The organism is Tahibacter aquaticus (genome assembly GCF_004363655.1).
GTDB classification, from domain to species: Bacteria; Pseudomonadota; Gammaproteobacteria; order Xanthomonadales; family Rhodanobacteraceae; genus Tahibacter; species Tahibacter aquaticus.
In genome coordinates, this window is record NZ_SNZH01000015.1 from 100898 (window position 1) to 158568 (window position 57671).

Genomic DNA, 57671 nt, shown 5'->3' on the forward strand with positions numbered 1-57671 from the left:
TGCCTATGCGTTGGTGTATACGCGGATACCTGTGGACGATGAAGCCGACGCTGGCCTGCGCCTGGTCGGCGTCGTGCTGGCCAACCGCCAGGGACCGCTGCCGCAGGATTTCGATCCGGCGCGCAACGACACCGACTGGCTGGTGCGCTACGACTACGACGCGCTGGGCCAGCTCGTCGCCGTACGCCGGCGCGACGGCGCCGTCGTGCGTACCTTCGGCTGGGACGCACAGCGCATGAGCGCGCACGGCCAGCCCGGGGGCATGGCCGTGAGCTACGTTTGGGACGCGCAGGGCCGCGTCAGCGAACAGCACGAAGCCGAAGGACTCAGCCGCTACTACCATTACCACGCCGATCACACGGAAGTGCGCGACAGCCTTGGGCGCAGCGAGCGCTACTGGTTCGAGGGCGAAGGCGACGCGCGCCGCTGGAGTGCGCACGAACGTGCCGACGGCAGCATCATCCGCTTCGCCTACGATGGTTTCGGCCGCCGCGTGCGAACCACCGACGCGCTGGGCCGGACGACTCACGAACGCCGCGATGCCCAGGGCCGCGTCGTCGGCGGTGCGGTCGCGGACGGGCTCAGTTGGCAGGTCGGCCTGGACGAACGCGGCCAACTGCTGCACGGCGATAGCCAGGCCGGCGTGGTCACCATCACGCGCGATGCGCGCGGCCGCGCCACGACCATGAGCCTGCCCGACGGCGCTACCCTCCACTACGCCTATGACGATGCCCGCCTGCCGGACCGCGTCACGGCGATCACCGATCCCGACGGCGCCATCAAGCGGCAAAGCTGGAACGCCCTGGGACAATTGGCCAGCCATGCCGACTGCTCTGGCCACGTCACGCAATGGCGCCATGACGACGAAGGCCGGCTGGTCGAAACCGTCGACGCACTCGGCCAGCGCACGCAGTACCAGTACGACGACAACGGGCTGCGCTGCGGGCTGGTTCTCGCCGACGGCGCGCATTACCGGCTGGTCCATGATGGATTGGGCCGGCAGACCGAAATGATCGCGCCCGACGGCGCCACTTGGCGCACGCAGTGGAACCGCTTCGGCAGGCCGCTGCGCCACACCGATCCGCTGGGCCGTGAACAATGCCTGGCCTACGACGTGGCCGGACGGCTGGTGTCGCTGCAAAACGAGAACGGTGCGTGCTGCCGCTTTGTATACGATGTGCTTGATCGCCTGGTCGAGGAAACCGGCTTCGACGGCCGCTGCCAGCGCTACCACTTCGATGCGGCCGGCCAGTTGCTCGCCGCTGAGGAAAACGGCCACGTGCTGCACCTGCGCTACGATCTGGCCGGGCGCGTGGTAGCACGTGAGATCCACGCCGTTGCCGATGCCGCAAACTGGCAGACGCTGCCGCCCGACACGACCGCGCTGGCCTGGGAGCGCTACGTCTGGCGTCGCGACGGCCAGCTCGAATCCGCTGCGAATGCCGAAGGCGAGGTACGCCTGGACTACGACGAAGCCGGCCGTCCGATCGGCGAGACGCAATGCCATGCGGACGGCTGGACCTACAGCGTGCGCCAGCTCGCCGACGCGCGCGGCCGCCCGCAGAGCACACACTACGGCCAGGCGCCCGTGGTGAACTGGCAAAGCTACGGTCCCGGCCATCTGCAAGGCCTGCGCGTGGCCGATCTGGCGCTGGAGTTCGAGCGCGATCCGCTGCATCGGGAAACCGCTCGCCACGCCTGGTGGCAGGACGAAGCCCAGAGCCTGCGCCATAGCGTGTTCCATGCCACACGCGACTACGATGCCGCGGGCCGCCTGCGCCGCGCACGCGAGGTGCCGTCCGTCGGTGCAGCACTGCAGCGCGAATACCGCCATGACGCCCAAGGCCGCCTCGTCGGCATACAGGCCGATGCCCAGGCGATCGCCTACGTCTACGACTGCGCCGGCCGGCTGGTCGGCAGCAGGCATGGCGAAGACGAACGGCAGTACCGCTTCGATCCGGCCGGCAATCGCCTCGGGCTGCGGCAGCGCCGCGCCGCGCGCATGGACTGGGCCGAAACCGTGCAGGAAAAATTGCCGGACGTAGCCTTCAACGTGCTGGGCGAAGGCGAAGCAGCGGCGTCCGCCGCGGCGCAGTGCTGGCCGGACAACCGTATCCGCCACTTCGAAGGCATCGACTACCGCTACGACGCAGCCGGCAACCTGGCCGAACGGCGCACGCCGGAAGGTGACCACCTGCTGCTGCGCCACGACGTGCAGCAGCGCCTGGTCGAAATCCGCCGCAGCGATGCCGGCGGCCTGCGCCTCAGCGCGCTGTACCGCTACGACGTGTTCGGCCGCCGCATCGCCAAGCGCGTGCAGAACGGCGACACGACCGAGCTGACACGCTATGGCTGGGACGGCGACCGCCTCGTCGCCGAACGCAGCGCGGAGTACGAACGCACGACGATCTACGAACCCGGCAGCTTCGTGCCGCTGCTGCGCCTGCAGCGCGACCTGGCACCCGGGTCCGACGACGACGTGCCCGAGGGCGTGCTGCAGGAACTGCGTGCGCTGCTCGGTGCGGCGGCGCAGCAATTGCCGGCCGAACTGCGGCCGCGCGAGGCTGTGCAGCAGATTGCATTTTTCCACAACGATCACCTCGGTACGCCGCTGCGCCTAAGCGGGCGCGACGGCCGCACCCTGTGGCAGGCCAGTCCCGACGACTGGCAGGCGCTGCGTGCGGAATCCGGCAGCGCCGACCAGCCCTTGCGCTTCCAGGGCCAGTGGCAGGACGACGAATCCGGCCTCTGCTACAACCGGCACCGCTACTACGACCCGGCGCTGGGCCGCTACGTGAGCCAGGATCCCCTCGGCGTCAGCGGCGGCCTGCACGCCTACGCCTACGCCGACAACAGCCCGCTGCACGCGGTGGATCCGCTGGGCCTGGAAACTGCCGCGGTCACCATCGCGGCAATGAAACACATGACGCAGGCGCCGCCCAAACTGAATTGCAATTGTTCCGCCATTCCAGCCATGCCGCCGGGCGTCGACCTGAAGAAGAACATCGCGGACGCCTCCGGCATGTGGCCGCTCGGCTTCCGCAACGCGGTAAAGAACAAGGGGCCGTGGGACTACAAGCAGCAGGGCGCGCAATACCAGGACTTCGGAAACTTCAACTACGGCGCCACCGGCCGCGCCACCGGCTTCGGCAACGAGATGCTGCTGTGCCAGGCCGGCCGCGCCCAGGTCGCCGCAGGCACCTCCCTGCCGGGCTGGGGTACCCCCGGTTCGACGGCCATGTGCATAGGCGGCACCGCGCCCTACGGTGACGATCCGGCCGACCAGGCCATGATCAAGCAGGGCATGGATTATTTCGATTGCGGTTGCCACAAGGCGCCATGATGCAGATTCGTACCTCTTTCCACATCGCGCGAGCCGCGCTGCTGCTGGCCCTGCTGGCGCTTGCAGCCTGCACCGATTCCACGGCCGTCGCGCTGAAGGAACAGGCCCGCGTCGCCGCGCCCGGTGGCAAGGTCGATGCCGTGCTCGCGGAGCTGGCAACGGACGCGACCGTCGGCCAGGCCTATGAAATCCACTTGGTGCCGGCCGGTTCGACCCGCTTCGCCACAGCCAGCCTACGCGCCGACAAGGCGGCCGGCATCAGCCTGCACTGGCGCGACGCGCACACGCTGCTGATCCGCTGCGAAGCCGCGCGCATCTTTGCGTTCAGCAACTTCTGGCAGAGCGCTGAAGTGGAGAACTACACATACACGGTGGCGCTGGAGCTGGACGGCTGCCGCTATCCGGCTGCCGCGCCGGACAAGGACAAGTCATGAGCGGCAAGCCAGCGGCACGCCTGGGCGATTCCGTCGCCGGCGGCAACATCATGAGCGGCGCGGCGACGATCTTCATCGGCAGCAGCGAAGGCCAGGCGGACAAGCCGCTGGCCTGCACGCCGGCGGTGGGCGGGCCGGTCAATCCGCTGCTGGGCGTGAAGATCCTGCGCAGCGAGGTGGACGTCGCCCTGCCGGCGCCGCTCTCGTTCCAATTTGCGCGCAGCTACCTGTCCAGCGACGAACGCATCGGCGTGCTCGGCCAGGGCTGGTCCATACCCGGCGATGGCTTCGGCCTGCAGTTGGACGACGATGCGACGATCTTCATCGACGGCCAGGGCCGGCGTATCCAGTTCGGTGTGCTGCAGCCGGGGCAGGAACGCTACTCGCCCAGTGAGCAGATCTGGATTCGCCGCGGCGGCGCTGCAGCGCAGAACTGGGATGGCCCCTGGGCTGCAGGCGCCGCTGCGCTGCGCGAGGATCCAAACACCGTATTCGTGCGCAGCAGCGGCGGTGTCATGGCCTTCCGCCGCGACCGCAGCGGCTGGCGCCTCGGCGAAATCGCGAACCGCTACGGCTATTGCACGCGCTTCGGCTGGAGCGAGCTGGATGTGGTCTCCACCATCCACGATAGCGCCGGCCGCTGCTACGTGCTGGTCTACGGACGCTTCGCGCCGATCGTCGCCAGCGACCGCGGTCTCCGCCTGCTTGGCGTCGCGCTGGCCGCCGGCGGCGACGCGGCCGCGCAGAATTTCGATCCCGCGCGCAACGATGTGGACTGGCGCGTGCGCTACGACTACAGCGAGGCCGGCGATCTCATCGCCGTGCGTGATCGGGCCGGCGAAATCGTGCGCCGCTTCGCCTGGGAAGCACATCGGCTGGTCGCGCACAGCCTGCCGAGTGGGCCGGAAATCCGCTACCGCTGGGATGCGCAGGGACGCGTGATCGAGCAGGCGGAAACCGGCGGCCTGCTGCGCCGCTTCCACTACCGCGCCGATCACACCGAGGTGGAAGACAGCCTGGGCCGGCGCGAGCGCTACCACTTCCGCGGCGAAGGCGGCGCGCTGCGCTGGACAGCGCACGAGCGCGCCGACGGCAGCCGCCTCGAATTCGGCTACGACACGCTGGGCCGCCAGGTGCGCAGCACCGATGCGCTCGGGCGCGAGCAATTCCTGCGCCGCGACGGTGAAGGCCGCATCATCGGCGAAAGCGGCGCTGCCGCGGCCAGCTGGCATGCGGACCTCGATGCCGATGGTCTGGCCGTCAGCGTCGAAAGCAGCGACGGCCGCCGCCGCCGCTTCGACCGCGACGAACTCGGCCGCATCCGCGCCGCCACCGAGGCCGACGGCGCGCTCACACGCTACGAATACGGCGACGCGCGGCTGCCCGATCGCGTGACCGCGACCGTCGACGCCGCCGGCAGGCGGCGCCAGCAGGAATGGACGGCGCTGGGGCAGCTGAGCCGCTACGTGGATTGCTCCGGCCATGCAACGCAGTGGAACTACGACGCCGAAGGCCAGCTGCTCGGCAAGACCGACGCGCTGGGCCAAGTCACGCGCTACGCCTACGACCGGCGTGGGCGGCATACCGCCACCGTCCTGCCGGACGGCACGCGCTACGAATTCGCCTACGACGCAGCCGGCCGGCGCATCCGCTTTGGCAGCGGCACGAGCGCGATCCGGCATGCATGGGACGAACTCGGTCGCTTGGTGCGCGCCGTCGATCCGGCCGGGCGCGAGCGCCACTTCGACTACGACCCCGCCGGCCGCCTGATCGGTCTGCGCAACGAGAACGGCACCTGCTGCCGCTTCGCCTACGACGCGTTGGACCGGCTCGTACGCGAAACCGGCTTCGATGGCCGCACGCAGGAATACCGCTACAACCAGGCCGGCGAACTCATCGCCTGCGATGAAGCCGGCGCGTCGATGCGGCTGGAACGCGACGAGGCTGGCCGCGTCATCGCCTGCGACAACCGCGCCGGCGATGTGTCGGTATCGCGCGAAACATACGCCTGGGATGCGGCCGGACAGCTGCAATGCGCGGCGAACGAAAGCGCCGAAATAAACATCGTCCACGACGCCGCCGGCCGGCGCATCCACGAAACCCAGCTGCACGCGGACGGCTGGCGCTACAGCGTCGTGCATGTGCACGACGCCGGTGGCCTGTTGCAGTCCTCGCAGTACGATCTCGCACCGGCGGTGGAATGGCGCAGCTACGGTTCGGGCCATGTGCACGGCCTGCGCCTGGGCGGCCTCGCGCTGGATCTGGAACGCGATCCGCTGCACCGGGAAAGCGCGCGCAGTATCTGGGCGATCGACGCGGACGGGCAGGCCGGCGCACCGCTGCTGCAGGCGATGCGCGAATACGATGCGCAGGGCCGGCTCGCCCGCCAGCGCAGCCTGTTGCGCGGCAGCGAAGCGCAAGACCTGCGCCACGTCTACGACGGGCACGGCTGGCTCAGCGAAATCCGCAGCGGCGATCAGGTGCTGGCGAGCTTTGCCTGCGATCCGGCAGGCCGCCTGGCCGAGAGCCACCTTTCCGGAAAAAAAGACAATTTCCACTATGACCCGGCCGGCAACCGGCTGGACCTGACGCGCCGCCTGCCGCGCGCGGACGAAGACTGGACGGCCACGGTACAGGCCAACAGCGGCAATGCCGCGTTCAACCTGCTGGCTACTCAGGACGGCCGCCTGAGCGAACACGCGGCCGCGTGGCCGGACAACCGCATCACCGATTTCGATGACATCTGCGACCGCTTCGATGCCGCCGGCAACCTGGTCGAACGTCTCTGCGCCGACGGCGAACGCCTGCGCCTGGACTACGATCCGGCGCATCGCCTGGTCCATCTTCTGCGCACCTGGCCGGGTGGCCGCCGCATCGAGGCCTGGTATGCGTACGACCCGCTGTCGCGGCGCATCCGCAAGAAAGTCCGCGATGGCGCGCAGGAAACCATCACCCGCTACGGCTGGGACGGCGACCGTCTCGTGGCCGAGGAAACCGGCGCGCAGCGCCGCACCATCGTCTACGAGCCGCACGGCTTCGTGCCGCTGGCGCGCATCGAACAGAGCCTCGCCGACGACGACGACGGCGAGGACGTAGCGGCAGCCACGCAGATGCAGGCATTGCTGGCCGGCCTCGACGGTTTGCCGCCGGAATTGCGCGAACTGCGGCAGGCGCCGCGCATCCGTTTTTTCCAGGCCGATCACCTGGGCACGCCGCAGCGTCTCGTGGATGTTTCCGGTGCGGTGTGCTGGCAGGCCACGGCCGATGTCTGGCGCGCGGTCGGCAGCGAAACCGGCGATACCGACCAACCCATCCGTTTCCAGGGGCAGTGGCACGACGCGGAATCCGGCCTGTACTACAACCGCCATCGCTACTACGACCCACGCCTAGGGCGCTACATCAGCCAGGATCCCAGCGGCCTGGCCGGCGGCCTCAATCCGTATGCCTACGTCGACTCCAGCCCGCACCGCTATCTCGATCCTTTGGGATTGGTGCTGCTCACACCGGCCGAAGGCCAGCAGGTCGTCGACAAGGCGCGCGAATGGATCGGCGTGCCGTACTACAACGGCGGCGGCCCGAAATCCAGCCGCGACAAGGCGGATTGTTCGGGCTCGACTTGGCAGATCTACAAGGAAGCCGGTTTCGACTACGACTACGCGTCCTCATCGTCGTTTCCGAATAATCCACGTTTCAAGAAAGTGACCGACGGCATCCCGCAACAGGGTGACGTGGGTTGGTGGGACGGGCATATGCTGATCTACGACGCCAACGCAGCGACCATCGAAGGCGCGCCCAAGGACGCCAACGCGTTGTCCGCGCGCAACGGCAGCAAACCGTTCAGCGCCGTGCCGATCAGCTGGTGGACCAAGCCCAAGGGCGACGTGACCTGGTACCGCTACGACAAACCCGAAGGCTGCACGGAATGCGCGAAGAAATGAAACCGTCGATTGCCGGTGGCACGCCTTTTCGCGGCCTCTGTCGCGGCCTGCTGATGCTGGCCGCCGCGCTGTTGCCCGCGGCCGGAGCCATGGCCGCAGAAGCCCCATCCGCAGCGGTTGAGCGCGTGCGTGAGTTCGTGGCTGGCGAGTTCGCCGGCGCCGAAGACCTGCGCGCGAGCCTCGCGCTGATCGTGCCGGCAACACAGCGACCGCGCACGGCCAGCGGTGAAGATCCGGATGCGTTGGACGGTCAGGTGTTTTCGCTGGTCGGCGATGCACTGGTCGTGGTCAGCCGCTATGAACTGGGTGTGGCCGAATCCGACGGAGCTGTGGTTGTCGTGCCGGTGGATTTCAGCGTGGTCGCGACCACGCAAGGGCAGGGCGTGGGCGGACGTCGTTTCGTCCGCGCGGCCAGCGCCAGCGAGCGCGTGCGCTACCGCGTGCTGCTGCGCAAGGGCGAATGGCTGGTGCAGGATCCCCCATTGCCGCATGTGTCCGCGCAGGCGCTGCTGCAGTCGTATCGTAAACAAGTGGATTATGCGAAAGAGAAACTGTTGCCGCTGCCGCAGACCTCGCGCGCGCAGCGCGAAACCTTTGCCGCGATGGAGCGGGAGATGAACGCACTACAGGTCCTGGCCGGGGAAACGCCATGAGGCGCACCGCTGCCGGCACGGCAACGCAAGGAGTCGGCCCATGACCGGAAAACCCGCGGCGCGCGTCGAGGACAAGGCCGGCGGCGGCAAGGTCGTCAGCGGTTCGCCGAACGTGAAGATCGGCAGCGAGGCCGAAGGCCAGGCGCAGACCAACAAGTTGTGCGAGCCCGCGGCCGGTAATCCGGTGAATCCGCTGCTCGGCGTGAAGCTGCTGCCACCGGAGGAAGATTTCGCCCTCGCGGCGCCGTCGACCTTTGCGTTCGCGCGTAGCTATGCGTCCAGCGACCGGCGCATCGGCGTGCTGGGCCGCGGCTGGACCACGCCGGTGGACAGCGTTTCGCTGCAACTGGGCGAAACCGCGACGGAACTGGTCGACGCGCAGGGACGGTCCATCCGCTTCGGCCCGTTGTCGCCGGGCGAGGAGCGCTATTCGGCCAGCGAACAGATCTGGCTGCGCCGCGGTGGCGGCGCCGAGCCCTGGCAAGGGCGCTGGGCCGACGTGCCCGCTGCACTGCAGGCCGATGCGCAATCGGCGTTCCTGCTCAGCGGCGAAGGCTGGTTGCGCTTCACGCCCCAGGGTGCGATGTGGCGGCTGCAGGACATGGCGACGAGCTTCGGCTACGCCACGCGCTTCGTCTGGGGCGAATTAAGCGTGGTCGGTGAAATCCACGACAGCGCCGGGCGCTGTTATGCGTTGGTGTATACGCGGATACCTGTGGACGATGAAGCCGACGCTGGCCTGCGCCTGGTCGGCGTCGTGCTGGCCAACCGCCAGGGACCGCTGCCGCAGGATTTCGATCCGGCGCGCAACGACACCGACTGGCTGGTGCGCTACGACTACGACGCGCTGGGCCAGCTCGTCGCCGTACGCCGGCGCGACGGCGCCGTAGTGCGTACCTTCGGCTGGGAAGCGCAGCGCATGAGCGCGCACGGCCAGCCCGGGGGCATGGCCGTGAGCTACGTTTGGGACGCGCAGGGCCGCGTCAGCGAGCAGCACGAAGCCGAGGGACTCAGCCGCTACTACGACTACCACGCCGATCACACGGAAGTGCGCGACAGCCTTGGGCGCAGCGAGCGCTACTGGTTCGAGGGCGAAGGCGATGCGCGCCGCTGGAGCGCGCACGAACGTGCCGACGGCAGCATCACGCGCTTCGCGTACGACGGCTTCGGCCGCCGCGTGCGAAGCACGGACGCGCTGGGCCAGCACACCTATCTGCGCCGCGACGCCCAGGGCCGTGTCGTCGGTGCCACCGTGCCGGACGGGCGCAGCTGGCAATCCACGCTGGACGCGCGCGGCCTGCTGGTGCGCCGCGAAGGCCCGGCCGGTGTGATCACGATCGCACGCGATGCACGCGGGCGGGTCATCGCAGCCAATCTGCTGCACGGAGAAACCGTGCACTACGCCTACGAGGACGAACGCTGGCCGGATCGTGTCACCGCCATCACCGATGCCGAAGGTGCGGTCCGTCGGCAAAGCTGGAACGCGCTGGGCCTGCTCGCCAGTCATACGGACTGTTCCGGCAACGTCACGCAGTGGCGCTACGACGACGAAGGCCGCCTGGTCGAGAGCATCGACGCGCTGGGCCGGCGCAGCCGCCAGCACTACGACGGCAACGGCCTGCGCTGCGCCGTTACCGAGGCGGACGGCGCGCAATACCGGCTCACGCACGATGCGCTGGGTCGCCAGGTCGCGGTAACGGCGCCGGATGGGGCCTGCTGGCGCACGCAGTGGGACCGCTTCGACCGGCCCGTCGCGCGCATCGACGCGCTCGGGCGCGAGCAGCGCCTGGAGTACGACCGGGCTGGGCGGCTGGTTGCGCTGCAAAATGAGAATGGTGCCTATTGCAGGTTTGCCTACGACATCGGCGACCGGCTCATCGAGGAAACGGGCTTCGACGGCCGCCGCCAGCGCTATCACTACGATGCGGTGGACCGGTTGCTGGCAGCCGAAGAGGGTGGACAGGCATTGCATCTGCGCTATGACCTGGCCGGCCGCGTGATCGCACGGGAGATCCATGCCGTTGCCGATGCGGCGGACTGGCGTTTTCCGCCGCCGGGTGCGCCGCCGTTGGAAGTCGAACGTTTTGCCTGGCGCCGCGACGGCCAGCTCGAAGCCGCGTGCAATACGCAGGCCGAGGTCCGTTTCGACTACGACGAAAGCGGTCGCCGCATCGGAGAGACTCAGCGCCACGCCGACGGCTGGCGGTATACGGTGCGCCAGCACGTCGACGCGCGTGGCCGCGCGCAGAGCACGCACTACGGCCAGGCGCCGGCGATCCATTGGCAGACCTACGGCCCCGGCCATCTGCAAGGTCTGCGCGTGGACGCGCTTGCGCTGGAGTTCGAGCGCGATCCGCTGCACCGGGAAACCGCGCGCCATGCCTGGTGGCAGGACGAAGCCCAGGGCCAACGCCGCAGCGCCTTCCACGCGACCCGCGACTACGACGCGGGCGGACGTCTGAAGCGGGCCCGCGAAGTGCCGGCCAGCGGCACGGCGACGGGACGCGACTATGCCTACGATGCCCAAGGCCGCCTCAGCGGTATCACGGACCTGCACGGCCGCATCGCCTACGCGTACGACATGGCCGGTCGCTTGGTCGGCAGCGATCACGACGGCCAGAAGTGCGAATACCGCTTCGATCCGGCCGGCAATCGCCTGGGTCAGCCCACGCTACAGGCCGCACGCGAAGACTGGGCCGGAACCGTACAGGACAACCTGCCCGATGCCGCGTTCAATCTGCTGGGCCAGCGTGAGGGTCCGCGATTGGAGCCGGTTGCGTGCTGGCCGGACAATCGCATCGGCAGTTTCGACGGACTGCAGTATCGCTACGACGCGGCCGGCAACCTGATCGAGCGCCAGTCGCCCGATGGCGGATACCTGCAGCTGCGCTATGACGCGCTGCAACGCCTGGTCGAACTGCAGCGACAAGCGGCCGATGGCAGCGCCTGTACGGCGCACTATGCCTACGACGCGCTGGGTCGTCGCGTGTCCAAGCGTGTCATGGTGGCCGGCCGCGAGGAATCCACGCGCTACGGGTGGGACGGCGATCGTCTGGTGGCCGAACACACGGCGCAGCAGCAACGCACGACGGTCTACGAGCCCGGCAGCTTTGTGCCGCTGCTGCGCCTGCAGCAGCCGCTGATGGCCACCAAGGAAGGCGAACCCGCCCCGGCGGCCCTGGGCGAATTGCTAGCGCTGATCGGTGCCGCGGCGCAGGACTTGCCGGCGGAACTGCGCCCTCGGCTGCAGGCGCAGCAGGTCGCGTTCTTTCATACCGATCACCTGGGCACGCCGCTGCGCCTGAGCGACAGCGAAGGCCGCAGCCTGTGGCAGGCCAGGCCCGGCGACTGGCAGGCCGTGCGCGAGCCAACGGGCGAGTCCGACCAGCCGCTGCGCTTCCAGGGTCAATGGCAGGACGAGGAGTCCGGTCTCCACTACAACCGGCACCGCTACTACGACCCCGTGCTGGGGCGGTACCTGAGCCAGGACCCATTGGGACTTTCGGGAAATATCAACAGTTACCGTTATTCCGCCGGCCGGCCTACCTACGCTGTCGATCCGCTGGGGCTCAAGGAATGCGTTGGCACGGCGCGTGTGCTGAAAGGCAACTCGCGCCATATCGGCAAGGGCGGCGGGTTCGATACCGGCCCTTCCAACCTGGAGCGCTACGGCATCACCAATGACGCGGCAGTCGTGATTCCCAACCAGTTCGGCTTGACCAAGTCCGCCATGCGGCCGTACATCGACCAGATTTCCGGCGTGTTCGCCGATGGCACCAGCTTCGGCCGCGTGCGTGATGTGATGGACGACAAGGCCACGCGCGACAGCATGGGTCTGAGCACAACCCAGTTCCAGCAGCATCTGATCGACCGCGAGAAACTCAAGAACGGCGGCAAGGATCTGCTGGTGTTGGAATTGCCGGGCGCGGCCAAGGACGGCGGCATCCAGGGCGTCACCCTGACCATCCCCGACGAACTGGAATGCCCCTGCGGCACCTTGCCCAAACCGTGATTGCCGAGACCTTGCGAATGAAAATGACTGCATTGCGTATCTGCCTGGTGGTCGGTCTGTGCGCCGCCGTGCAGGCATTGGCCGCGCAGTGGCCTGGCGTAGGCGAAGTGCACGCGCGCTTTGCGGTGACGGAAAAATACCCCCATGTTGGCCTCGTCATTCCCGCCGCCGATGGCGAGCCCTTGTACCGGCTCAGCTGCCACCAGGGCGACTACGAAAGCAAGGTCGAAGGCGATTTCGACCACATGTTCCACTGCAAGCTTTTCGACATGCGCGGCGTGATCCGCGGCGACATGTTTTCGCCGACGCCGGAATGGAACCGCTCCCGCACGCGTGCGACCTTCCGCCGCGAACAGCTCATGGGCCGCTGCGCCAGCCACGCCTATTTCGGCAAGGACCGTACCTTCCGCATGATGGGCATGAACCTGCGAATGGCCATCAGCGACCTGCGCCAGCCCGATATGCGCAAGATGCTCAGCGGCGAGGCGGCACCGGACTTCGCCTTCAATTTCCAGGTCGACGTGCGCGCCGATGCTACCGCCACCAACGAATTCGTCGGCCCGGCGCCCGAAATGTGTACCAGCTATTACAAAGTCGACGAAAGCGGAAAACTCGTCGAAATCGCCACCGTCAGCGACGACGAGGCCACGCCGGATACGCCGTAGTTTTCGTGGCGGGTCGGACTCGACGTGCAGTGGCGGGATTCGGGGCTGCCGATACGGTCCGCTTTGCCGGGTTGCCGTCCCCGGGATGGATCGGGCGGTTGTTGCCTGAGCAAGCGCGCTATCGGAAATCCAGAGCTCTGGGTGCGCAATACGTAGAGGTAAGCCGGCGTCAGATGGGCTCGACTGTCTTTCGGGATGCAGGAATTCTTCAGCTGCCTTCTGCATAGGCTGCGAGTACGACCTCGCGACGAGTGCGCTGTGCTACCTGAGCTCGCACGCGGCGGTAGATGTGACGGCAGACGCATTGGCAAGGCACGCGTCCGGAAAGCAGATGTCGGGTCATCTTGGAATCGGCGAGGACGCGAGATTGGAACTCAGGAAACCGGGTATTTGGAGTTTTGTGGCGGTATTGATTTTCGCCGCGCCAACAGTGAGTGCGTATGTCGTCCATGTGCCGCTGATCCAGCGGTACTGGACGACGTTATCGCCGCAACTGCGATTTCTGTCGGCTGCCCGGAGTCGGGCAGGCTTACCTCGGCGGCCTGGCTGCGGCCCAGCGGCCAATCCGGCGCGTCGGTTGCTCGCACAACGGACGCCCGCCTAATGCACGCGCCGTAGAGGCAAATCCCGTGTCAGGCGTCAATTCAGACCCCCGGCACGCTTCTGCCGATCCGGCCCGATTCCAAATCTGGCCCTATTTCAGACCCATGTAATCGCGCTTGCCGATTTCCACACCGTTGTGGCGCAGCAGCGCGTAAGCCGTGGTCACGTGGAAAAAGAACTGCGGCAGGCCATAGCTCAGCAGGTAGGCGCTGCCGCTGAAGCGTTTCTCTTTCGGCGTGCCGGGGCGCGTGACGATTTCGCGTGCTTCGCCACCATCGAACTGGCTGGGCGCGAGGCCGGCGATAAACGTCTGGGTCTGTGCGATCAGGCCCTGCAATTCCTCGAAGGACGCTTCCTTGTCGTCATTCTTGGGCACTTCGACATTGGCCAGGCGTGCCGAGACACCGCGGGCAAAGTCGCAGGCAATCTGTACTTGCCGCGCCAGTGCAAACATGTCCGGAAACAAGCGGGCCTGCAGCAGTGCGGCCGGCTCGATCTTCTTCTCGGATGCATGTACCTGTGCCTTGGCCAGCAGTTCGCCGAGGCTACCGAGCATCTGCTGGAATACGGGGACGGAGGCGGTATAGAGCGAAACGGTCATTGGCGTTCCTGATGATGGTGGAAGCTCGGCGCTGCATCGTGCGGCCGGGAAAACCGCAGGAGTCAACAGATAGTGCAAAATATACGATTAAAATTTATCGATTCGTGCGGACGATGCGCACGGCCCGATTGGCGCGGGCGGCGATGAAGGGCGGCAACGCGTGCGCAACCGCCTGTACCGGTTCGGGCCTGCCTGTAGCGACTCAGGCAATCTGCGTGACCTGCACGCGCAGGCGCCGCTCGGTGGGGCCGGGCCAGTCGATGACCTGGCCTACGGCAAGGCCGAGCAGTGCGCTACCCATTGGCGTGAGCAGCGAAATCTTGCCGGCGGACGCATCGGCCTGGCCGGGATAGGTCAGGGTCAGGCGGTGTTCCTTGCCGCTGTGCATTTCCAGGCAGACCACGGTCGAGTTCATCGTGACGACGTCGGCCGGCATCTGTTCGGGCGGTAGCACGGTGGCGCGGGCAATTTCGTCGGCCAGCAGGATCGCGGCGGGCAGGTTTTCCACTGCGGGCAGGGCGAGCAGGCGTTCGATCTGGGCCACATCGGTGGTGGAAAGGACGATGGGCGGTTGAGCTTCTTGCGGTGCGGTCATGGCATTTCCAAAGCAGGACCGCGACAAGGCCGCGGTCGACTCAGTTTCTTGGGCTGCGAACCAGCTGCTTTCACGCCCAAGGTTGATCGGCATCAGCCTTTCGCCGAATGATACCCGAGCCGTGCGGAGGAATGGCGAGGCTGTCCGCCGGCGGCAAGGCGCTGAAATGCGCCGTGGTATCCATGCTGGGCCTGATTCTGCTGGATACAAGGCCAGTGGTTGCCGCAAAGCCGGCGCGATTGCCGGAGCAATGCCAGCGGCGCGTCGCTGCAGCGTCCGCGATCTAGACTGGCGGCCGGTGCGCCAGATCGTACAGCGTGACGCCGTCGTCCAGGCCCGAGGATTTCAGCCATTCCGGGTGCTGGATCGTGTCGCACATGTCGCGCCGGCCGGCTTCCCAGTGCTCCTTCACGGAGGTGCGGGAAAACTCGTAGTCCTTGGATTCCAGCTCGTAAGGCTTTTGCCGGTAGATCAGCTGCACGATGTCGACGCGGGTACTGTCCAGCGCGGCGTCGAGCAGTTTGAAATCGGCGTTTTCGCGCAGTTCCTGCGGCAGGCGTGCGAGCAGGTTGCGTGCGGCCTGGCGCGTATTGGCGATCTGCGCGGCCATGCTGCTGTTGTAGCGCGTGCGGCTGGAGTACAGGATGTCTTTCTGGCGCTGCGCCACTTCGGTCAGATTGCGCGGCAGCGCACCGCGGGCGGAAAACAGGTCGACCTGCAGTACCAGCAGGCTTTTGCCGGCGCGCTCGTCGAGCAGGTATTGCAGCGGCGTATTGGAGACGATGCCGCCATCCCAATAGGCTTCGCCGTCGATTTCCACCGGAGCGAAGGCTGGCGGCAAGGCGCCTGAGGCGAGAATGTGCTGCGGGCCTATGCGGCAGTGATGATTGTCAAAGTAGACGGAATTTCCAGTGCGCACATTCACTGCGCCGACGGACAATCGCACCCGCCTGGCATTGATCAGATCGAAATCGACATAGGTTTCCAGGGTCTGCCGCAGCGCGCTGTTGTCGTACAGGGACAGCGCCGACGCGTCACCGTCGGGATACAGCCAGGCCGGCGGCAGGCGTGGCTGGTAGAAACCAGGCACGCCGAGCATGGCCGACCACAGTGCGCTGAACTGGTTGAGTTGCGAACGCGAGCGGTGGCCGATGTCGCCGAACAGACTGGACAGGAATCCGTCGCTATCCAGCAGTGGCGGCAGATGCGAAGACAGCTGCTGCCAGAAGTCGTGCAGGCGTTGCAGGCGGTGTTCGGGCGGGTTGCCGGCAATCAGCGCGGCGTTGATGGCGCCGATGGAGACACCGGCAATCCAGTCGGGCTGGTATTCGGTTTTGTGCAGTTCTTCGTAGACGCCGGCCTGGTAGGCGCCCAGGGCGCCACCGCCCTGCAGTACCAGGGCAATGCCGTCGTAGTTCTTGCGCAGGCCTCTGCTCGCAGTCGGTGGCATGGGCGATGCGTCCGCGCCGGGAATGATCGGTGAGTGTAGGCCGCGGCTGGCGGCGCGGTCGAGCGGCTTGCGTAGGCCGCAATTCGCGTTGCTCATCGCGCCCTACGCAAGCCACGCTGGGGCAGATACTGCGGCATGCGCTCGCAGGGTGCGATGAGCACAGCGAATTGCGCCGCAAAGTATCAGCGCAACCGCACGCGTCTCAGAGCCCGCCCAGCCCCAGTCCAAAATTGAACTTGAGCAGGATCAGCACGCCGAAGATCGCAAACAAGGCCGCCGCCACAAAACGCATTTTCGCCAACGGAAAGCGCTGGGCCAGTTTGTCGCCAATAAGTACGGCCGGAATATTCGCCGCCATCATGCCCAGCGTCGTGCCGAGCGTGACCAGGGCGAGGCTGGAGAACTTGGCTCCCAGTGCCACCGTGGCCAGCTGGGTCTTGTCGCCCATTTCGGCCAGGAAGAACAGCACCAGCGTGGTCAGGAAGGCGCCGTGCCTGCTGGTGTTCTGCTTGGCTTCGTCCAGCGTGTCGGGAATCAGCGCCCAGGCGGCGAAGGCGAGAAAGGACAGGCCAAGGATCCAGCGCAGAAGATCGGGGTCGAGGCTCTTGGCGACCCAGTCGCCGACAAAGGCGGCGAACAGATGATTGACGATGGTCGCGGCGAAGATGCCCGCGATGATGGTCCATTGGCGACCGCGAAACCGCGTGGCCAGGACGAAGGACAGCAGCTGGGTCTTGTCGCCGATTTCGGCGATGGCAACCATGCCGAACGACGTGATGAGGGCTTCCACAAAATGCTCCAGGGGCCGGCGATGAACGAACCAATGACTTCAGCGTCCATCGCCGGCCCCGGCAGTGAACGAAGAAGTCAAAGGTCTCGCCTGGCTTGCGCTGCCGACGCCATGGTCCGTAGACCAAGTGTGTTGACGTCGGCTCCTCCTGTACGGAGGCGGCTACTCCCCAATGACAGCGCGCAGTCTAGCGGCGTGGTCGCAGGCGGACAAGCTGCTTGCGACCCAGGTACGAAGCTTGCGCACGCTGTGGATCAGCTTTGCGCGCCGATCATGCGCTCCAGCTCGCTTCGCCGTGCGCGCAATGCATCGGCGCGGCGATGCGCCTGCTGCAGCGCCAGGCAGGCCAGCACCAGCAGGCTGCCGCCGAACGCGGCGGCGACCGGGAAAAGCGCGCGACCTGTCACGGCGCCGAGCAGCAGCGCGCCGGCCACGAATACACTGGTGAAGGCGACCGCCATGCGGCCGGCGACGATGCGTTGATTGGCCAGCAGCGAATGGCGGCTGCGCAAAACCCATAGCGCATAGGCCAGCCAGCTGGTACCTATGACGAGCAGTACCGCAAAAGCAAGCTGGGTGCGGCCAGGCAAGGCCGTTTCGGTCGCCAGCAGCGATGCCAGCACAGCGCACATCAGCGCGGAGGCCAGCAACAGTGCGACATGGCCATAGCGCGCCGATGGCGACAACGTGCGGGTGGTGAGTTGCTGCAGTTCCTGTTGCAGTGTGACGAATGAGCTATCGGTCATCTTCTTGCTCCGGGTTGACGACGAGTTGGCGCAGCAGTTTGCGTGCGCGGAACAGGCGCGACTTCACCGTGCCTGTGGGAATTTGCAGCACTGTGGAAATTTCTGCCAAGGGCAACGATTCCAGGTAGAACAGGGTCAGCACTTCGCGCTCCAGCAGCGGCAGTGCGGCGAGGCCGCGTTCCAGTGACTGGTGCAGGAGTTCTTCATCGGCATCGATTGCCAAGGCACCCAGCGCATCCGGATCGGTGTCGTTGTCGACGGCGATGGCGTAGCGGCTGCGCAGCCGGTCCATGAAACAGCGGTGTGCAATGCCGAACAGCCAGGGGCGGAATTGCGCCGGATCGAGCAGGCGCGGCAGTCCGCGGATGGCGCGCAGCCAGACGTCCTGGCTCAGGTCGCGCGCCAGTTCTGCCTCGCCGGCGAGTTTCAGTGCGTAGCGGTACAGCGGTGCGGACCAGCGCCGCACCAGTTCGTCGAAGGCAGCGCTTTCGCCGAGCTGGCAGCGCACCACGACCAGTTCGTCGGCAAGTTCGTGGCGTTCGGGCGGTGAGGTCACGTCGGCGGCTCCTGGGCATCACGCTCGGGTAGTCGCGCAATGGCGCAAAAGGTTCACGCCGCCAAAACGGCGAATGCCGCGGCCCGGACGGCAGCGGCATTCTGAGGCAAGTTCATGGCGCTGCCAGCCGGCCGCGGTGGCAGATTGTCCGGTTGCGGCCGGCGCCGGCAGCGAATCAGGCCGTGCGGATCGTCGCTGCCGCATCGGCAGCCGGTGCGCTCAACACGGCTCCTTCGCGGCGCCAGGCTATAAACTGCACAATGGCAAAAGCCAGCACCGCCAACGCCTGCACGATCACGAAGATTTGGCCGAGCAGCGTCGGCGATACCTGGCCACCGAGCAGCAGGCCGAAGCTGGCCAGCACCCAGAGCAGATTCATCTCGATCACGCTCCAGGCCAGCCATTTGCTGATACGCGGGCTGCGTACCAGCCAGGCGAGCAGGACGACGATGGGAATCAATACCAGCCCCGCACCACTGAGCAGCGCCGTGGGCAGGCCGAGTTGCGGCGCCAGGAACGACGCGCCGGCAATCAGCAGTAGTGCGGTGACCGCCCCGGTCGCGGCATCCAGCAGCAGCGCGCGGCGGAACAGGGTGGGGCGGGCAAGCGTGTTCGCGTTCATGGGCTTCTCCTTTAGGTTCGGCGCCATTTCGCCGCAGCACGCCGCCGCCGTCCATTACATGGCAGGTAATGCGCATTACCTCGGTACTGTTCTACAGTGTGGCCATGAACCTGCCTCGCCCTGTTGGAGAACAATTGCGTGACTGGCGCCAGCGCCGGCGCATGACCCAGATGGACCTCGCCGCTGTTGCCGACACGTCGACACGGCACGTGAGCTTCATCGAAACCGGCCGCTCGCTTCCCAGCCGCGCGATGCTGATGCGCCTGGTGGAACAGCTCGACGTGCCTCTGCGCGAACGCAATCATTTGCTGACTGCCGCCGGGTTGGCACCCATGTATCGCGAAAGCCGTCTGGACGAGCCCGCGCTGCAGCAGGCGCAGGCAGCAGTGGAACTGGTGCTCAAGGGGCATGAGCCGAATCCCGCGGTGGCGCTGGACCGGCATTGGAATGTGGTGGCGGCCAATCGCGCGATTGCGCCGCTGCTGGCCGGTGTTGCCCCGTCGCTGCTGCAGCCGCCGATCAACATGGTGCGTCTGAGCCTGCACCCGCAAGGCATGGCGTCGCGCATTGTGAACTTTGCGCAGATTCGCGCCCATCTGCTGCACAACATCCAGCGTCAGGCCATGGGCAGCGGCGATGCGCTGTCGCAGCAGCTGTACGAGGAAATGCTGACCTATCCGCTGCCGGCCAATGCGGGCGATGCGCATGAGCCGACCTTGTCCGACAACGTGGCGCTGCAATTGCGCCTGCGCAGCGAGTTCGGCGTGCTGTCGTTCATCAGCACGATTACGGTATTCGGCACGCCGTTGGATATCACGCTGGCGGAACTGGCGATCGAGTCGTTCTTTCCGGCCGACGCGCATACGGCGCAGGTGTTGCGCAACTGGTTGCCGCTGGAGGTCTGATGTTCCGGGCATAGCGCGGCTGGCCGGCAAACCGGAGCGCGGTGTATTGCACAGCCACGGCCCCGCCGCGCACGGCGGGGCCGTCTTCGGTCTTATTTCAGCTCGCCGGTCTCGTAGAACGCCACGCCGCCCGCATTCGCCACCAGGCTGATGTCGACGAACTTGATCGTCTTCTGGTAGATCGCGAACAGCTGCTTCTGGCTTTCGATGTCGCCGCGCTGGTCTTCCGGCATGAAGGCGCTGAACTTGTCGAACAGGCTGCCGAACTGCCCGTACATGTCGCCGGTGAAATGCACGCGCAGGAACTTGGCTTCACCCACTGGCGCCGCCGCGAGAAACGCCGCGAGCGAAGCTTCTTCGCCGGCGCCGACGGACAGGGCCAGGGCCTTGTCGTTCATCGCCGCATGCGGTGCTTCGACCATGGGAATGGTGTCGGCGGGCAATGCCACCGGCTTGCCGTCGGGCAGCAGCTTGAGGTCTTTCAAGCTGGGCAGGGTGAGCTGGCCCATGGCCAGCGCTCCGCCGGGGTTGGTCAGGCCCAGCAGCAGCTTGCCGCTGAATTCCGGCACAGGCTTGGCGGCGTCCATGCTGAAGCGGCTGATGACCAGGCGCAGGCCGGTGAGATCGCTGGCCGGCGGCGGGATGGTGGTGTCGAGGCTCTGCTTGAACTGGGCGAAGGTCTGGTTCAGTTCGGCCAGCTGGGTGCAAGCCCAGGGCTTGGCAGCTACGGCATTGGCCTGCTTGAGCCAGAACGATTTCTGCTTCAGCAATGGCAGCGACACGGCCAGGTCGAACAGGCCTTCGGCGGCGCCCGCAGTGCCCGGCGCGCCAGCCCAGGCGGTCGTGAAATCCTTGGCCAATACGGCTTCCATTTCCAGTTGCGCATGCAGCGTCATGCGCTTGGCTGCCAGTTCGGTATAGCCCATCGCCAGGCGCGGCAGCTTGGCCGCCATGGCGCCGAGTTCGGCCTTGCAGGTCGGGTCCAGCGGCCTGGGTGCCGCTTCGCCCAATGCCGTGGCCAGTTCGATGCGCAGCGGGTCGCTGTCGTTGCTCAGGAATTCGGTCAGGCGGACAAAGTCCACATAGCCTGAACCATTCTTTGTATATCCGTATTTTTTGTTCAGTTCTTCCAGCTTGGCCGGATCGAGACTGTTCTTGGGCGGCGTAACGCCGAGCAGCTGTTTGCGCAGCTCGTCGCTGGCCTTGGCCGGGGCAATGCTGAGCACCAGGTGCTTGCCGCTGATCGCCATCAGCACGACCGCTTTGTCGGCCTGAAGCGACCAGTATTCCAGCTCGCCCAGTTTGGCCAGCGGCAGCGGCGCGCCGGCCTTGGCTTCGACGCGGGCGATGGCGGCGCGCAGGGCGGCCGGATCGGCCAGCTCCAGGCGCATTACCGGCAGCAGGCCGATGCCGTAGATCGCAACATGCGCGCTGCCGCTGAGGCCGAGCGGGGCCAGGCTGCCCTGGGCCATGTGCTGTGCCAGTTCATCCAGCAGCGCACGCGCGGCCTTGACGCCGGTGCTGTCGGCACTGCCGATTTTGTCCAATGCACGCTGGTACATGCCCAGCGAGATCGGCAGCATTTCCTTGGTCATTGCCGTCCACTGGTCCAGCACCGCCTGCGGCGTGGGTTCCAGGTTGGCAATCACGTAGGGCGTGTCGGCCGGCACATAGGCCAGCGGAGAATCGGCAGCGGGCTTGCTGCCGCAGCCGGCCAGGGCGAGCAGCAGGGCGAGTGGGGTCAGGCGGCGGGCTAGGGCAGGCATGGCAGGGAGTCCGGTAGACGAGCCAGTGGGAAGGAGGCAGCAGGAATTCAGGTGCCCAGCAATTCGGCCAGCACGGCCATGCGTACGAACACGCCATTGCCGACCTGTTCCAGGATGCACGATTGCGCGCCGTCGGCAACTGCCGAGGCAATTTCCACTTCGCGATTGATCGGCCCCGGATGCATGACCAGGCAGTCGGGCCTGGCCAGGCGCAGGCGCCGCGCGTCGAGGCCGTAGCGGGCGTAGTAGGCCTGTTCCGACGGCACCTGGGCGTGCTGCATGCGCTCTTTCTGCAGGCGCAGCATGATCACCACGTCGGCGCCGCCCAGCGCAGTGTCGAAATCTTCGACGATCTCGCAGCCGGGCAATTCCGTCTGCGCCGGCAGCAGGTTTGCCGGAGCGCAGACGCGCAAGGTACCCACGCCCAGTGTACGCAGGGCATGGATGTCGGAACGGGCGACACGCGAATGCAGGATGTCACCGCAAATCAGCACGGTCAGCGCGCTGAAATCGGGGCGGTGGCGGCGGATGGTATAGGCGTCGAGCAGGCCCTGGGTCGGATGGGCGTTGTTGCCGTCGCCCGCATTGATCACTGCGGCCGCGCTGCGCACGTGGCGGGCAAGGAATTCGGCCGTGCCGTTTTCCTTGTGCCGTACGACGAAGGCATCGCAGTGCATGGCTTCCAGCGTGTGCAGGGTATCGACCAGGCTTTCGCCCTTGCTGGTGGACGAGCTGGCGATGTCGAAATTGATCACGTCGGCGCCCAGGCGCTTGGCGGCCAGGTCGAACGAGGTGCGCGTGCGCGTGGACGGTTCGAAGAACAGGTTCACCACGGTGCGGCCGTGCAGCAGATCCAGCTTGCGCCGGTTGGCGAACCACTCCTGGCGCAGGCTTTCGGCGCGGTCGAGCAGGCGCAGCATTTCTGCAGCCGGCAGGTTTTCCAGGCTGATCAGGTGACGCAGGCGGCGATGAGTATCGAGCTGGGCGGAGCGGGTCATGGGCAATCGGCAAGCCAGGTTTCGGTGATGACTTCGGCGGCGACGGCATCGATATCCGCCGCATGTTTCTTCTTGGCCAGGCCTGCTGCACGTCGCTGGGCGAAACGGCGTGCCGCCTCGATCGAGCTGCGGCGCTCGTCGACCAGGTGCAGCGGCGCGCTGCAGCGTTTGGCCAGCGCGTTGGCAAACGCGCGCGCGGCGCGGCTGGCTTTCTGTTCTTCTCCGTCCAGGGTCAGCGGCAGGCCGACCAGCAGCGCCTCGGGCTGCCATTCGCGAATCCAGTGGTCGATGCGTTCCCAGGCCGGGCCGTTGCCGCCGTTGGAAACACTGCCCAGCGGGCGCGCTGTGCGGGTCAGGCGATTGCCGACGGCCACGCCGATCAGCTGGCTGCCGTAGTCGAAACCCAGAACATTCACCGCCCCGGCTCCGCTGCGCCCGGGCCTGCTTTATGCATGGCCGGCGTAGTCGGTCAGCTGGGCCATGCTGCTGACGCCGAGCAGGGCTGCGGCGGCTTCCCAGCGTGCATCCAGCGGTGTGTCGAACAGCAGCTGCTCGCGCACGTCTACGGTGAGCCAGGAGTTTTCCATCAGTTCCTGTTCCAGCTGGCCTGGGCTCCAGCCCGCGTAGCCCAGGGCGACGACGGCATGTTCCGGACCTTCGCCGGCGGCTATCGCGATAAGGATGTCGCGCGAGGTGGTAACCGAGATGCGGTCGGAAATGCGGAACGACGATTCCCAGCTGCCGGCCGGCGCATGCAGCACGAAACCGCGTTCGGGCTGTACCGGCCCGCCGATCAGCACCGGCGCGTCGTTGACTTCGCTGAGCTCGGAGGACAGGTTCATCTGCGCCAGCACGTCGCCGAGTCGATATTCCGACAGGCGATTGACCAGCAAGCCCATTGCGCCGTCTTCGTTGTGCTGACAGACGAAAGTGACGCCGCGGGCGAAATTCGGATCGCGCATCGCCGGCATGGCGATGAGCAGCTGATTGGAGAGCGAGGCGAAAGAGCTCATGCGGCCGATTGTAGCGGCAATCGCCGCTGGCGGAGGCGGCATAAGGCGAAATGCGCGGGCGAGGCGGGACGCGGTGGCTGTCGCCGCGAAGAGGATTGCTGCGGCAGGGGATTTTCGCTGGAGAAGATGAGCCAGGCGGAGCGGAAGATTTCTTCGGCGCGGAATTCTTGCCGGTGCAATGCCTCGATGCTGGGCTGCGCCTTTGCCGCACTGCCAGCTTACATGCCTCGGTTGCAGGTTCCCCGCATATCCTTCACCGGTTGCGCAGTACGTCGCCGGGCAGGAACTGCCAGGTTCGCGTGATGTACAGCTCGTCGATGTCTTCGTTGGTCTTGGGAATGGGCGGAAACGGCGCGGCCAGCTGCACGATGCGCTGTACCGCGTCGTCGAGCAGCTTGTGGCCCGAGCTCTGGATCACGTCCATGCGCTTGACGCTGCCGTCTTTGTTCAAGGTCACTGTCAGCAGTACGTCGCCGTGCAGCTGCTGGCGGCGCGCTTCGTCCGGGTAGTTCAGATTGCCGATGCGCTCGATCCGCGCGGCCCAGCCGGCGAGGTAGGAGGCGTAGGCATATTCCTTGGTATTGGCGGAAAGGAATTTCTTCTTCGGACGCTTCGCATACGAATCTTTCTGGCGCTGGTATTCCTGCGCCAGCTGGGCCATCTCGGCGTTCTTTTCGATCAGCTCCTGCGCGGTCGGCTTGGGCAGGCTGGGCGACTCCGGCGCTTCGCGCGCGGTAGTCACGGCGAAATCGGCCTGGCGCTGGGTCAGCACTTCGGCCGGGGTCTGCGGCGTCGGCCGCGGTGCACCGGCTTCGAGCGGGCGTGGCGCGGTGCCGGGCGTGGGCTTGGGCAGGCTGCTGGACAGCGGGTCGGCCGGGCGGCGCGCCTCGTCGCGGTCGCCGCCGCCGGAGTTGTTGCTCTGGGCGAGGAAATCGGCCTTTTCGGCTTTTTCCTTGTTGGTGGACTGGATCAGGATCACGTCCAGCGACGGCAGGTGCGAGGCCGGCTTGGCCAGGCTGAAGCCGATGCCGAAGATCACCAGGCCGTGCGCGATCAGCGAAAACAGCAGGGTGACGCCGAAACGGTCGGCGCTGGACGCGGTGGTAGTCGTGCTCACGCGAGTTTGCTTTCGATGCAGTCGAACAGGGACCCGGCGATGTTAAGGCCGAACTGCGCATCCAGCTCGCGGATGCAGGTGGGAGATGTGACGTTGATCTCGGTCAGCCAGTCGCCGATCACGTCCAGGCCGACAAAGATCATGCCGCGGCGCTTGAGCTCCGGCCCTACCTGCGCGGCGATCCAGCGATCACGTTCGCTCAGCGGCTGGCCTTCGCCGCGACCGCCGGCGGCCAGGTTGCCGCGGAAGTCGTCGCCCTGAGGAATGCGCGCCAGCGCATACGGCACGGGCTCGCCGTCGATGAGCAGGATGCGCTTGTCGCCGGCGACGATCTCGGGCAGGTATTTCTGCGCCAGGGCGAAGCAGCGGCCGTTGAGGGTCAGGGTTTCCAGGATGGAGTTCAGGTTAGGGTCGTTGTGGTGCGAGCGGAAGATGCCGCGTCCGCCCATGCCGTCCAGCGGCTTGAGCACGACCTGGCCGTGTTCGGCGACAAAACGGCGCAGTTCCTGCCGGTCGCGTGCGATCAGGGTCGGTGCGCAGCATTGCGGGAACAGCTGGGTGAACAGCTTTTCGTTGGCATCGCGCAGTCCGCGCGGATCGTTCACCAGCAGGGCACCGGCTGCCTGGGCCAGGTCCAGTACCAGGGTGTCGTAGAGGAATTGCGCATCGAACGGCGGATCTTTGCGCGCGAAGATCGCGTCGACCGAACCCAGCGGCGTCCACTCGGCCGCGTCCAGGCTGAACCAGTCGTCGGGGTTGTCGCGCACGCTCAGCGGCGCCAGGCGTGCCCAGGCGGCGCCGTCGCGGATCGCCAGGTCGCCCTGGGTGCAGTAGCGCAGCTGCCAGCCGCGGCGCTGCGCCTCCAGCAACATGGCAAAGGTGGTGTCCTTCTTGGTATTGATCGTGGCGATGGGGTCCATCAGCACGGCAAGAGTGCGAGCCATGCAGGCCGGTCCTGGCAGGGGAAGAACGCCGATCATGCCCGCTAGTGTCCGATCTGTTCCAGTGCTCGCCAGCACGGCGGCGGCCTTGCCCTCCCGTGCAGCCGCTTGCCGGAGCGTAATGGCCGTGCAACTGCCGGCGCTGTTGTCCAACTGTTACGGCGCAACACATCGCGCTAGACTCGTACGACCGTACGGGGATGGTTCTGCGGACAGGTTCCTAAGTGAAGACGGTAACTTAGGCGATTAACTTGACAGGTTTGCTGACTAGCGGTTAAACAGCGGTAAAGCCCAGCTCCGACGCCTCGTGCAGCGTTGCGGCAAGGCTGCGGACCAACGTCGCAGTAGCAATGGCAAGACTCGTGCATGGGGATTCCCCCGTGCCACAGACTCAAGTGGCTTGGAGGGTACGTGGAAGACGCGACGAAATCGGGCAGTCTTAGCGGCATGAAGGTGATGGTCATCGACGACTCGAAGACCATCCGCCGCACCGCCGAAACACTGCTGAAAAAGGAAGGCGCCGATGTCGTGACCGCGACCGACGGCTTCGAGGCGCTGGCGAAGATCTCCGATCACCAGCCCCACATCATCTTTGTCGACATCATGATGCCGCGTCTGGATGGCTATCAGACCTGCGCACTGATCAAGAACAACCAGATGTTCAAAGGCACGCCGGTGATCATGCTGTCGTCCAAGGACGGTCTGTTCGACAAGGCCCGCGGCCGCATCGTCGGCTCGGAACAGTATTTGACCAAACCGTTTACCCGCGAAGAGCTTCTCGGTGCGATCCGGCGCCACGTGGATCTGAAGGCGTGACGCAATAGCGTAGAAGGTGGGTAACGCCATGGCGCTCACAGGGGGAAGCGATGGCTCATATTCTGATAATCGATGATTCGCCGACCGACATTCGTGTCTTTACGACATTGTTGGAAAAAGCGGGTCATCGCGTAAGCAGCGCAGGCAATGCCGAGGACGGCATTGTGGCGGTGAAACGCGAACGGCCCGATCTCGTCATCATGGACGTGATCATGCCGGGTATGAACGGCTTCCAGGCGACTCGCACCTTGAGTCGCGACGAAGCCACGGCGCATATTCCGATCCTCATCGTGACGACCAAGTCGATGGAGACGGACCGCGTCTGGGGCCTGCGCCAGGGGGCGAAGGACTTTGTGACCAAGCCGGTAAGCGAGAAGGAACTGCTTACCCGTATCCAGACCCTGTTGCCGAGTTGAGCGTCCAACACATGTCTGCAACGACCGACACCCTGCAACTGACGCCGTTCGAGGTTCTCGCCGATTACGAGCGGCGCAGTCTTGCGCATATTGCAGGCATGCCAGAAGAGTCCGAGGCCGTCGGCCTCTGGCGCGGCATCGGCTTCCGCATCGGCCAGCGCTACCTCGTCAGCAGCATCGCCGAGGTCAACGAAATCCTGACGTTTCCGCAGCTGACCGTGGTTCCGGGCACGCGTGCCTGGCTGCTCGGCGTGGCCAACGTGCGCGGCAACCTCGTACCCATCGTCGACCTGCGCAATTTCGTCGAAGCCGAGCGCAGCCAGGTGATGGATTCCAGCCGCGTACTCGTCATCCGCCAGCACGGCGGCAGCGTCGGCCTGCTCGTCGACGAAGTGCTGGGACAACGCAATTTTTCCGACGTACAACGGGCTGAAGAAGCGGAAGGGGAGACCGACGCGCGCTACGGCCGTTTCGTACCCGAACGCTATCAGTTGGGAGATGTGCTCTGGGGTTTGTTCAGCATGGCGGCGCTGGTGCGCACGCCGGAGTTCCTGCAAGCATCGGCGTGATCCCGCGCGCGTCCAGCCTTACAAGACGCGGGGTTTACTCATTGGGTCGTTTGAGGTGAAGGCATGAGCACAACATCGGGGGCCGTCAAGGAGCGTGCATCAGGCACGAATACTTGGCTGATCATTCTTCTGCTGCTGGCGCTTGCCGTCGCAGCGGTAGATTTCTTCCTGCTGAACAAGAAAAACGGCGACGACCGCAATGCGGTGACATTGACCACGCAGATCCAGGTGTTGTCGCAGTCCATCGCGAGGTACGCCACGGAATCGGCCGGCGGCAATATCGACGCCTTCAAAGAGCTGGAAGCCACCCGCAACAGCATCGATACCTACATCCAGGCGCTCAACAGCGGCGACGTGAAAACCGGCATGCCGGGCTACAAGGGGGAGGAAATCGTCGCGCGCCAGCTCGATGATCTCGGCAAGGCCTGGCAGGCGCTGAACACCAACGCGACCAAGATCATCGGCAACAAGGAACTCGTGCTCAGTTCCGCCGCGACCGCGGGTGAATTCTCCGGCCAGATACCGATCCTCAATTCGCGTATGGACGAGGTGGTCAACATCCTGACCAACCGCGGCGGCTCGACCCAGCAGGTACTGATTTCCACGCGCCAGATGCTGCTGGCCGACCGCATGATCCGCCGCGTGCAGGAAATCCTGCTCGGTGGCCAGGGCGCGCAGTCCGCCGCCGACGGCTTCTCGCGCGATGCACGCCTCTACGGCGCCGTGCTCAACGGCCTGATCAACGGCAGCCCCGATTTCAACATCAAGGCGCTGGACAACCCCAACGGCCGCGAAATCCTCACCGACATCTATGCCAAGTGGACCGGCATGGCCGAGCCGGTGCAGAAGATCCTCGATTCCGCCTCCGGCCTGCAGGAAGTCAAGGAAGCCGCCGATAACATCTTCCAGGACGCGCAGAACATGCTGCTGCGCGCGTCCGACGTGGCGACCAAGGTCGGCGAACTGGGCAACAAGCGCTTGTTCCCGAACGTCTGGTGGGGCCTCATTGCCGCCGCGGTCGCCGCCGGCCTGCTCGTGCTGCTGCTGATTGCCCAGGCGCGCGACCAGCGCCGCCGCTACTCGGTCACGGCCGAACTGAACCAGCGCAACCAGGAAGCCATTCTGCGTCTGCTCGACGAAATGGGTTCGCTGGCAGAAGGCGACCTCACCGTGAAGGCGACGGTGACCGAAGACATCACCGGCGCGATCGCCGACTCGGTCAACTTCGCCGTGGAAGCCCTGCGCTCCCTGGTGACGACGATCAACGAAACCGCTGTGCAGGTGTCTGCCGCCGCCCAGGAAACGCAGGCTACCGCCATGCACCTGGCCGAAGCTGCAGAGCACCAGGCGCAGCAGATCACTTCCGCCTCGGCCGCGATCAACGAAATCGCCGTATCGATCGACGAAGTGTCGAAGAACTCGGCCGAATCGGCCGACGTGGCGCAACGCTCGGTGCAGATCGCGTCCAAGGGCGCGGCCATCGTGCGCCAGACCATTCAGGGCATGGACTCGATCCGCGACCAGATCCAGGAGACGTCCAAGCGAATCAAGCGCCTGGGCGAGTCGTCGCAGGAAATCGGCTCGATCGTGGAACTGATCAACGACATCGCCGAACAGACCAACATTCTCGCCCTGAACGCGGCCATCCAGGCCGCCTCGGCCGGTGAAGCGGGCCGCGGCTTCGCGGTCGTGGCCGACGAAGTGCAGCGCCTCGCGGAACGCGCCTCGAACGCGACGAAGCGAATCGAAACGCTGGTGCAGACCATTCAGTCCGACACCAACGAAGCGGTCAGCTCGATGGAACAGACCACCGCGGAAGTGGTGGCCGGTGCACGCCTGGCCGAAGACGCGGGCCTGGCATTGGGCGAAATCGAAAAGGTGTCGAACGACCTCGCCGACCTCATTCAGAACATCTCCGAGGCGGCGCGGCAGCAGTCGGCAGCGGCGACCAACATCTCCGCCACCATGAACGTGATTCAGGAAATCACGACGCAGACCTCGCTCGGTGCGAGCCAGACCGCCGAATCCATCGGCAACCTGGCCCAGCTTGCTGCGGACCTGCGCCGTTCGGTCGCGGACTTCAAGCTGCCGACCTGATGACCTTCGACGCAGCCACGGATGCCGGAGTGCGATCTATGCCGACATACTTCCACAACCCAGCCGGCCGCTTGCTGCGCAAGCGCCCGGCCGCTCCCTTGATTCAAGGGGGCTCCAACAGCAAGAAGCCGCGGGCCTCTCCGAGAAGCCTTGCGTTTTCCTGCTGCACGAGCTGAATCGGCGCGCATGGCCCTCGCGATCGGCAATTGGTCGGCGCTCTCTGCCCTGCCGGGCATGGACGATGCCGAGTTCGCGCGCTGGGCAGACCTGCTTGAGCGGCGCACCGGCGTAGTCGTGCCGCCGGCGCGCAAGCCTTTCTTGGTCACCGCGGTGCGCGGACGTATGCGCGAGACCGGGCACAGCCGCTTCGACGATTACTACCGCGATCTGCACAAAGTGCCGGAAGGCGCGATCGAATGGACTACGCTGGTTGATCGCCTCACCGTGCACGAAACGCATTTCTTCCGCCACCCGCCGTCGTTCGACCTGATTGCCAGCGAGTGGCTGCCGCGGCTGATGCAAAGCGGCAGCGAAGGCGCACTGCACGCGTGGAGCGTGGGCTGCAGCACCGGCGAAGAGGCCTATACCCTGGCCATGGTGCTGGACCGGCATATCGGCATGCTCAGCGATGCGCGCGTCTATTTCGGCGTCACCGCCACCGACGTGAGCCAGCCTGCGCTGGCGGTCGGCCGCTCCGGGCTGTATCCACGCAACAAGTTCAATGAAATACCGGCCGACTATCGCGAGCGCTATGTGGACGAGATCGACGCCGATTCGTTCCAGGTGCGCGAGGCGCTGCGCAAGCGCGTCGGCTTCGCCCAGTTCAACCTGCTCGACGTGGCGCGCGCGCCGCTCAAGCGGCTTGATCTGATTTTTTGCCAAAATGTATTGATTTACTTTGCTCGGGATCGCCGGCGTGAATTGCTCACGGCGCTGGCGGGATTGCTCAAGCCCGGCGGCATGCTGGTGCTGGGCGCCGGCGAGGTCACCAGCTTCGCGCATCCTGCCTTGAGCCGCGTGCCGCATCGGCAAGCGCTCGCCTTCCTGCGCAACCGTTGAGAGAAAAGCGCATGAGACTGCAAGACGACATCGACTTCACCACGCTCAACTGGGTCAAGCAGGAGCTGGACGAGACCCTGAAGCAGGCGCGCCAGGCGCTGGAGGCCTATGTCGACGATCCCGCCGACTCCAGCCTCATGCGCTTCTGTGCGACCTATCTGCACCAGGTGCAGGGCACCTTGCGCATGGTCGAGCTGTATGGCGCCTCGATGGTGGTCGAGGAAATGGAGCGGCTGGCGCAGACCCTGCTGGACGGTGAAATCCGCCAGAAGGAAGAAGCCTATTCCGTGCTGATGCGCGGCATCGTGCAGTTGCCCGACTACCTGGAGCGCCTGCAGAGCGGCCACAAGGACATTCCCATTGTCCTGCTGCCGCTGCTCAACGACCTGCGCGCCGTGCGTGGCGAAGAACTGTTCACCGAAAGCGTGTTGTTCTCGCCTGATCTCAACCTGCCGCTGCCGGCCAGCGCCAACGGCGCGGTCACGGCCTATCCGGAAGGCGAGCTGAAACTGCATGTAGGCCGCCTGCGCACCGCCTATCAGGTGTCGCTGCTGAAACTGCTGCGTGCCGGCGATCCGCGCAGCGAAACCGGCAAGCTCAGCGAGATTCTCGGCCGCGTGCTCGGCATTTCGTACGCGCTGGAAGCGCGCCGGGTCTGGTGGATCGCGATGGCGGTGCTCGAAGGCGTCGGCAGCAGCGCGATCGAACCCAGCCCCGCGGTAAAGCTGCTGTTCGGCAAGGTCGACCGCGAGATCAAGCGCCTGGTCGATGCGGGCGAGGGCGTATTCCAGTCGGCGCCGCCGCGGGAACTGCTGAAAAACCTGCTGTATTACGTCGCCCACGCCAACGGCGAAACGCCGCGCCTGACCGACGTGCGCAACACATTCCGGCTGCAGTCGCTGCTGCCCAGCCAGAAAGAGCTGGAACACGCCAAGGGTTCGATCTCCGGCCACAACCGCGCGCTGCTCGACACCGTGTCGCTGGCGATCAAGGACGACCTGCTGCGCGTGAAGGAAGCGCTCGACATCTTCCTGCGCGCCCAGGGCAACGATCCGGGCGAACTGATGGCCCAGGTCGACGTGCTCGACCGCGTCGGCGATACGCTGGGCATGCTCGGCCTGGGCGTACCGCGCCGCGTCGTCACCGAACAACGCACCATTGTGGAAGAAATCGCCAACAAGGCGCGCTCGCCCGACGAAAGCACCCTGCTCGACGTCGCCGGTGCGCTGCTGTACGTGGAAGCCTCGCTCGACGATCACATCGAGCGCCTCGGTGCCGACACGCCGGAAGACACCGGCAGCGGCGGCATGGAGCTGCCCAAGGCCGAAGTGCGCAAGATCCTCGATGCGCTGATGAAGGAAGCCACGAGCAACCTGGCCCAGGCCAAGAACGACATCGTCGCCTTCATCGAGTCGCCCTGGGACCACGCCAAGGTCGAACAGATTCCGCGCCTGCTGGACGAAGTTTCCGGTGCGCTGCGCATGCTCGACCTGAACCGGCCGGCCGAACTCATGCACGGTTTGGTGCGCTTCATCGAAGTGGAACTGCTGCGCTGGCGCCGTGTGCCGACAGCCGAGCAGATGGACAAGCTGGCCGATACCATCGCCTCGATCGAGTATTACCTCGAAGCCACGCGCGACCAGCGTGCCGGCCGCGAGAAGATCCTCGACGTCACCCGCGAAAGCCTCGAAGCGCTGGGCTACTGGCCGGTGCCCGAGGACGAGGGCGACGCGCCGGAACCGCCGCCGACGCGCGCTGCCGTGCCGACGCCAGCGCCGGCGCCGGCGCCAGTGCCCGAATCCGCTGCGCCGCGCTCCGGCGCCACGCCGCTGCCGCCATCCGTTGGTGGCTTCGGTCTGCAGGCCCGGGACGAACCGGCCGCGCCGGCAGCGAGTCTGAGCCTTGACCCGATCGCGCCGTCGGAATCGCGCGCGGCAGATTTATCCATAGGTCAATTTGTATCGTTTGCCGAAACCTTGCCCGACCGGCGCAGCCAGGCCGGCCGGCAGGAACTGGAATTCGCTGCAGCGGATTCCGACCTGCCCAGCGTGGAAATGAACCTGGGCAGCCAGGGCGAAGTCGACGAGTACGTCGCGCGCCTGGGTCTGCCCGACGTGGCCGAGCCCGTGGCCGAGCCGCCGCCCGCGGCGGAACCTGCGCACGAACTCGAAGTCGCGGTGGAAATCGCGCCGGGCGAAGGCCTGGACGCGCTGGTCGTCGGCGACCACAGCAGCGTCGAGCACGGCGATGTGCAGGATCTCACCGGCCTGAAGTTCACCGAAACCGAGCCGACCCTGCCGCCCGAGCCGATAGCACTGGTTGCACCGGTCGCCGCCGCGGCACCGGTTGTCGTGCCCGCGGCACCGCCGGCACCGCGCTATCGCACCATCGAGATCGAAGAGGAAATCGAAGAGGAAGTCGAGGACAACAGCCCCGCCGGCGGCATGTCCGACGCGAGCTTCCAGGCCGTGGCCTCCGACGACATCGACGAGGAAATCCGCGAGGTCTTCGTCGAGGAAGTGCAGGAAGAAATCGAGAACCTCAACCGCCACATGCCGTTGTGGAAGGCCGATCTGCACGATTTCGAACGCCTCAAGCCGGTGCGCCGCTCGTTCCACACGCTGAAGGGTTCGGGCCGCCTGGTCGGTGCCATGGCACTGGGCGAGTTCAGCTGGAAAGTCGAGAACATGCTCAACCGCGTGCTCGACAAGACCATACAGCCGAATACCGCGGCGATCACCCTGGTCGACCAGGCTGTCGCGGCGCTGCCGGAGCTGCTCGCCGCGCTGCGCGGCGAAGGCGCACCTACGTCCGACATCGCCGGCATCATGGGCGTGGCCGACAAGCTGGTCGCAGGCGAGGAAGCATGGCTGGCGCCGGCGCGCAAGCGCACGCGCCTGGTCAAGCGCAAGGTCAAGCGCCTGGTCGAAGTGCCGGTGGAAGAGGAAATCGCCGCGCCCGTGGTTGCTGCCGCGCCGGCGCTGGTGGCCGCGCCGGTCGAGCTGACCCGCACGCTGGACCTGGACAGCCAGGTCGACAGCGCACCCGCACTGGCCGAGGTGGATGCCGACGCGCTGCCCAGTTTCGGACCGCTGCCGAATATCGACCCGGTGCTGTTCGACATCCTGCGCAGCGAAGTGAGCCAGCATCTTTCCATCATCGACAGCTTCGTTGCCAGTTCTGCGCATACGCCACAAGTAGCAACCGATACTTTACTGCGTTCCGTGCATACCTTGCACGGTGCCATCGCCATGGTCGACATTCCGGTGATCAGCCATGTGCTGGCGCCGCTGGAAGGCTATATCAAGCGTTTGCGCGCGCGCGATGCCGCGCCGCAGCCGGTTGGCCTGGCTGCGCTGGCCGACGCCAGCAGCCTGGTGCGCGAGGTGATGCTGTCGCTGGAACGCGGACAGCTGGAACTGCCCGCATCCGACGCGCTGGTCGAGCGCATCATCGCACTGCGCGACGACCTGCCCGAACCGGAACTCGCCCACACCTTGTACGTGCCCAGCGACGACGACGGCCTGGATCTGCTGGACATAGACGCCGAGGACGAAGCCCACGCCGCCGCCGATGCGGCCGAGGAAGCATCCGCCGTCTCCGCTCTGGCCGAGGAAGCATCCGCCATCGCCGCTGCGTCCGACGATGCAACCGCCGGCTTCGACGTCGAGGAAATCTCGATGGAAGAGGCCATGGCATTCACGCCACAGGCCGAGCAGCTCATCCAGCCGGAAGCGCCCGCGCAGATGGCCGACGCGCCGGCCCGGACGCCCGCCGACTTTGCCGCCTTCGACGAGCCCGCGATCGAACTGTCGCTGGACCAGGAACTGGCCCTGTCGCTGGACAACGACCTGGCGGCAAATATTCCCAGCGCCGCGACGGCACCTGCCGACGACAGCCTGGAAGAAGTGGAAGAACTGTCGCTCGACGATCTGGCCAGGCTCGATTTCCCCGAGCTGCAGTCCAGTGCTGACGACATCGACAACGAATCGATCAGCCTGGCCCAGGATGCAACGCCGGCGGCCGATGCCGTCGCGCTCGACAGCCTGTTCTCCAGCGACGAACAGGCCCAGTTCGAAGCCATGCTGGCTTCGGTGGCGCCGGTCGAGTCGCGCTCGGCCTTCGATCACGAGATCAAGCTGGCCGACCTCGCCGCGCCCGACGCCAGCCTGGCTTACGACGCGAGCGAGCTCGATGCACTGCTGTCCAGCGCCGCCGACGCGGAAGCCGACGCCGCCGCACAGGCCGAAGCCGACGCCGAGCGCGCCCGCCACGAGGCGGAAGCCGCCGCACGTGCCGAGATGGAAGCCGCTGCCGAACGCGCCCGCGTCGAAGCGCAGGCCCGTGCCGAAGCCGAAGCCGCCGAACGTGCCGCCGCCGAGCTGGCCGACCGGACCCGCCGCGAAGGCGAGCGCGAACGCCTGCTGGCCGAAATGGCCGCCTCTGCCCAGCGCGCCGAAGCCGAACGCATCGCCGCTGCAGCTGCCGAACGCGAGCGCGCTGATACGCATGCGCGCGCCGTTGCCGCCCACGAAGTCGTGCTGCCGCCGATTGCCGACGACCCGCAGGCCGACGGCAAGCTCGACCTGCCGGACATGGACGAAGACCTGCTGGAAATCTTCGTGCAGGAAGGCAGCGACATCCTCGATCATTCCGACGGCCTGATCGCACGCCTGCGCGAAGCACCGCACGACCGCGAAATCGTCACCGGCATGCAGCGCGATCTGCATACCCTCAAGGGCGGCGCGCGCATGGCCGGCCTGGCGCCGATCGGCGATCTGTCGCATGCGATGGAATCGCTGCTGGAAGCCATCAGCGAAGGCCGCCGCGGCATGGACCGCACCACGGTCGAATCCTTCGAGCGCGGCTACGACCGCCTGCATGCCCTGGTACAGCGCATCGCCAAGCGCCAGGCCATCGCCATGCCGGAGAACGCCATCGCGCGTTTCGAAGCGCTGGTGTCCGGCGACCTGTCCAGCCAGCTGGCCGCCGCACCGCTGGCTGCCGATGCCGATGCTGCAGTGCCGGCAGCAGTAGCCGGCGACAGCGCCGACACGGCACCGGCCGCCGCCGCCGCGCCCGCCGTCGAAGCTCTCGCGCCGAAGCCGCCGCTGCGCCCGGCCGGCCCTTTGCGCCCGGCCGCGCTGCCGATCGAAGAGGACGAGCCGCGCCCGGCACAGGAAATGATCCGCGTGCGTTCGGACCTGCTCGACTCGCTGGTGAACTACGCCGGCGAAGTGTCGATCTACCGCTCGCGCCTGGAACAGCAGGTCACCACCTTCCGCTTCAACCTGGTCGAATTCGAACAAACCGTCGCGCGTCTGCGCGAACAGCTGCGCAAGCTGGAAATGGAAACCGAAGCGCAGATCATCGCGCGCTACCAGCGCGAACATCACGAGCCGGGCGAAACCACCTTCGATCCGCTGGAACTCGACCGCTTCTCGCAGCTGCAGCAGCTGTCGCGTGCGCTGGGCGAATCGGTGTCCGACCTGGTCTCGATTCAGAACCTGCTCGACGACCTGACCCGCCAGTCGGAAACCCTGCTGCTGCAGCAGTCCCGCGTCAGCTCGGACCTGCAGGAAGGTCTGATGCGCACGCGCATGGTGCCGTTCGACTCGCTGGTGCCTTCGCTGCGCCGCACCGTGCGCCAGGCAGCGCAGGAAATCGGCAAGCGCGCCCAGCTCAAGGTGGAAGGCGCGCAGGGTGAAATGGACCGCAACCTGCTCGAACGCATGAAAGCGCCGTTCGAGCACATGCTGCGCAACGCACTGGCCCACGGCGTCGAGCCGCCGGAAGAGCGCCTGCGCAGCAACAAGAATCCGGAAGGAACGGTCACCATCCAGGTCAGCCGCGAAGCGACCGAAGTGGTGCTGCGCGTCTCCGACGACGGCCGCGGCATGGACCGCGACGCGATCCGGCGCAAGGCAATCGAGCGTGGCCTGCTCAACGCCGAGGCGCAGCTGTCCGACCGCGACCTGTACGCCTTCATCCTGGAAACCGGCTTCTCCACCGCCGAGCAGGTTACCCAGCTGGCTGGCCGCGGCGTCGGCATGGACGTGGTGCACAACGAGATCAAGCAGCTCGGCGGCAGCCTCACCATCGATTCCGAGCGTGGCAAGGGTTCGGTCTTCACCATCCGCCTGCCGTTCACCCTCGCTGTCACCCAGGCCATCCTGGTGCGCCTGGGCGACGCCATCTACGCCATCCCGATGTCCTCGGTGCAGGGCGTGGTGCGCATCGGCCGCGACGATCTGGACCGCCGCCTGAGCACGGCCAACCCGATCTACGCCTACGCCGGCGAAGAATTCCACATCTACGAACTGTCGCAATTGCTCAATGTTCCGGTGCCGCGCATTGTCGACGAAGCGCAGGTGCCGCTGCTGATGACGCGTACCGGCGACCAGCGCGCCGCGGTGCGCATCGACGGCGTGGTCGGTTCGCGCGAAGTCGTGGTCAAGTCGGTAGGCCCGCAGATCAGTTCGGTCGCCGGTATCTTCGGCGCGACCATCATGGGCGACGGCTCGGTCGTGATGATTCTCGATCTGGCCCCGCTGGTACGCCGCTACGTCGCGCTGCGCGCGGCCAGTGTCGAGGCCGGCGTCGACATCGCCACCTTCGCGCCGCAGCCGGTGGCGCCGCCGGTGGAAGAGCGCCGCCAGCCGCTGGTCATGGTGGTCGACGATTCCATCACCATGCGCAAAGTCACCACGCGCGTGCTGGAACGCAACGACATGGACGTGATCACAGCCAAGGACGGGCTGGATGCGGTAGAAAAGCTGCAGGACAAGGTACCCGACCTGATGCTGCTCGACATCGAGATGCCGCGCATGGACGGATACGAATTGGCCACCTACATGAAGAACGACCCGCGTCTGAAGCTGGTGCCCATCATCATGATCACCTCGAGAACCGGCGAGAAGCACCGTCAGCGCGCACTGGAAATCGGCGTCGAGCGTTACCTCGGCAAGCCGTACCAGGAAGTCGATCTGCTCCGCAATGTGCAGGAAACCTTGAGGTTGAGCCGTGCCTAAAACTATGGAACGCGAACCGGTAAGCGTCGCGCTGCTCTATCAGACGAGCCAGCTCGAAGGGCATCTCAAGGATGCGCTGAAAGAACTCGGCGCCGCCGTCGTCTATGAAGCGCTGACTGCGCAGATGGACCGCGACGCGCTGGAAGGCTCCGGCGCCCACGTCGTCATCGTCAACCTCGATCCGGAAATCGAATCGCATCTGGACGAGGTCTACGACCTGCTCGACGACGAGCGCTACAACGTCGTCTTCAACGACGCCCAGGTCAGCTCGGAACTGTCGGGCTGGGAGCAGGCACGCTGGTCGCGCCATCTCGCCGCCAAGATCATGGGCAGGCCGGAAGTCGCCGACCCGCCGCGGCCGCCCGGCGCGCAGGCACCGCCGTCGCCGGCACAGAAGCTGTCGCGCGGCATTCCGGATGCGCCGCAGACCCTGCCGCCGAGCAACAACTTTGCGCCGGATGCGGCGGCCACGGCGATGTTCGCCGGCGATGCCGGCCTCAACGACGCACTCGATGCCTTGTTCGGCCAGAGCGCAACGCCGCCGGCCGCGGCGATGCCCGTGACCGCGGCAGCGCCTGTGGCCGCAGCGGTGCCTGTGGCCGCGGCAGCGCCTGTGGCCGCAGCGGTGCCTGTGGCCGCGGCAGCGCCCGCAGCGCCGGCCAAACCTGCTGCTACCGACTTCGGTTTCGATTTCGACGAACTGCTGGGCAGTGCCGAGCCGCCGCCGGCCGCGCGCCGCAACGAGATCACCCTGGAACTGCCAGTTCCTCCCGCACCGGCCGACAAGCCCGCCACCCGCAGCGCAGCGGACTTCGACTTCGATTTCGACGCCAGCCTGCCGGCCACCGCGCCGCCGGCGCCTGCAGCGAGCAACAGCCTCGACCTGGACCTGGATCTGGATTTCGCCGCACCGCCCATGGCCAAGGCCGGCAGCAGCGACTTCGACCTGGATCTGGACCTCGACGCCATTCCCACCAACCCGGTCGCGGCCAGCAAGCCGGCCGCGGCGTCCACGCCTGACTTCGATTTCGATTTCGGTGCGCTGGATCTGCCCGAACCTGCCGCTGCGCCGTCGAACACGCGCGAAGCCGCGCGCGACATCGGCGCCGACTTCGGTTTTTCCGACAGCGATTTCGGCGCCGATGCCTTTGGCGGCATGGATGTCACGGTCGATACGACGGCCATCCGGCCGGCCAGCGGCGAAAGCGGCAGCGACGAAGAGTTCAGCTTCGGGGCCGACCTCGACGCCTTGTTCGATACACCGCCCGAGGCCCCGGCACCGAGCGCCGAACTGGTCGATTTCGACACGGCTTTTGCCGGCATCGCCGCATCGGTGCCCGACCAGGCCAAGGATTTCGCCGCTGCCATTCCGGCCGCCCGCGAGGCGGCACCGGCCAGCCGCAGCGAAGCCAAGCCGGCGCGCAATTTCGACCTGTCCAAGTTCTCGCTCGAAGCGATGAGCGAAGACGAGGCCGCTGCTCCCGTTGCGGCCGCGCCGGAAAAAGTGGAAAAAGTTTCGGCGGAAAGCTTCCTCTCCGGCGGCAACTGGTCGCTGGAAGAACTGGTCGAGTCCGACGACAGCGACACCGCCCCGGCAGCCAAGCCGGTGGTTGCCGCGGTCGACAAGGTCGCCGCGCAGGACTATCTCGCGCCCGAAGGCGGTGACGCGAGCAAGTTCGATTTCGACAGCGGCCTGTCGCTGGACCTGATCCCGATGGAAGAAGCCGTCGCGCCGGACCAGATGCGTTCCGACTTCTTCGTCGAACACCGCCTGGATGGCTCTGCCGCGGTCAAGGCCATCCGCCGCGTCGTCGTGCTGGGCGCTTCCATCGGTGGTCCGGAGGCGGTGCGCGAGTACCTGGCCGCATTGCCGGCGCGTTTCCCGGCCCTGTTCATCCTGGCCCAGCACATGGGCGCGGAATTCCTCGAACTGATGGCAGCCCAGCTGGCCAAGGCCACGCCGCTGACCGTGCGCGCGCCGGGTCATGGCGAACGTGTAAGCCACGGCGAAGTGGTCGTGGTGCCGACCACGCACAGGCTGCTGATCGATGCCGACGGCGTGGTCCAGCTGGCCCACCTGCCGGAAGCTTCGCCGTATACGCCGTCGATCGATCTGGTGGTGCGCGATATGGCCGACACCTTCGCCGCCCATTCGACGGTGATCATCTTCTCTGGCATGGCGCACGACGCCATCGAAGGCGCCAAGCACCTGTCGGCCAAGGGCGGCCAGGTCTGGGCACAGGATCCGGACACCTGCGTCATCAGCTCCATGGTCGACGGTGCCCGCGACGCCGGCATCGTCACCTTCACCGGCTCGCCCAGCGAGCTGGCCAAACACACCATCGCCGCCATCGGCAAGGCATAAGGCACACAATGGAAACTCCTCGCGAAATCCGCGGCGTGCTCATCCCCATCACCAACGGCCGCGTGCTGCTGCCCAATGCCACCGTGGCCGAAGTGATCACCTTTGCCAATGTGGAAAAGATAGCGAACGCACCGGAGTGGATTCTCGGCCGCCTGTCCTGGCGCGGCTGGCGCCTGCCGCTGTTTTCCTTCGCCATCCTGTCGGGCCTGACCCACGAGGAAGGCTCCAACGGCGCCCGCGTGGCCGTACTGAAGGCCATCGGCGGCCATGCCAAGATGCCGTTCATCGCCATGCTCACCCAGGGCTTCCCGCGCCTGACCACGGTCAGCCAGGAATTGCTGATTCCGACCGGCGACGAGCATCACCATCCGAATGGCGTCCGGGCACAGGTACTGGTGCGCGACGACCAGGCGGTGATTCCCGATCTGAACCAGATCGAGGCGTTGATGGCGGAAGCGCTGGCAGCGTAGTTTTTGGCTGTTTCGGCGGCTTTGCCGGATTCGGCCGTCTCCCCTCTGCCTTGGCGATCTGCAGAAAGTGACCGCGCCGGGCTTTAGCCTCCCCCGGCGGCGCCCGGGGGAGAGGGCGCTGTCTCGTTGAAGATATTCCCCTAGCGGGAGCTTTCTTTCAGGCGGCGGCCGGGGGATGAGGCAACGATCTTGCCGCACTGTTACGGGCATGTCCGATGGATGGCTGCAACAGACCACTGTCAGCCAGCTAAGCAAAATCGCCCGCAATCGCCTGCAACGCCGCCAGCGCCGCAATGCCTGCCGTCTCGGTGCGCAAGATCCGCGGCCCCAGACGCAAGCCACGGAACTTCGCATTGCGCGCAATCGCGATATCGTGATCGGACAGTCCACCCTCCGGCCCCACCAGCAGCAACGCGCCCTGTTCCAGCCTACCGATATCGCGCGGCCCCACATCGGCTTCCGGCAACAAGGCGAAACGCGCCGTGCTATCGGTTTCGGTCAGGCCGGCGCACCAGTGCATGAGTTTCTGCGGCGGCAGAATCTGCGGCAGTTCGTTGCGTCCGCATTGCTCGCAGGCCGAGGCGATCACCTGGCTCCAGTGCGCCAGCCGCTTGCCGGCACGATCTTCGTCCAGCCGCACTTCGGTGCGCTCGGTGATCACCGGCACGATGCGCGCGACGCCGAGTTCGGTAGCCTTTTGCAGAATCCAGTCCATCTTGTCGCCGCGGGCCACGCCCTGGGCCAGGGTCAGCCGCAGCGGCGATTCGCGCGAAAGCTCGCGCCGGCTGCCGATTTCCGCCGTGACCGAACGCTTGGACAGTACCGCGAGGCGCGCGTCGTACTCGCTGCCGTCGCCGTTGAACAGGATCAGCGGATGGCCGCTTTCCAGGCGCAGCACTCGCGCCAGGTGTTCGCCGGCCTGTTCCGGCAGTTGCAGCGTTGCGCCTGTCTGCAGCAGGCCGGGAACGTGGATACGGGGAATACGCATGGCGGCACTGACAACACAGGGTTGCGCATTGTCGGCAAGGCGGCATGGGCTGGCAATCGGACGGGGTGCCGATGGCCGGGCGCACGATGCTCATGCCTGCACCGCGGCCAGCCAATGCCCGGTTCGCGAACGTGCCTGGGTCGCGCGCTTCGTCCCGATGCCAGCGACGAAGCGGCAAGGTCGGCAGTTCCTGCCGACATCGCGGTGCGACTACGATCTACTGATTGCCAATCAGTTGCTCAAGCCGTTCATACCGAAGGCAGCGGCTCTGCCTATGGCTTTGCTTGCGCGGTCTTCGCCGCCGCTGGTGCCAGTGCCCGCTCCAGCACAGCGTCGATGCTCGCCCGCGTCACCGTCTCGCCCTTGGCGGCCTGTTCGGCCAGGTTGAACAGTGCCTCGAAGCGCGGGCGTTCGTCCAGCATGTGCTGCAGGTCGTATTGCTTGCGCCGCTGCGCCGCGTCGGCCCAGGCGGCACGCACGTCGCGCCAGAACGCTTCGGTCTTTTTCCAGTATTCCCGGCCCGGAGAAAAATCTACTTTTTCAGTGCGCTCGTAGCTGTTGATGCCGACTTCGCGCACGAGTGCCGTGGTCTTGCCGTCGGCGGACAGTTCCAGCTTCTGGTTGTCCTGTTCGTGCATCCAGCCGCCCGGCGTCAAGGTGTGGCGGTTGATCGCGCCCAGCACCTGGTAGTCGTTGCGTTTGGTGTACTCGCGCCGCGGCAGCGGGCGCCAGGTGAAGTCCGAGGTCCAGGCATCGACGCCGTTGCTGTGGTCCCAGCGGCCGACGCCGGCGTAGCGCGGCGCATCGTCCACTTCGTAGACTGATTGCGACCAGGCGCCGCGGGCCGCCTGGGCATCCACCGGCTGCAGGGCGAAATGGTTGTTGCCGCGGAACACCAGCACTTCCTTGGGCTGGTACTGCCAGTCCTGGCGCCAGTGCTTGATCACTATCGCATCCTTGCCGCTGCCGGCCACCAGGATGTGCTGCAGGGCGATGAAATCGCCGCGGTCTTCAACCACGAAGACGAATTCGTCGCCACCGGAACGCTGTGCCGGCTTGGGCTTGTAGCCCGGCTTCAGCGCGAGGGTTTCGTCGAAGGCAAACTTGACGGTGAAATCGCCGACCATGCCTAGGATGCTGCGGCGGTCGCAGTCATACGCAGCCTCCGGCGTGGCCGGCTGGCCGTTGCAAGGGCGCTGGTAATCGGCCGGCGCGGGCGTCGCCGGCGCCAGGCCCGACAGGGCAGGCTGGCGCTTGGCACCGCCGCTGCTGGCACAGGCGGTGGTCAGTGCGACAATGGCAATAAGTGCAATAGTGCGCATGATCATTTCCTCAACTTAGTCGAAGCGCAGCTGGATGCCGGCGCTGGCGGCGCGGCCGGGCGAGCTGTAGCGGTCGATGGACGGCCCCTGGTTCAGGCCGCGCACGCTGTTCCACTCCCAGTAGTGCTTGTCGCCGATATTGGTAAGGCCGGCGTAGACGGTCAGCATCGGCGTCGGCGTCATATGCACATAGGCGTCCACAATGCCATAACCGGGTGCGGCGAACGCCGTGCCCGTGCCTGAAGGTGCCAGGCGCGACTTTTCCTTGACGAAGGTGCCGACGATTTCCGCGCCCCAGTTCTGCCCCTCGTAGGACAGGCCGAGCACGGCCTTGGCCGGCTCCACGCTGTTGAGCGGCACATCGCGCACGCGGTCGTCGCCCTTGGCGCTGGACAGCGCGGTGCGGATCTCGAAACCGTCCAGTGCCGGCGTGAAATGGCCCAGGCGCAGGCCGGCGCTGGCTTCGGCGCCGCGAATGTCGACGCGGCCGATATTCTGCGACTGGAACAGCAGCAGGCCGCTGGCCGGATCGGTGCCGATATTGATCAGCGACTCGATGAAATCCTTGTAGCGGTTCTTGTACACGGCCACGCTGGCAAAACCGGCATCGCCGTCCACGCGCACGCCGAACTCGGCGCCGCGGCTGGTTTCCGGCTTCAGGTCCGGGTTCGGCAAGGCGGTGTAGCCAAATTGCACATTGGTAAAACCGACGTTGATGTCGCTGTACGGCGGTGCGCGGAAACCCGTCGTCAGCTGGCCATAGACGCGCCAGCTGTCGGCCAGGGTCCAGATAGCGGCGAACTTGGGCGAGAAGCGGTCGCTGTCCAGTTCTACCGGCGTTACGCCGGGATTGTCGGCAGCGAACACGGCGTCGCTGCGCGGGTCGACCTTGAAACTGTCGTAGCGCACCGCCGGCACCAGGTGCAGGCGGCCGTCGAGCAGGCCGATATCGTCCTGCGCGAACACGGCAATGCGGCGCGTGTCGGTCAGCGGGAAATCGCGCACCGGAAACACGTCGGGCGATACCACGTTGCTGACGGCGCCGGTGGTCAGGTTGCGCTGGAATCCGTCGCGCTGTTCGCGGATGCGGCCGCCGGCGTATTCCAGGCCGTAGGCGAAATCATGCGTCGCGCCGCCGCCTTCGATGCGCTTCTTGGCCAATGCCTCGACGCCGTTTTCGCGCTGTTCGTACTCGAAGCGGCGGTAGCGCGAGATCGGGTTTACGGCATTGCCGCCGACGATGGAGGCACGGTCTTCGTAGGTGTCCTGGCGCGTGTCGCTGTTCTGCGCATAGATCTTCCATTCCAGCGTGTCCACCGCTGCCGCCTTGAGCGTGTACAGCTGGTCGAAGGACAGGCGCGCGCGCTCCTTGCGGTCGTCCGCGTCCAGGCGGCTGGTCAGCGTCTGGGCGCCGCCGACAGCGCGCAGGCCGAGCTGGTCCAGTGCGTTCGTATCGGAATTGTTGCGCGCCGCATCCAGTGTCACGCGGGAGAAATTCTCCGCATCGCCGAAGACGTATTTCGCCAGCAGCGAATTCGCATCGGTTTCCTGCGGGTTCGGCCGCGTGCGCGTGCCGCCATAGGAGTCGCGCTCGCCCTTGTTGTTCAACGCATGGCCGTCGCGGTGCGTGAGCACGGCGACAAAGCCGTGCTGGCCGCGCTGCAGCGCGCCGGTGACGCTTTCCGCCGACTGGCGGTCGGCGCTGTCGTACATGGCCTTGATGCCGAGATAGCTGCCGTCGCCGTCCTTGATGTAGTCGATGGGATCCTTGGTCACGAAACTGACCACGCCGCCGAGTGCGTCGGAGCCCTGCAGCGCCGACGCCGCGCCGCGCACGATCTCGACCCGCTTGAGCGTATCCAGGTCCACGAAATCGCGTCCGGCGCTGGAGAAGCTGCCGATGGCGAACGCGTCCGGCGCGCTGACGCCGTCGGTCTCGATGCGCACGCGATTGCCGTCCAGGCCGCGGATGGCGAAGCCGCTCAGGCCGAAGCGGCCACCGCCGGTGACGCCGACACCGGGTTCGTAGCGCACCAGATCCCTGATGTCCTGGTTCAGCCGCTTGTCCATGTCTTCGCGCAACAGCACGGTGGTCTCGGCCGCAACGTCCTTCACTGCCTGGGCCGAGAAGGTGGCCGAGACGATGATGCGTTCGAGTTGGTCATACGTATCTGCCGCCGCGCTGTCGGCGGCTTCGGCGTGGACCAGGGCAGGGCAGGCGATCGCGCAGGCGACAGCCAGGGAAAGACGGGAAGAGGACATAGCGCCAGCCTTAATGCAGGAAAGGATTACGCGGCTGGCGTGGTTCGCTCAGGAACCGGGCTGGCAATACGCAGAGGTCAAGTATTCGTTAATGATAATCATTCTTAACTGGCTGTCAAACCAGTGCCGCCCGCGGCGTTGAAAAAAACAGCCCGGCTTCAGCGCACTGCCGAAGCCGGGCCGGGTGTCCGCTGGACTGGCGGTTTATTCGAGGCCGTTGCCGAAAATCCGGTCCGACTCCAGCTTGGCCGCGACCACGTCGTAGTTGCTTCCGCTGACATACGAATAGCCGCTGACGAGGATGCCGCCGCCACCGAAGCCGATGGCCACCGGAATATCGATGGCGCCCGGCAGACCGAAGTCGACCGTGCTCACACCGCTGCTGCCGAAGGCGTTGCTCAGGCGGCCGTCGCTGCTGAAGGCGCGTACGTCGAAGTCGCCGAGGTCCGAGTCGTTGCGCAGGCCCAGCACCAGGAAACCGTCGCTGCCGGGGCGGCGCATCAGCTTGACGAATTCCAGGTTTGCGTTGCCCAGGCTGTTGATGACGAAGCCCTCGTCATTGAGGCCGAAATCGTTGTTGAGCAGATTGCCGCGCCGCAGCCTGGCCAGCATGCCGCCGCGACGGCCGCCATCGACGTCGACCACGCCGACGACATAGGCATCGTCCTCGGCTTCCGCGGTATCGACCAGGATCACGTCGCGCACCGTGGTATCGCGCGCCGACGAGCTTTCTACGGAAAAGGCGAATTCCTGGTTCGGCGACAGCGGGTCTTGCGTGCCGTCGGTATTCAGGCGAATGACCAGTCCGTCGATGTCGGTCGCGCCGACTACGCTGGTGCTGCCGACGCCGACGATCTTGCCGTTGCTGGCCAGTGCGACGGCGCGGATGTCATGGTTGGTGAAGATATTCGTGCGGCGGATCAGCGAAATGTTCGAGCCCTGCAGATTGCCGAAACCCAGGTCTGGCTGGCCATTGGCGTCGAAGCGGGCGAAGGCCGCATAGCGTTCATTGACGGCGCCGGGGGCGATGGTGCCGGCGACGATGAACTTGCCGTCGGGCTGCACGACGATGTCACGGGCGAAATCCTGGCTGCCGGGGAAAGAATTAACTTTTACACACGGGTTGCCGATCGGCGCGGGGAAATTGCGATTGGTGCCGTTGCTGGCGAAGAAGCGGCAGACCAGCATGTCGTTGTCCGTGCCGTTGCCGGTCTTGTAGCCCGACACCAGCAGGCTGCCGTCCGGGCTCAGGGCGATGCCGGTGGCGACGACATTGGTTTCCAGCGAAATGTTGCGCCCGTCGCTGCTGAACGTGCTATCCAGCACGCCGGCGGCGTTCAGTTTGCTCACGCCGATGCGCTGAATGCCGTTTTCGTCCTGCACCGTGGCCGCGGTATACAGCGAGCCATCGGGACCGGTCACGGAGTCGGCGGCAATATCGGTTTTTGCCGTACCCAGGTCGTATTGAATGACGTTGCGGCCACTGCCGAAGAGACCCCAGCCCGTGGCCAGGTCACCGTCGGCGGCAAATGCCGCGGGGGCTGCGGCGGCGAAGGCACTGGCCAGTGACAAGGCGATGAACGAGTGGCGGATACGCATGGTGCGGTACTCCTGATGAGTGAGGTCAGGGGTACATACGCAGGCGGTCCGGGTCAGGGATCATCGGAGCTGAAGGTGTTGCGGAGGTACGTGCGGCACAGCGGCAAAGCGTTCGCCGTGCTCAAAAGCCCTCGTCCCCCAAGCGAGGCTTGGAGGAGAGGGATCTTCCGGCTTTCCGGAAACGCGGCGATTGCGGTCGGGAAATGCGCTGGCCTGACTCTCGATGCAAAATTTTCCTGACTAAAAAATCCAGGGACGAAGAAAAAATCGAAGTTCAAAAACCAAAAAGCCAAACGCCAATAGACAAGCCCCCTCAATCCCTGACCGCCACCTCGATACCCTGCCGCGCCACCTTCACCATCGCGTCGATCTGCTCCGGCGTAATCACATAGGGCGGCATGAAATAGACGATGTTGCCCAGCGGCCGCAGCAGCATTTCCTGTTCCAGTCCATGGCGATACACACGCAAGCCACGCCGCTCATGCGCCGGGAATGCTTCGCGCGTGCGTTTGTTGCGCACCAGCTCGACCGCGGCAATCAAGCCGGTCTGGCGCACATCGGCCACGTTCGGATGATCGCGCAGGGGTTCCAGTTCACGCGCCAGATGTGCCGCCAGCACGGCATTGCGCTGCAGCACGGGTTCGTCGCGGAACAGCTGCAAGGTCGCCAGCGCCGCGCGGCAGGCCAGCGCATTGCCGGTATAGCTGTGCGAATGCAGGAACGCCTTGCCGCTGCGGTATTCGGCGTAGAAAGCCTGGTAGACCACGTCGCTGGTCAGTACCGCCGACAGCGGCAGCATGCCGCCGCTGAGCCCCTTGGACAGGCAGAGGAAATCTGGCGTCACTGCCGCTTGTTCACAAGCGAACAATGTACCGGTGCGGCCGAAACCCACGGCGATTTCGTCGGCGATGAAGTGCACGCCGAATTCGTCGCAGAGTGCGCGCAGGCCGCACAGATAGGCGGGATGGTGCATGCGCATGCCCGCCGCGCACTGCACCAGCGGTTCGATGATGACGGCACAGGTTTCTTCCGCGTGGCGTTCCAGCAGCGCACGCAGCTCGCCCAGTCGGCGTTGCGCGCAGTCGGCGGCGCTTTCGCCCGGCTCGGCCTCATAAGCATCGGGCGAGGGCGCGAACAGCGGCTGCAGCAGCAGCGGTGCATACGTGTCGCGATACAGCGGCACATCGGTGACCGACAGCGCACCCAGCGTTTCGCCGTGGTAGCTGCCGCTCAGCGCGATAAAGCGCTGCTTGCCGTGGCGGCCCAGGTTGCGCCAGTAGTGGAAGCTCATCTTCAGCGCCACTTCGATCGCGCTGGAACCGTTGTCGGCATAGAACACACGGGCCAGCCCGGGCGGCGTCACGCGCACCAGTTCTTCGGCCAGCTGCAAGGCGGGTTCATGGGTGAAGCCGGCCAGCATGATGTGGTCCAGCGTATCGAGCTGGTCTTTGAGGGCGGCCACCAGCTGCGGGTGGCGATGGCCGAATACGTTGGTCCACCACGAGCTGACCGCGTCAAGGTAGCGACGTCCGTCGGCATCGTGCAGCCACACTCCTTCGGCACGCACGATCGGCAGCAGGGGCAGGGTTTCGTGGTCGTGCATCTGGGTACAGGGATGCCAGAGCACGGCGAGGTCGCGCGCGGCTAGCGCGGCGTTGGAGCGGGGCAGGGTAGATGACATGGCTTTGCTATGATCGGCGACGTTTTCTCCCTGCCGCAAGCAAAGGTCTCGCATGCCCCGCGTCTTGTCGAATTCTGCGTTCCGCGCTGCGCGCGGTTTCACCCTGATCGAAGTGCTGGTGGTGGTGGTGATCCTTGCCATCCTTGCCGCTGTCGTCGTACCCAAGATGATGGAGCACCCGGGCGAGGCGCGCGTGGTGCGGGCCAAGGCCGACATCCAGGCCATCGTGACGGCGCTGAATACCTACAAGCTGGACAACTTCAGCTATCCCGCCACCGAGCAAGGCCTGGAAGCGCTGGTGAGCAAGCCCGCCGGTGCGCCGGAAGCGCCGAACTGGCGCAAGGGCGGTTATCTCGACGGCGTGCCCAAGGATCCCTGGGGCCGCACCTATCTGTATCTGCAGCCGGGCCAGCACGGCGACATGGACGTCTATACCCTGGGCTCCGACGGCAAGACCGGCGGCGAAGGCGAAGCCGGGGACATCGGCAATTGGAGAAACTGATTCGCCAGCACGCCGCGGCTGCGTCACTGCGTGCGGCGGACAGGGCAATGCTGCCGCCCGGCGGCGCGCGTTGCGCAGGACAGGCTGGCTTTACCTTGATCGAACTGCTCGTCGTCGTGGTGATCGTCGCGGTGATGGCTGCGGTGGTGGCGATGACCCTGGCGGGCGGCGGTGGCGAACGCCAGCTGGAGCGCGAGGCAGAGCGGCTGCAGGCCTTGCTCGGCTATGCCTGCGAACACGCCGAGATCGGCGGCAAGCCGGTTGGCCTGGGCCTGGTCAGTGATGGCTATGTCTTCAGCGAACAGAACGGTGAAACCTGGAAACCGTTCGACCAGGGCGAGCTGCGCGAGCGCCGCTGGCCGGGTGCCTTGCGCGCCGATCTCAGCCGCGACGGCAAGCGCCTGCCGCTGCAGCCGCAGCCGCCGGACAAGCCTCAGGTGATCTGTTTCGCCTCGGGCGAACTGACGCCGTTCCGGCTGGAACTGGGCCTGGCCGATGCAAGCCTGCGCTGGCGCCTGGACGGCCTGCCCGACGGCACGGTGGAGCGGGAGCGGCGCGATGCGGCGTATTGAGCGCGGCCGCGGTTTCACCTTGCTGGAAGTGCTGATTGCGCTGGTCGTGCTGAGCCTGGCACTGACGGCGCTGGTGCACGCCGCCAGCGTCAGCACACGCGATTTCACTGGACTGCGCGAGCGCAGCTACGCCGGCTGGATTGCCGCCAACGTGCTGACCGAATTGCGCCTGAAAGAACGCATGCCGTCGGCCGGCCGCCGCGACGGCCAGCTGCGCTATGCCGGGCGCGAGTGGTTCTGGCGCATGGACATCGAAGCCACCGAGGAAGCGCATGTGCGCCGCATCGACGTACACGTCTTCGCCGATGCCGCGCGCAGCGACCCGGTGGCGCAACTGACCGGCTTCGCCGGCGATACCCTCGCCCAATGACGCCGCTGCACCCGCGTCCGCAGGGCTTCACCCTGGTCGAGGTGCTGGTCGCCACGGCCGTGTTCGCGGTGCTGTCGGCGCTGGCCTGGGGCGGGCTGAATGCCGTGATCCGCGCGCGCAGCGCGCTGGTCGCCGAACAGCAGGATTTCACCCGCACCCTGCGCGCGGTCGGCAGCCTGGAGCGCGACCTGCTCGCGGCGGTGGCACGGCCGGTGCGGGGCAATTACGGTGAACCGCTGCCAGCCTTGCGCGGCGACGGCGATCACCTGGAACTGACCCGGCTTGGCTATGCCAGCAGCCTGGTTGACACGCGCTCGGCGCTGGAGCGCGTGGTCTACGAACAGGACGGCGCCACGCTCAAGCGCGGCCGCTACGCCGTGCTCGACCGCGCCGCCGGCAGCCAGGCCGAGTTTTCCACCGTGCGCGACAGGCTGCGCCGGCTGCAATTTCGCTACCTGGACGAGCGAGGCCAGTGGCTGGATGCCTGGCCGCGCCGCGACGATGCACCCGAAGCGCTGCCGCGGGCGGTGGAATTCCGCCTCGACCTCGACGGTGTCGGCCAGGTCAGCCGCGTGGTCGAACTGCCCGTTGCCGTCAGCAGAGGCAGCGGCTGATGCGCGCGCGGCAACGCGGCGTGGCATTGGTGATTGCGCTGCTGGTGGTCGCGCTGGCCACGGTGCTGATCGCCGGCCTGCTCGATCGTGGCGAGCTGGCCGCGGCACGCACGCGCAACCAGCTGCGCGTGGAACAGGCTGATGCCTATGCGCGCGGGCTTGAGCTATACGCCGCCCGCGTGCTGCAGAAAGATGCCGAGCAGGCCGCCGGCGACAGCAATGGCGACATCTGGGCCATGCCCTTGCCGCCGACGCCGGTGGTGGGCGGCCGTATCAGCGCACAGATGCGCGACATGAACGGCTGCTTCAATCTGAACAACCTGGTCTCCGGCGATGCCAACCAGGGCGAGTGGCGCGAACGCTTCGCGCGCCTGCTGACGGCCTTGCGGCTGGACCCGACACTGACCGACATCGTCGTCGACTGGGCCGACGCCAACGCCGAACCCGGTGGCGGCGGTCATGGCAGCGGCGCTGAAGACGGCGTCTACGCAGCGGCCGTGCCGGCGTATCGCGCGGCCAATCGCGACTTCGTCCATGTTTCCGAACTGCGTCTGGTGCAAGGCATGGGCGGCAGCGTCTACGCCACTCTCGCGCCGCATGTCTGCGCCTTGCCGCGCGGTACCTTGCTCAACCTCAATACCGCCAGCATTCCGGTGCTGCAATCGCTGAGCGCGCGCATCACCGAGGAAATGGCCCGGCGCCTGTGGAAGGAAGGGCGCGCCAGCTGGGGCGCCGTCAGCGACTTCCGCCAGGAACTCATCGCCGCGGGCATACCGCCGCCGCCGACACTGGAACTGGGCCTCAGCACCGAAAGCCGCTATTTCCTCGCCCGTGGCGAGATCGAGCTGGACGGCCTGAAGTTCCACCCCACCAGCCTGATCGAGCGCAGTGCGCGGGGCATCCGCGTGCTGCAGCGCTCGCGCGGCAGCGACTGACCAAACGCCGGGCGCGATGAACCTGCCCCGATGCCCAGCCACGTGGCCTCGGGCGGCAGCCCGCCGTCGAAAGCAAGGCTTCGGCGCCATGGTGGCTGCAGTCAGCCCGGCACAGACGCCACGCAACGGATACGTGATCGCGCCCTGCGCCAGTCTGCGACTCCAGTCACGCCGGGGCGCCGGCTGGCGCGCGGGTGCGGCGTGGGCTACTGCTACAATCCCCCGGTCCTGTCCTGCTCCGGCCGTATGTCGCAACGTCTCCTGATTCGACTGCAAAGCAACGGCCGTCACGCCTGGCTGGTTCCCGGCAGTGCCGCGGCGTCGGCCGTGCAAGGTTTGCCGCCGCCAGAGACCGTGGCCCGCGCCCAGTCCATCGTCGTACTGGTGCCTGGCGCGGAAGTGCTGCTGCTGGAAGCGCCCGCGGTGAGCAAGAACCGCGCTCAGCTGGTCAAGGCCGTGCCTTATGCGCTGGAAGACCAGCTGGCACAGCCAGTGGAAGAGTTGCATTTTGCACTAGCGGATACGCCCGGCGGAGCGATGGTCGGCGTTGCCGCAGTCGCCCACGTCAAGCTCAAGGCCTGGCTGGCCGAACTCGCTGCCGCCGGCATCCGTCCCGACGTGGTGCTGCCCGAATCGCTGGCGTTGGCCACGGGCCAGTTGATCATCGAGCCCGGCAGCGCCCAGCTGCGCCTGGGGCCGTGGCGTGCCGCCACGCTGGAACCCGACCTGCTGGCCGAATGGCTGGAATTCGCCGATGACGGCAGCCTGCCAGAGATCGACGTATTCGATACGCGCCTGCAGCCGCGCCAGCAGCTGCCGCCGAATGCCGTGCGGGCGTATTACGAGCGCCAGGGCGATGCGCTGAACCTGCTGGCCCGCGGCATTCCCGCCGTGCTGCCGCTGAACCTGCTGCAAGGCGAATACGCGCCGCGCCACCGCAGCGCCCCGGCGGCACGCTGGTGGCGCTATGCCGGCATGGCCGCCGTCGCTGCTCTGCTGCTCGCCTTCGCCCAGCTGGTGCTGGAACGCCAGGTATTGGCGGGCGAATCCGAACGCCTGGACGACGCCATGCGTGCCGTGCTGGTGCAGAGTTTTCCCGAAATGGAAAAAGTGGCCGGTGATCCGCCGGCATTGATGCGCAGCGCGCTGTCGCGCCTGGGCGGCGGCGAGTCCAGCGGCGGCCTGCTGCGCACGCTGAGCCAGATCGCGCCCATCCTCGGCTCCACCACGCGGCTGACCACGCGCGGCATCGAATTCCGCAACGGCGTGCTGGAACTGGCCGTCACCGCGCCCGACGTGCCCACGCTGGACTCCCTGCGCGAACGCCTCACCACCGTGCCCGGCCTCAGCGTGGAGCTCACCGCCGCCAACCCCGGCGCCAACGGCGTCGACGGCCGCATGCGCGTCACCAGCGGAGCCAAGCCATGATGCAGGGCTGGTGGAAGCAGCGCGACGCGCGCGAACAGAAAATCCTGCTGGTCGGCGGCGTGCTGGCGGTGGTGCTGCTGGTCTGGGCGCTGGTGTGGTACCCGCTGCAGCGCTCCCGTGCCGAATTGCGCGTGCGTGTGGAAATGCAGCGCATCGACCTGGAACAGATGCGCAGCGACGCCGCCCGCGTCGGCCAGCTGCGCGGCCAGGGCGCGCGCGCCAAGGTCGAGCGCCAGGGCAAATCCCTGCTGGCGCTGGCCGATGCCACTGCGCGCGGTGCCCAGCTGGCGAACGAGATCAAGCGTGTGGAACCGGTCGGCGGCAAAAGCGTGCGTGTCAGCTTCGAAGGCGCCTCGTTCGATGCGGTCAGCGACTGGATGGAAGGGCTGGCGCGGGACTTCGGCGTGGTTGCGACGGATTTTTCCGCCGATCGTGCCGAAGGCAATGGCCGCGTCAATGCGCGCGTTACCCTGGAAGAGCCGTGAGTTTCTGGCTATTTTTAGCTTTCTTGCCAATTAAAAGATCCGCATCCGCATGAAACTGCTGCGCCGTCTGTTTTTCCTGCTGTTGTTCCTGGCCGTGGTCGGCGGCGTGATCGCCTGGACCCTGCCGGCCGATATCGCCCTGCGCTACCTCAAGCCCGACCTCGGGCCGCTGCAGCTGTCGGGTATTTCCGGCACCGTCTGGCAAGGCCGCGCCGCATCGGCATCCGCCTTCGGCACGCCGCTGGGCGCGCTGGAATGGAGCGTGCGCAAGTCGCCGCTGCTGGTACGCGTGATCGACGCCAAGGTCGGCCTCAAGGGCGGTGCACTGACCCTCGACGGCGGCGTGCAGCGCGATCCCGACGGCAGCGTGCTGGTACGCAATCTCGATTTCCGGATGCCGGCCGAACTCGCTGCGCCGGCGCTGGACATTCCTTCGCTCAAGCTGCTGGGCCGCATCGAAGGCCGCATCGACGACGCGCGCCTGGCCGCCGGCTGGGTCAGCGGCGCCCGCGGCACGGCACATTGGCGCGAAGCGGCAGTCAGCGGCGAAGCCGAAGCGCGGCTCGGCGAACTGAGTGCCGAATTCGCCTCGCAGCCCGACGGCAGCATTACCGGCACGGTCAAGGACGATGGCAGCAGCAGCCTGGAAGTGGCGGGCCAGTTCGTCATCCAGACCGGCCAGTTCAGCGCCAGCGCGCGCCTTGCCGCGCGCAACAACGATGCGCAGATGCTCGAAGCGCTGCGCTTCATCGGCGAGCCGCAGCCTGACGGCAGCCGCCTGCTGAAGATCCACGGCCAGCTGTTCAAGCTGTTCTGATGCGCCAACGGGAAGCAATGCCGTGAGCCTGACCGACGCATTCCTCGACCACGCCCTGGGCGTCGCGCGCGACGCTGCGCAGGCCGCGACGGCAGTCATCCGCCACTACTACCGCGAAGGCTTCGCGGTAGAGATCAAGGCCGACCAGACGCCGGTGACCATCGCCGATCGCGAGGCCGAAGCCGCCATCAAGCGCGTGCTGCGCGCCGCGTTTCCCGAGCATGCCTATTACGGCGAGGAAGAAGGCCGCGAAGGCAACAGCGAATTCCTCTGGCTGATCGATCCCATCGACGGCACCAAGAGCTTCGTGCGGCACTATCCCTTCTTCTCCACCCAGATTGCGCTGATGCATCGCGACGAACTGGTGCTTGGCGTTTCCAGCGCCTCCGAATACGGCGAGCTGGCCTGGGCGCGCCGTGGCGGCGGTGCCTGGCTCAACGGCGAACGCATTGCCGTTTCCGCCGCCAGCGATTTCGACGCCCAGACCGCCATTTCCTTCGGCAACGTAAAGACCTTGTCGCGCGACCCGCGCTGGCAGGTGCTGGCGCAGATGATCCAGCGCAGCGGCCGCACGCGCGGCTACGGCGATTTCCTGCACTACCACTTGCTCGCGCGCGGCTGCATCGACCTGCTGATCGAATCGGATGTGAACATTCTGGATTTTGCGCCACTGGCGGTGATCCTGCGCGAAGCCGGTGCCATCGTCACCGACCTGGAAGGGCGGGCGCCGGGCCTGGCCAGCACCAGCGTACTGGCCGGGCCGCCGGCGCTGCATGCGAAGGCACTGGCCGAGTTCGCCGGCGCGTAGATACGACGGCATGGAGATCCGGCCGGCACGGGCGCGCGCATTCGTGCGTGCCATTCGTTGCGGTTCCAGCTGATCGGAGCCGACCTCGGTCGACGTCGTTTCGCCAATCCGTTCAGTTGAATCCATCGGCGAAGATCGCGTCGGTGAAACCGGCGATCAGGTGCGAAACCGCGCCACCGCCGAACTTGCTGGTGCCGAGCAGCACGAGGTGGCCCAAAGGGCTGATCGACAGATATTCCGCGGCGTCGTCGCCGAGGGCGACGGTGTTGAGTGGGCCTTCCCAGGTCGCGCCGGAGTTCACCGCCCCCAGCGAATACGGCATCTGGCCGATCAGGTTGATGCCGCGCGCGGTCGGGCGGCGGTAGACCTTGTACTGATTGCTTCCGGCATGGCTTCGCAGCAGATAGGTGTTGCCGTCGCTCAAGGTGAAGGTTTGCGAAGGCAGTAGCAGGCCGGCGCCGTCAGACCCATCGTAGTCTGCGTGAGGACTCCACTGCGGCAGATCGGTGCTCTCGTCGATCGCGGTGCCGCTGAGCGTGGACAGCACATGCGACGCCATGTAGCTGCGGCTGCTGCCGTACCAGTTGTGCACCAGGGTGAAGATGCGCGTGCCGGCGATGCCGAAACCTTTGCTGGGGTCGCGATAGGAGCTGTTCGGCGCAATCTGGCTGAAGCTCCAGCTGCCGCCGCCATTGGTCGAAATGGCGCAGTAAAGGCGCGATGTTGTTTGTGGTTCCGCACCCGGAATCAGGATCGGTATCGCCACCGGCAGCAGGATGCGTCCGCCGGTCTCTATGGCCTGGCCCATCGAGCGTGCACCGAAGTTGTAGTGCGGAAGCGCTTTCGTGCGGAGCGTGCTTTTGAGCACGAAATCCGTACCGAGGCCGTTGACGCTTTCATACACCGTCAGCTTGAACGGTTTGGCCGGGATGTTCGGCACGCCGCCTTCCAGCAGGTAAAGCAGGATGCGGCCGTTGCTCAGCCGCTGCAGGCGCGACGAAAATTCGCTGGAATAGAAGACATGGAACTGCACTTCGTTCGCTGCGCTGGCATTGGCAACGGTCAGCAGTTGGGTCTCCGAGCTCACTACCGAGAGCATGACCCGGTTGCCGATCAGATACGTCGTCAGGAAATTTCCGTCGGAGCGGCGGACATAACTTCCCTGGCTGTATTGACTTCCGTTGTTGTAGTTTTCGCCGCGAAACTGAACCGGGTTCCGCCAGACAAAGTCTGCCGCCCAGGGGCTTTGACAGGCCAGCAGCATCACGACCATCGCCAACAGAGTGCGCATACAGGGTGCTCCTTGCTGCAGTGGAGGCCCTGGTCATGTCTGGGCCACACCACTGCGGTGTCGCCAGTGGTGCGATCCTCTCAAGCTGCAGAATTGCAATGCGTACAAGTAGCTATTGAAATTATTTCCGCTATGGCATCGGGTGCCGTATGGATATCGCCCGGTTGGCTACGCTGGCGGGCGCATCGATTCCGGCTAGCGCGCCGGCACCGCGCTGAGCTTCACCGGCTCGGCCTGCGCCGGCCTGGGCACCGCCAGAAACAGATCGACGACCGCGTTCGACAGCGCGTTCAAGTCCTTGGTCGTGGACAGCTGCGCATTGGTCAGAATGGAAATGCTCAGGCGTTGCTGCGGATACAGCGCGAAGCGCGAGGTCGCGCCGGTGGCTACGCCGTTATGGCTGACAACATCCGTGCGCTGGCGGCCGCCGAGGATTTCCCGCTGCCGGTGCACGCGCCAGCCCAGCGCATAGTCGTCGCCGTTGTCCTTGCCGTCGGCCAGCGGCTGCGGCGTCCAGAAGCGCTCGCGCGTGGCCGCATCGTAGAGGCGGTTATCGAGAATGCCGTTGCCGAAGCGCACCAGATCGCGCGGCGTCGACAGCAAGCCGCCGGAGGGCCATTTGTTGCTGTTGTCCACGCGAAAGGTGCGCCGGTATCCGTCGCTGGTAACTTCGTAGAAGCCCACGCGGCCGGGCATCTCGCGCAAGGCATCGTCCGCCGCCGTATGTGCCAGCTGCAAGGGCTGGATCACCGCTGCATCGAGATAGGCGAGAAAATCCTGCTGCGCAACCGCTTCGACCACGGCGCCGGCGAGGTTGTAGCCCGGGCTGGTATAGCGGAAATCCCGTCCTGGCCGGTACTCCAGCGGCGCTGCGGCAACCGCCGCCGTCGCCTCGCGCAGCGATGCGAAATGACGCCTGTTGTAATACTCCCAAATGGGAAAACACAGGCAAAGCGAGTAATCGCGGATGCCGGCGCTGTGGCTCATCACCTGGCGCGTGGTGACTGGCCATTCCTTCGGGGCAAACCAGGGCAGGTAGGTCTGCAGCGGTGCGTCCAGATCCACCTTGCCCGCCTGCACCAATATGGCCATGGCGGCCGAGGTGAACGCTTTGGTCGTGCTGCCGATGCGGAACTGCGAATCGAGACTGAGCGGTTTCAGCGTTTCCAGTTCTGCATAGCCGCGGCTATACGCCCATACTTCGCGCCCATCCAGGCCGACGGCAATCGCAATGCCCGGCAAGTGCAGGCGTTGCTGCAGTTGCACCAGCAGCGGCCTGGCCGCGGAAATCGCCTGCGCATAGGCCGGGTCAGCTGCTTCGACCTGCGGCGGTAACGGTGTGGAAGCCGGCGCCTCGCGCCAGCCCCAGTGATAGGCGAAAACCGGTTCGAACAGCTTGAAAGCGAGCAAGGCGAGCGCGCACAGC

Annotated in this window: 44 protein-coding genes and 1 riboswitch (1 of these 45 cut by a window edge); of the genes, 24 read left to right on the forward strand and 20 right to left on the reverse strand. The window is 66.2% G+C overall.

What is annotated here, in order from left to right:
• The 6 genes from DFR29_RS21485 to DFR29_RS21510 form a co-directional block, all read left to right on the forward strand.
• On the forward strand, nt 1-3343 hold a 3343-nt coding region (locus DFR29_RS21485), incomplete at its 5' end, for an RHS repeat-associated core domain-containing protein (RefSeq protein ID WP_133820702.1).
• On the forward strand, nt 3340-3777 hold the full coding sequence (locus DFR29_RS21490; RefSeq protein WP_133820703.1) for a hypothetical protein: 438 nt from the start codon (nt 3340-3342) through the stop codon (nt 3775-3777). The genes DFR29_RS21485 and DFR29_RS21490, both read left to right, overlap by 4 nt.
• Nucleotides 3774-7715, forward strand: a complete 3942-nt coding sequence (locus tag DFR29_RS21495) for an RHS repeat-associated core domain-containing protein (RefSeq protein ID WP_133820704.1) — start codon at nt 3774-3776, stop codon at nt 7713-7715. The genes DFR29_RS21490 and DFR29_RS21495 overlap by 4 nt, the downstream gene beginning before the upstream one ends.
• Nucleotides 7716-7768: 53 nt before the next feature.
• Nucleotides 7769-8368 carry a hypothetical protein gene (locus DFR29_RS21500; protein ID WP_133820705.1) on the forward strand — a complete coding sequence of 200 codons (600 nt, stop codon included), beginning with the start codon at nt 7769-7771 and terminating at the stop codon, nt 8366-8368.
• 40 nt (nt 8369-8408) lie between these two features.
• Nucleotides 8409-12380, forward strand: coding sequence for an RHS repeat-associated core domain-containing protein (locus tag DFR29_RS21505; RefSeq protein ID WP_133820706.1), 3972 nt, complete (start codon nt 8409-8411; stop codon nt 12378-12380).
• A gap of 23 nt (nt 12381-12403) precedes the next feature.
• Complete coding sequence (locus tag DFR29_RS21510) at nt 12404-13045, forward strand: hypothetical protein (RefSeq protein WP_133820707.1); 642 nt, start codon at nt 12404-12406, stop codon at nt 13043-13045.
• A 694-nt stretch (nt 13046-13739) separates the two neighbouring features.
• Here the strand turns inward: DFR29_RS21510 and DFR29_RS21515 are convergent.
• The 7 genes from DFR29_RS21515 to DFR29_RS21545 form a co-directional block, all read right to left on the reverse strand.
• A complete protein-coding gene (locus tag DFR29_RS21515) occupies nt 13740-14249 on the reverse strand; it encodes a DUF1993 domain-containing protein (protein ID WP_133820708.1) in 510 nt (169 codons plus the stop codon).
• Between the two features lie 202 nt (nt 14250-14451).
• On the reverse strand, nt 14452-14844 hold the full coding sequence (rnk, locus tag DFR29_RS21520; protein ID WP_133820709.1) for a nucleoside diphosphate kinase regulator: 393 nt from the start codon (nt 14842-14844) through the stop codon (nt 14452-14454).
• Between the two features lie 283 nt (nt 14845-15127).
• Nucleotides 15128-16294 carry a patatin-like phospholipase family protein gene (locus tag DFR29_RS21525; protein WP_133820710.1) on the reverse strand — a complete coding sequence of 389 codons (1167 nt, stop codon included), beginning with the start codon at nt 16292-16294 and terminating at the stop codon, nt 15128-15130.
• Between the two features lie 202 nt (nt 16295-16496).
• Nucleotides 16497-17084, reverse strand: coding sequence for a TMEM165/GDT1 family protein (locus tag DFR29_RS21530; RefSeq protein WP_133820711.1), 588 nt, complete (start codon nt 17082-17084; stop codon nt 16497-16499).
• A gap of 14 nt (nt 17085-17098) precedes the next feature.
• Nucleotides 17099-17267: riboswitch (yybP-ykoY riboswitch) on the reverse strand.
• A gap of 71 nt (nt 17268-17338) precedes the next feature.
• Entirely contained in the window at nt 17339-17830 is a 492-nt protein-coding gene (locus tag DFR29_RS21535; RefSeq protein ID WP_133820712.1) for a hypothetical protein, read from the reverse strand.
• Nucleotides 17820-18386: an RNA polymerase sigma factor gene (locus tag DFR29_RS21540; protein ID WP_133820713.1), complete on the reverse strand. Its 567-nt coding sequence runs from the start codon at nt 18384-18386 to the stop codon at nt 17820-17822. The genes DFR29_RS21535 and DFR29_RS21540 overlap by 11 nt, the downstream gene beginning before the upstream one ends.
• Before the next feature lie 175 nt (nt 18387-18561).
• The gene (locus DFR29_RS21545) at nt 18562-19008 is read right to left on the reverse strand and encodes a hypothetical protein (protein WP_133820714.1); all 447 of its coding nucleotides are present in this window, start codon (nt 19006-19008) and stop codon (nt 18562-18564) included.
• Nucleotides 19009-19142: 134 nt separating this feature from the next.
• Between DFR29_RS21545 and DFR29_RS21550 the strand changes: the two genes are divergently transcribed.
• Nucleotides 19143-19913 carry a helix-turn-helix domain-containing protein gene (locus tag DFR29_RS21550; protein WP_243746137.1) on the forward strand — a complete coding sequence of 257 codons (771 nt, stop codon included), beginning with the start codon at nt 19143-19145 and terminating at the stop codon, nt 19911-19913.
• Nucleotides 19914-20005: 92 nt separating this feature from the next.
• Here DFR29_RS21550 and DFR29_RS21555 read toward each other — a convergent pair whose 3' ends face one another.
• From DFR29_RS21555 to gshB, 6 genes are all read right to left on the reverse strand, one after another.
• Complete coding sequence (locus DFR29_RS21555) at nt 20006-21679, reverse strand: hypothetical protein (RefSeq protein ID WP_133820716.1); 1674 nt, start codon at nt 21677-21679, stop codon at nt 20006-20008.
• Between the two features lie 47 nt (nt 21680-21726).
• Entirely contained in the window at nt 21727-22677 is a 951-nt protein-coding gene (locus DFR29_RS21560; protein WP_133820717.1) for an aspartate carbamoyltransferase catalytic subunit, read from the reverse strand.
• Entirely contained in the window at nt 22674-23093 is a 420-nt protein-coding gene (ruvX, locus tag DFR29_RS21565; protein WP_133820718.1) for a Holliday junction resolvase RuvX, read from the reverse strand. The genes DFR29_RS21560 and ruvX overlap by 4 nt, the downstream gene beginning before the upstream one ends.
• Nucleotides 23094-23123: 30 nt before the next feature.
• The gene (locus DFR29_RS21570; RefSeq protein ID WP_133820719.1) at nt 23124-23690 is read right to left on the reverse strand and encodes a YqgE/AlgH family protein; all 567 of its coding nucleotides are present in this window, start codon (nt 23688-23690) and stop codon (nt 23124-23126) included.
• A gap of 253 nt (nt 23691-23943) precedes the next feature.
• Nucleotides 23944-24807, reverse strand: coding sequence for an energy transducer TonB (locus DFR29_RS21575; protein WP_243746138.1), 864 nt, complete (start codon nt 24805-24807; stop codon nt 23944-23946).
• Nucleotides 24804-25751 (reverse strand): glutathione synthase, encoded by a 948-nt coding sequence (gshB, locus tag DFR29_RS21580; RefSeq protein WP_133820720.1) that lies wholly within the window; start codon nt 25749-25751, stop codon nt 24804-24806. The genes DFR29_RS21575 and gshB overlap by 4 nt, the downstream gene beginning before the upstream one ends.
• Before the next feature lie 444 nt (nt 25752-26195).
• On the opposite strand from gshB, the gene pilG reads away from it, so the two are divergent.
• The 8 genes from pilG (at nt 26196) to DFR29_RS21620 (ending at nt 40571) form a co-directional block, all read left to right on the forward strand.
• Nucleotides 26196-26564 carry a twitching motility response regulator PilG gene (gene pilG / locus DFR29_RS21585; RefSeq protein ID WP_243746142.1) on the forward strand — a complete coding sequence of 123 codons (369 nt, stop codon included), beginning with the start codon at nt 26196-26198 and terminating at the stop codon, nt 26562-26564.
• Between the two features lie 50 nt (nt 26565-26614).
• Nucleotides 26615-26980 carry a response regulator gene (locus tag DFR29_RS21590; RefSeq protein ID WP_133820722.1) on the forward strand — a complete coding sequence of 122 codons (366 nt, stop codon included), beginning with the start codon at nt 26615-26617 and terminating at the stop codon, nt 26978-26980.
• An 11-nt stretch (nt 26981-26991) separates the two neighbouring features.
• Nucleotides 26992-27549: a chemotaxis protein CheW gene (locus DFR29_RS21595; protein WP_133820723.1), complete on the forward strand. Its 558-nt coding sequence runs from the start codon at nt 26992-26994 to the stop codon at nt 27547-27549.
• Between the two features lie 63 nt (nt 27550-27612).
• Nucleotides 27613-29646: a methyl-accepting chemotaxis protein gene (locus tag DFR29_RS21600; protein WP_133820724.1), complete on the forward strand. Its 2034-nt coding sequence runs from the start codon at nt 27613-27615 to the stop codon at nt 29644-29646.
• Nucleotides 29647-29832: 186 nt separating this feature from the next.
• Nucleotides 29833-30705: a CheR family methyltransferase gene (locus tag DFR29_RS21605; protein WP_133820725.1), complete on the forward strand. Its 873-nt coding sequence runs from the start codon at nt 29833-29835 to the stop codon at nt 30703-30705.
• Nucleotides 30706-30716: 11 nt separating this feature from the next.
• Nucleotides 30717-37736, forward strand: a complete 7020-nt coding sequence (locus tag DFR29_RS21610) for a hybrid sensor histidine kinase/response regulator (protein ID WP_133820726.1) — start codon at nt 30717-30719, stop codon at nt 37734-37736.
• A complete protein-coding gene (locus DFR29_RS21615) occupies nt 37729-40101 on the forward strand; it encodes a chemotaxis protein CheB (RefSeq protein ID WP_133820727.1) in 2373 nt (790 codons plus the stop codon). Before DFR29_RS21610 ends, DFR29_RS21615 begins: the two co-directional genes overlap by 8 nt.
• Before the next feature lie 8 nt (nt 40102-40109).
• Nucleotides 40110-40571 (forward strand): chemotaxis protein CheW, encoded by a 462-nt coding sequence (locus tag DFR29_RS21620; RefSeq protein WP_133820728.1) that lies wholly within the window; start codon nt 40110-40112, stop codon nt 40569-40571.
• Nucleotides 40572-40818: 247 nt separating this feature from the next.
• Here the strand turns inward: DFR29_RS21620 and DFR29_RS21625 are convergent, their stop codons facing one another.
• From DFR29_RS21625 to DFR29_RS21645, 5 genes are all read right to left on the reverse strand, one after another.
• Nucleotides 40819-41559 carry a 16S rRNA (uracil(1498)-N(3))-methyltransferase gene (locus tag DFR29_RS21625; RefSeq protein ID WP_133820729.1) on the reverse strand — a complete coding sequence of 247 codons (741 nt, stop codon included), beginning with the start codon at nt 41557-41559 and terminating at the stop codon, nt 40819-40821.
• A 272-nt stretch (nt 41560-41831) separates the two neighbouring features.
• Nucleotides 41832-42881, reverse strand: a complete 1050-nt coding sequence (locus DFR29_RS21630; RefSeq protein WP_133820730.1) for a DUF6607 family protein — start codon at nt 42879-42881, stop codon at nt 41832-41834.
• Between the two features lie 15 nt (nt 42882-42896).
• The gene (locus DFR29_RS21635; protein ID WP_133820731.1) at nt 42897-45143 is read right to left on the reverse strand and encodes a TonB-dependent hemoglobin/transferrin/lactoferrin family receptor; all 2247 of its coding nucleotides are present in this window, start codon (nt 45141-45143) and stop codon (nt 42897-42899) included.
• Between the two features lie 204 nt (nt 45144-45347).
• On the reverse strand, nt 45348-46742 hold the full coding sequence (locus DFR29_RS21640) for an NHL repeat-containing protein (RefSeq protein ID WP_133820732.1): 1395 nt from the start codon (nt 46740-46742) through the stop codon (nt 45348-45350).
• Between the two features lie 313 nt (nt 46743-47055).
• On the reverse strand, nt 47056-48423 hold the full coding sequence (locus DFR29_RS21645) for an adenosylmethionine--8-amino-7-oxononanoate transaminase (protein ID WP_133820733.1): 1368 nt from the start codon (nt 48421-48423) through the stop codon (nt 47056-47058).
• A 52-nt stretch (nt 48424-48475) separates the two neighbouring features.
• On the opposite strand from DFR29_RS21645, the gene gspG reads away from it, so the two are divergent.
• The 9 genes from gspG (at nt 48476) to DFR29_RS21690 (ending at nt 54954) form a co-directional block, all read left to right on the forward strand.
• Nucleotides 48476-48925: a type II secretion system major pseudopilin GspG gene (gene gspG, locus DFR29_RS21650; protein ID WP_133820734.1), complete on the forward strand. Its 450-nt coding sequence runs from the start codon at nt 48476-48478 to the stop codon at nt 48923-48925.
• Between the two features lie 47 nt (nt 48926-48972).
• Nucleotides 48973-49497, forward strand: a complete 525-nt coding sequence (gene gspH, locus DFR29_RS21655) for a type II secretion system minor pseudopilin GspH (protein WP_133820735.1) — start codon at nt 48973-48975, stop codon at nt 49495-49497.
• Complete coding sequence (gspI, locus tag DFR29_RS21660) at nt 49484-49867, forward strand: type II secretion system minor pseudopilin GspI (RefSeq protein WP_166654260.1); 384 nt, start codon at nt 49484-49486, stop codon at nt 49865-49867. The genes gspH and gspI overlap by 14 nt, the downstream gene beginning before the upstream one ends.
• A complete protein-coding gene (gspJ, locus tag DFR29_RS21665) occupies nt 49864-50481 on the forward strand; it encodes a type II secretion system minor pseudopilin GspJ (RefSeq protein WP_133820737.1) in 618 nt (205 codons plus the stop codon). The genes gspI and gspJ overlap by 4 nt, the downstream gene beginning before the upstream one ends.
• Nucleotides 50481-51416, forward strand: coding sequence for a type II secretion system minor pseudopilin GspK (gspK, locus tag DFR29_RS21670; protein WP_133820738.1), 936 nt, complete (start codon nt 50481-50483; stop codon nt 51414-51416). Before gspJ ends, gspK begins: the two co-directional genes overlap by 1 nt.
• 246 nt (nt 51417-51662) lie before the next feature.
• Complete coding sequence (gene gspL / locus DFR29_RS21675; protein ID WP_166654261.1) at nt 51663-52844, forward strand: type II secretion system protein GspL; 1182 nt, start codon at nt 51663-51665, stop codon at nt 52842-52844.
• Entirely contained in the window at nt 52841-53329 is a 489-nt protein-coding gene (gspM, locus tag DFR29_RS21680) for a type II secretion system protein GspM (RefSeq protein ID WP_133820740.1), read from the forward strand. Before gspL ends, gspM begins: the two co-directional genes overlap by 4 nt.
• 49 nt (nt 53330-53378) lie before the next feature.
• Nucleotides 53379-54146: a type II secretion system protein N gene (locus DFR29_RS21685; protein WP_133820741.1), complete on the forward strand. Its 768-nt coding sequence runs from the start codon at nt 53379-53381 to the stop codon at nt 54144-54146.
• Nucleotides 54147-54174: 28 nt separating this feature from the next.
• The gene (locus DFR29_RS21690) at nt 54175-54954 is read left to right on the forward strand and encodes an inositol monophosphatase family protein (protein WP_133820782.1); all 780 of its coding nucleotides are present in this window, start codon (nt 54175-54177) and stop codon (nt 54952-54954) included.
• 112 nt (nt 54955-55066) lie between these two features.
• On the opposite strand, the gene DFR29_RS21695 is transcribed toward DFR29_RS21690, so the two are convergent.
• Complete coding sequence (locus DFR29_RS21695; protein WP_133820742.1) at nt 55067-56245, reverse strand: hypothetical protein; 1179 nt, start codon at nt 56243-56245, stop codon at nt 55067-55069.
• 195 nt (nt 56246-56440) lie between these two features.
• Nucleotides 56441-57671: the 3' portion of a serine hydrolase domain-containing protein gene (locus tag DFR29_RS21700; protein WP_133820743.1), read on the reverse strand. 41 nt of this gene lie beyond the right edge of the window; only the last 1231 of its 1272 coding nucleotides appear in the window; the start codon falls outside the window, past its right edge — the gene reads right to left on this strand; the stop codon is at nt 56441-56443.

Bases quoted from the DNA above. Each gene is read 5' to 3' on its own strand.
- DFR29_RS21490 (WP_133820703.1), top strand. From the start codon at position 3,340: ATGATGCAGATTCGTACCTCTTTCCACATCGCGCGAGCCGCGCTGCTG.
- DFR29_RS21495 (WP_133820704.1), top strand. From the start codon at position 3,774: ATGAGCGGCAAGCCAGCGGCACGCCTGGGCGATTCCGTCGCCGGCGGC.
- DFR29_RS21500 (WP_133820705.1), top strand. From the start codon at position 7,769: ATGCTGGCCGCCGCGCTGTTGCCCGCGGCCGGAGCCATGGCCGCAGAA.
- DFR29_RS21505 (WP_133820706.1), top strand. From the start codon at position 8,409: ATGACCGGAAAACCCGCGGCGCGCGTCGAGGACAAGGCCGGCGGCGGC.
- DFR29_RS21510 (WP_133820707.1), top strand. From the start codon at position 12,404: ATGACTGCATTGCGTATCTGCCTGGTGGTCGGTCTGTGCGCCGCCGTG.
- DFR29_RS21515 (WP_133820708.1), bottom strand. From the start codon at position 14,249: ATGACCGTTTCGCTCTATACCGCCTCCGTCCCCGTATTCCAGCAGATG.
- rnk (WP_133820709.1), bottom strand. From the start codon at position 14,844: ATGACCGCACCGCAAGAAGCTCAACCGCCCATCGTCCTTTCCACCACC.
- DFR29_RS21525 (WP_133820710.1), bottom strand. From the start codon at position 16,294: ATGCCACCGACTGCGAGCAGAGGCCTGCGCAAGAACTACGACGGCATT.
- DFR29_RS21535 (WP_133820712.1), bottom strand. From the start codon at position 17,830: ATGACCGATAGCTCATTCGTCACACTGCAACAGGAACTGCAGCAACTC.
- DFR29_RS21545 (WP_133820714.1), bottom strand. From the start codon at position 19,008: ATGAACGCGAACACGCTTGCCCGCCCCACCCTGTTCCGCCGCGCGCTG.
- DFR29_RS21555 (WP_133820716.1), bottom strand. From the start codon at position 21,679: ATGCCTGCCCTAGCCCGCCGCCTGACCCCACTCGCCCTGCTGCTCGCC.
- DFR29_RS21560 (WP_133820717.1), bottom strand. From the start codon at position 22,677: ATGACCCGCTCCGCCCAGCTCGATACTCATCGCCGCCTGCGTCACCTG.
- DFR29_RS21570 (WP_133820719.1), bottom strand. From the start codon at position 23,690: ATGAGCTCTTTCGCCTCGCTCTCCAATCAGCTGCTCATCGCCATGCCG.
- gshB (WP_133820720.1), bottom strand. From the start codon at position 25,751: ATGGCTCGCACTCTTGCCGTGCTGATGGACCCCATCGCCACGATCAAT.
- pilG (WP_243746142.1), top strand. From the start codon at position 26,196: ATGAAGGTGATGGTCATCGACGACTCGAAGACCATCCGCCGCACCGCC.
- DFR29_RS21590 (WP_133820722.1), top strand. From the start codon at position 26,615: ATGGCTCATATTCTGATAATCGATGATTCGCCGACCGACATTCGTGTC.
- DFR29_RS21595 (WP_133820723.1), top strand. From the start codon at position 26,992: ATGTCTGCAACGACCGACACCCTGCAACTGACGCCGTTCGAGGTTCTC.
- DFR29_RS21600 (WP_133820724.1), top strand. From the start codon at position 27,613: ATGAGCACAACATCGGGGGCCGTCAAGGAGCGTGCATCAGGCACGAAT.
- DFR29_RS21605 (WP_133820725.1), top strand. From the start codon at position 29,833: ATGGCCCTCGCGATCGGCAATTGGTCGGCGCTCTCTGCCCTGCCGGGC.
- DFR29_RS21610 (WP_133820726.1), top strand. From the start codon at position 30,717: ATGAGACTGCAAGACGACATCGACTTCACCACGCTCAACTGGGTCAAG.
- DFR29_RS21620 (WP_133820728.1), top strand. From the start codon at position 40,110: ATGGAAACTCCTCGCGAAATCCGCGGCGTGCTCATCCCCATCACCAAC.
- DFR29_RS21625 (WP_133820729.1), bottom strand. From the start codon at position 41,559: ATGCGTATTCCCCGTATCCACGTTCCCGGCCTGCTGCAGACAGGCGCA.
- DFR29_RS21630 (WP_133820730.1), bottom strand. From the start codon at position 42,881: ATGCGCACTATTGCACTTATTGCCATTGTCGCACTGACCACCGCCTGT.
- DFR29_RS21635 (WP_133820731.1), bottom strand. From the start codon at position 45,143: ATGTCCTCTTCCCGTCTTTCCCTGGCTGTCGCCTGCGCGATCGCCTGC.
- DFR29_RS21640 (WP_133820732.1), bottom strand. From the start codon at position 46,742: ATGCGTATCCGCCACTCGTTCATCGCCTTGTCACTGGCCAGTGCCTTC.
- DFR29_RS21645 (WP_133820733.1), bottom strand. From the start codon at position 48,423: ATGTCATCTACCCTGCCCCGCTCCAACGCCGCGCTAGCCGCGCGCGAC.
- gspG (WP_133820734.1), top strand. From the start codon at position 48,476: ATGCCCCGCGTCTTGTCGAATTCTGCGTTCCGCGCTGCGCGCGGTTTC.
- gspH (WP_133820735.1), top strand. From the start codon at position 48,973: ATGCTGCCGCCCGGCGGCGCGCGTTGCGCAGGACAGGCTGGCTTTACC.
- gspI (WP_166654260.1), top strand. From the start codon at position 49,484: ATGCGGCGTATTGAGCGCGGCCGCGGTTTCACCTTGCTGGAAGTGCTG.
- gspJ (WP_133820737.1), top strand. From the start codon at position 49,864: ATGACGCCGCTGCACCCGCGTCCGCAGGGCTTCACCCTGGTCGAGGTG.
- gspK (WP_133820738.1), top strand. From the start codon at position 50,481: ATGCGCGCGCGGCAACGCGGCGTGGCATTGGTGATTGCGCTGCTGGTG.
- gspL (WP_166654261.1), top strand. From the start codon at position 51,663: ATGTCGCAACGTCTCCTGATTCGACTGCAAAGCAACGGCCGTCACGCC.
- gspM (WP_133820740.1), top strand. From the start codon at position 52,841: ATGATGCAGGGCTGGTGGAAGCAGCGCGACGCGCGCGAACAGAAAATC.
- DFR29_RS21685 (WP_133820741.1), top strand. From the start codon at position 53,379: ATGAAACTGCTGCGCCGTCTGTTTTTCCTGCTGTTGTTCCTGGCCGTG.
- DFR29_RS21695 (WP_133820742.1), bottom strand. From the start codon at position 56,245: ATGCGCACTCTGTTGGCGATGGTCGTGATGCTGCTGGCCTGTCAAAGC.